The 55,301-nt window shown below is 72.3% G+C and carries 56 protein-coding genes (2 of these 56 cut by a window edge); 43 read left to right on the top strand and 13 right to left on the bottom strand.

Annotated elements, in window-relative coordinates:
* Positions 1–306, top strand: the 3' end of a protein-coding gene (locus tag Q7L65_RS14655) for an NADH:flavin oxidoreductase/NADH oxidase (protein WP_304722207.1). Its footprint begins 759 nt before the window's first position; only the last 306 of its 1,065 coding nucleotides appear in the window; its start codon lies off the left edge, out of view; the stop codon is at positions 304–306.
* Positions 307–318: 12 nt separating this feature from the next.
* Here the strand turns inward: Q7L65_RS14655 and Q7L65_RS14660 are convergent, their stop codons facing one another.
* A complete protein-coding gene (locus Q7L65_RS14660) occupies positions 319–1,389 on the bottom strand; it encodes a GGDEF domain-containing protein (RefSeq protein WP_304722209.1) in 1,071 nt (356 codons plus the stop codon).
* A gap of 183 nt (positions 1,390–1,572) precedes the next feature.
* Here Q7L65_RS14660 and Q7L65_RS14665 point away from each other — a divergent pair, with 183 nt between their 5' ends.
* The gene (locus tag Q7L65_RS14665) at positions 1,573–3,453 is read left to right on the top strand and encodes an EAL domain-containing protein (protein ID WP_304722210.1); all 1,881 of its coding nucleotides are present in this window, start codon (positions 1,573–1,575) and stop codon (positions 3,451–3,453) included.
* Here the strand turns inward: Q7L65_RS14665 and Q7L65_RS14670 are convergent.
* The gene (locus Q7L65_RS14670) at positions 3,410–3,997 is read right to left on the bottom strand and encodes a TetR/AcrR family transcriptional regulator (protein ID WP_304722211.1); all 588 of its coding nucleotides are present in this window, start codon (positions 3,995–3,997) and stop codon (positions 3,410–3,412) included. The genes Q7L65_RS14665 and Q7L65_RS14670 overlap by 44 nt on opposite strands.
* Positions 3,998–4,035: 38 nt before the next feature.
* Between Q7L65_RS14670 and Q7L65_RS14675 the strand changes: the two genes are divergently transcribed.
* Entirely contained in the window at positions 4,036–4,479 is a 444-nt protein-coding gene (locus Q7L65_RS14675; RefSeq protein WP_304722212.1) for an SRPBCC family protein, read from the top strand.
* A 48-nt stretch (positions 4,480–4,527) separates the two neighbouring features.
* On the top strand, positions 4,528–4,866 hold the full coding sequence (locus Q7L65_RS14680; protein WP_304722213.1) for a cupin domain-containing protein: 339 nt from the start codon (positions 4,528–4,530) through the stop codon (positions 4,864–4,866).
* Positions 4,867–4,928: 62 nt separating this feature from the next.
* Here the strand turns inward: Q7L65_RS14680 and phoU are convergent, their stop codons facing one another.
* Positions 4,929–5,639 carry a phosphate signaling complex protein PhoU gene (phoU, locus tag Q7L65_RS14685; RefSeq protein WP_304722214.1) on the bottom strand — a complete coding sequence of 237 codons (711 nt, stop codon included), beginning with the start codon at positions 5,637–5,639 and terminating at the stop codon, positions 4,929–4,931.
* A gap of 194 nt (positions 5,640–5,833) precedes the next feature.
* On the opposite strand from phoU, the gene Q7L65_RS14690 reads away from it, so the two are divergent.
* Positions 5,834–6,784: a manganese catalase family protein gene (locus Q7L65_RS14690; RefSeq protein ID WP_304722215.1), complete on the top strand. Its 951-nt coding sequence runs from the start codon at positions 5,834–5,836 to the stop codon at positions 6,782–6,784.
* A gap of 88 nt (positions 6,785–6,872) precedes the next feature.
* Here the strand turns inward: Q7L65_RS14690 and Q7L65_RS14695 are convergent, their stop codons facing one another.
* Positions 6,873–7,238 carry a VOC family protein gene (locus tag Q7L65_RS14695; protein ID WP_304722216.1) on the bottom strand — a complete coding sequence of 122 codons (366 nt, stop codon included), beginning with the start codon at positions 7,236–7,238 and terminating at the stop codon, positions 6,873–6,875.
* 132 nt (positions 7,239–7,370) lie between these two features.
* Between Q7L65_RS14695 and Q7L65_RS14700 the strand changes: the two genes are divergently transcribed.
* A complete protein-coding gene (locus Q7L65_RS14700) occupies positions 7,371–8,192 on the top strand; it encodes an alpha/beta fold hydrolase (RefSeq protein WP_304722218.1) in 822 nt (273 codons plus the stop codon).
* A gap of 1 nt (position 8,193) precedes the next feature.
* On the opposite strand, the gene Q7L65_RS14705 is transcribed toward Q7L65_RS14700, so the two are convergent.
* Positions 8,194–9,771, bottom strand: a complete 1,578-nt coding sequence (locus Q7L65_RS14705) for a multicopper oxidase family protein (protein ID WP_304722219.1) — start codon at positions 9,769–9,771, stop codon at positions 8,194–8,196.
* 127 nt (positions 9,772–9,898) lie between these two features.
* Here Q7L65_RS14705 and Q7L65_RS14710 point away from each other — a divergent pair, with 127 nt between their 5' ends.
* The 3 genes from Q7L65_RS14710 (at position 9,899) to Q7L65_RS14720 (ending at position 13,310) form a co-directional block, all read left to right on the top strand.
* A complete protein-coding gene (locus tag Q7L65_RS14710) occupies positions 9,899–10,972 on the top strand; it encodes a multicopper oxidase domain-containing protein (RefSeq protein WP_304722220.1) in 1,074 nt (357 codons plus the stop codon).
* Entirely contained in the window at positions 10,972–12,216 is a 1,245-nt protein-coding gene (locus tag Q7L65_RS14715; RefSeq protein WP_304722221.1) for a ZIP family metal transporter, read from the top strand. Before Q7L65_RS14710 ends, Q7L65_RS14715 begins: the two co-directional genes overlap by 1 nt.
* A 131-nt stretch (positions 12,217–12,347) precedes the next feature.
* Entirely contained in the window at positions 12,348–13,310 is a 963-nt protein-coding gene (locus Q7L65_RS14720) for an amidohydrolase family protein (RefSeq protein WP_304722222.1), read from the top strand.
* Here the strand turns inward: Q7L65_RS14720 and Q7L65_RS14725 are convergent.
* Positions 13,273–14,478, bottom strand: coding sequence for an acyl-CoA dehydrogenase family protein (locus Q7L65_RS14725; protein ID WP_304722223.1), 1,206 nt, complete (start codon positions 14,476–14,478; stop codon positions 13,273–13,275). The two genes, Q7L65_RS14720 and Q7L65_RS14725, sit on opposite strands and share 38 nt — an antisense overlap.
* A gap of 80 nt (positions 14,479–14,558) precedes the next feature.
* On the opposite strand from Q7L65_RS14725, the gene Q7L65_RS14730 reads away from it, so the two are divergent.
* From Q7L65_RS14730 to Q7L65_RS14755, 6 genes are read left to right on the top strand one after another with little or no spacing between them, the layout of a single operon-like run.
* On the top strand, positions 14,559–15,332 hold the full coding sequence (locus Q7L65_RS14730) for an ABC transporter permease (RefSeq protein ID WP_304722224.1): 774 nt from the start codon (positions 14,559–14,561) through the stop codon (positions 15,330–15,332).
* Positions 15,329–16,111: an ABC transporter ATP-binding protein gene (locus tag Q7L65_RS14735; RefSeq protein ID WP_304722225.1), complete on the top strand. Its 783-nt coding sequence runs from the start codon at positions 15,329–15,331 to the stop codon at positions 16,109–16,111. The genes Q7L65_RS14730 and Q7L65_RS14735 overlap by 4 nt, the downstream gene beginning before the upstream one ends.
* 41 nt (positions 16,112–16,152) lie before the next feature.
* On the top strand, positions 16,153–17,232 hold the full coding sequence (locus Q7L65_RS14740; RefSeq protein ID WP_304722226.1) for an LLM class flavin-dependent oxidoreductase: 1,080 nt from the start codon (positions 16,153–16,155) through the stop codon (positions 17,230–17,232).
* A 47-nt stretch (positions 17,233–17,279) separates the two neighbouring features.
* Positions 17,280–18,365, top strand: a complete 1,086-nt coding sequence (locus tag Q7L65_RS14745; RefSeq protein ID WP_304722227.1) for an ABC transporter substrate-binding protein — start codon at positions 17,280–17,282, stop codon at positions 18,363–18,365.
* Positions 18,366–18,423: 58 nt separating this feature from the next.
* Positions 18,424–19,497: an ABC transporter substrate-binding protein gene (locus tag Q7L65_RS14750; RefSeq protein WP_304722228.1), complete on the top strand. Its 1,074-nt coding sequence runs from the start codon at positions 18,424–18,426 to the stop codon at positions 19,495–19,497.
* Positions 19,494–20,756, top strand: a complete 1,263-nt coding sequence (locus Q7L65_RS14755) for an SfnB family sulfur acquisition oxidoreductase (protein WP_304722229.1) — start codon at positions 19,494–19,496, stop codon at positions 20,754–20,756. The genes Q7L65_RS14750 and Q7L65_RS14755 overlap by 4 nt, the downstream gene beginning before the upstream one ends.
* A gap of 51 nt (positions 20,757–20,807) precedes the next feature.
* Here the strand turns inward: Q7L65_RS14755 and Q7L65_RS14760 are convergent, their stop codons facing one another.
* From Q7L65_RS14760 to Q7L65_RS14770, 3 genes are read right to left on the bottom strand one after another with little or no spacing between them, the layout of a single operon-like run.
* The gene (locus Q7L65_RS14760; protein ID WP_304722230.1) at positions 20,808–21,392 is read right to left on the bottom strand and encodes a TetR/AcrR family transcriptional regulator; all 585 of its coding nucleotides are present in this window, start codon (positions 21,390–21,392) and stop codon (positions 20,808–20,810) included.
* The gene (locus Q7L65_RS14765; protein ID WP_304722231.1) at positions 21,389–22,300 is read right to left on the bottom strand and encodes a crotonase/enoyl-CoA hydratase family protein; all 912 of its coding nucleotides are present in this window, start codon (positions 22,298–22,300) and stop codon (positions 21,389–21,391) included. Before Q7L65_RS14765 ends, Q7L65_RS14760 begins: the two co-directional genes overlap by 4 nt.
* Positions 22,297–23,943, bottom strand: a complete 1,647-nt coding sequence (locus tag Q7L65_RS14770) for an acyl-CoA dehydrogenase family protein (protein WP_304722233.1) — start codon at positions 23,941–23,943, stop codon at positions 22,297–22,299. Before Q7L65_RS14770 ends, Q7L65_RS14765 begins: the two co-directional genes overlap by 4 nt.
* Before the next feature lie 243 nt (positions 23,944–24,186).
* Here Q7L65_RS14770 and Q7L65_RS14775 point away from each other — a divergent pair, with 243 nt between their 5' ends.
* The 10 genes from Q7L65_RS14775 (at position 24,187) to Q7L65_RS14820 (ending at position 34,441) form a co-directional block, all read left to right on the top strand.
* Positions 24,187–24,747 (top strand): PadR family transcriptional regulator, encoded by a 561-nt coding sequence (locus tag Q7L65_RS14775; protein WP_304722234.1) that lies wholly within the window; start codon positions 24,187–24,189, stop codon positions 24,745–24,747.
* Positions 24,748–24,849: 102 nt separating this feature from the next.
* Complete coding sequence (locus Q7L65_RS14780; protein WP_304722235.1) at positions 24,850–26,367, top strand: aldehyde dehydrogenase; 1,518 nt, start codon at positions 24,850–24,852, stop codon at positions 26,365–26,367.
* Positions 26,368–26,466: 99 nt separating this feature from the next.
* On the top strand, positions 26,467–28,212 hold the full coding sequence (locus Q7L65_RS14785; protein ID WP_304722236.1) for a substrate-binding domain-containing protein: 1,746 nt from the start codon (positions 26,467–26,469) through the stop codon (positions 28,210–28,212).
* Positions 28,209–29,732, top strand: coding sequence for a PKD domain-containing protein (locus Q7L65_RS14790; RefSeq protein ID WP_304722237.1), 1,524 nt, complete (start codon positions 28,209–28,211; stop codon positions 29,730–29,732). Before Q7L65_RS14785 ends, Q7L65_RS14790 begins: the two co-directional genes overlap by 4 nt.
* On the top strand, positions 29,729–30,418 hold the full coding sequence (locus tag Q7L65_RS14795) for a MotA/TolQ/ExbB proton channel family protein (protein WP_304722238.1): 690 nt from the start codon (positions 29,729–29,731) through the stop codon (positions 30,416–30,418). Before Q7L65_RS14790 ends, Q7L65_RS14795 begins: the two co-directional genes overlap by 4 nt.
* A complete protein-coding gene (locus tag Q7L65_RS14800) occupies positions 30,418–30,744 on the top strand; it encodes a DUF2149 domain-containing protein (protein WP_304722240.1) in 327 nt (108 codons plus the stop codon). Before Q7L65_RS14795 ends, Q7L65_RS14800 begins: the two co-directional genes overlap by 1 nt.
* Before the next feature lie 4 nt (positions 30,745–30,748).
* Positions 30,749–31,453, top strand: a complete 705-nt coding sequence (locus tag Q7L65_RS14805; RefSeq protein WP_304722241.1) for an ABC transporter permease — start codon at positions 30,749–30,751, stop codon at positions 31,451–31,453.
* Between the two features lie 34 nt (positions 31,454–31,487).
* Positions 31,488–32,537: an ATP-binding cassette domain-containing protein gene (locus Q7L65_RS14810; protein ID WP_304722242.1), complete on the top strand. Its 1,050-nt coding sequence runs from the start codon at positions 31,488–31,490 to the stop codon at positions 32,535–32,537.
* 3 nt (positions 32,538–32,540) lie between these two features.
* A complete protein-coding gene (locus tag Q7L65_RS14815; RefSeq protein ID WP_304722243.1) occupies positions 32,541–33,305 on the top strand; it encodes an ABC transporter permease in 765 nt (254 codons plus the stop codon).
* Positions 33,302–34,441 (top strand): substrate-binding domain-containing protein, encoded by a 1,140-nt coding sequence (locus Q7L65_RS14820; protein WP_304722244.1) that lies wholly within the window; start codon positions 33,302–33,304, stop codon positions 34,439–34,441. The genes Q7L65_RS14815 and Q7L65_RS14820 overlap by 4 nt, the downstream gene beginning before the upstream one ends.
* A gap of 3 nt (positions 34,442–34,444) precedes the next feature.
* Here Q7L65_RS14820 and Q7L65_RS14825 read toward each other — a convergent pair whose 3' ends face one another.
* Positions 34,445–34,651: a molybdopterin-binding protein gene (locus Q7L65_RS14825; RefSeq protein WP_304722245.1), complete on the bottom strand. Its 207-nt coding sequence runs from the start codon at positions 34,649–34,651 to the stop codon at positions 34,445–34,447.
* Entirely contained in the window at positions 34,648–35,031 is a 384-nt protein-coding gene (locus Q7L65_RS14830; RefSeq protein WP_304722246.1) for a helix-turn-helix transcriptional regulator, read from the bottom strand. Before Q7L65_RS14830 ends, Q7L65_RS14825 begins: the two co-directional genes overlap by 4 nt.
* A gap of 59 nt (positions 35,032–35,090) precedes the next feature.
* Here Q7L65_RS14830 and Q7L65_RS14835 point away from each other — a divergent pair, with 59 nt between their 5' ends.
* From Q7L65_RS14835 to Q7L65_RS14895, 13 genes are all read left to right on the top strand, one after another.
* Entirely contained in the window at positions 35,091–36,452 is a 1,362-nt protein-coding gene (locus tag Q7L65_RS14835; RefSeq protein WP_304722247.1) for an MFS transporter, read from the top strand.
* A 175-nt stretch (positions 36,453–36,627) separates the two neighbouring features.
* Complete coding sequence (locus Q7L65_RS14840; RefSeq protein WP_304722248.1) at positions 36,628–37,716, top strand: ABC transporter substrate-binding protein; 1,089 nt, start codon at positions 36,628–36,630, stop codon at positions 37,714–37,716.
* Between the two features lie 10 nt (positions 37,717–37,726).
* Entirely contained in the window at positions 37,727–38,518 is a 792-nt protein-coding gene (locus tag Q7L65_RS14845) for an ABC transporter ATP-binding protein (RefSeq protein ID WP_304722249.1), read from the top strand.
* Between the two features lie 2 nt (positions 38,519–38,520).
* Complete coding sequence (locus Q7L65_RS14850) at positions 38,521–39,378, top strand: ABC transporter permease (protein WP_304722250.1); 858 nt, start codon at positions 38,521–38,523, stop codon at positions 39,376–39,378.
* A gap of 49 nt (positions 39,379–39,427) precedes the next feature.
* On the top strand, positions 39,428–40,153 hold the full coding sequence (locus Q7L65_RS14855) for a GntR family transcriptional regulator (RefSeq protein ID WP_304722251.1): 726 nt from the start codon (positions 39,428–39,430) through the stop codon (positions 40,151–40,153).
* Positions 40,154–40,318: 165 nt separating this feature from the next.
* A complete protein-coding gene (locus Q7L65_RS14860; RefSeq protein WP_304722252.1) occupies positions 40,319–41,560 on the top strand; it encodes a Xaa-Pro peptidase family protein in 1,242 nt (413 codons plus the stop codon).
* A gap of 11 nt (positions 41,561–41,571) precedes the next feature.
* Positions 41,572–42,342 (top strand): SDR family NAD(P)-dependent oxidoreductase, encoded by a 771-nt coding sequence (locus Q7L65_RS14865; RefSeq protein ID WP_304722253.1) that lies wholly within the window; start codon positions 41,572–41,574, stop codon positions 42,340–42,342.
* Entirely contained in the window at positions 42,339–43,346 is a 1,008-nt protein-coding gene (locus tag Q7L65_RS14870) for a C-terminal binding protein (RefSeq protein WP_304722254.1), read from the top strand. The genes Q7L65_RS14865 and Q7L65_RS14870 overlap by 4 nt, the downstream gene beginning before the upstream one ends.
* Positions 43,343–44,326: a CoA ester lyase gene (locus tag Q7L65_RS14875; protein WP_304722255.1), complete on the top strand. Its 984-nt coding sequence runs from the start codon at positions 43,343–43,345 to the stop codon at positions 44,324–44,326. Before Q7L65_RS14870 ends, Q7L65_RS14875 begins: the two co-directional genes overlap by 4 nt.
* 1 nt (position 44,327) lies before the next feature.
* Positions 44,328–45,236: an amidohydrolase family protein gene (locus Q7L65_RS14880; RefSeq protein WP_304722256.1), complete on the top strand. Its 909-nt coding sequence runs from the start codon at positions 44,328–44,330 to the stop codon at positions 45,234–45,236.
* 2 nt (positions 45,237–45,238) lie between these two features.
* The gene (locus Q7L65_RS14885; protein ID WP_304722257.1) at positions 45,239–46,453 is read left to right on the top strand and encodes a CaiB/BaiF CoA-transferase family protein; all 1,215 of its coding nucleotides are present in this window, start codon (positions 45,239–45,241) and stop codon (positions 46,451–46,453) included.
* Positions 46,453–47,754 (top strand): CaiB/BaiF CoA-transferase family protein, encoded by a 1,302-nt coding sequence (locus tag Q7L65_RS14890; RefSeq protein WP_304722258.1) that lies wholly within the window; start codon positions 46,453–46,455, stop codon positions 47,752–47,754. The genes Q7L65_RS14885 and Q7L65_RS14890 overlap by 1 nt, the downstream gene beginning before the upstream one ends.
* A complete protein-coding gene (locus Q7L65_RS14895; RefSeq protein ID WP_304722259.1) occupies positions 47,751–49,199 on the top strand; it encodes an MmgE/PrpD family protein in 1,449 nt (482 codons plus the stop codon). The genes Q7L65_RS14890 and Q7L65_RS14895 overlap by 4 nt, the downstream gene beginning before the upstream one ends.
* Positions 49,200–49,202: 3 nt before the next feature.
* On the opposite strand, the gene Q7L65_RS14900 is transcribed toward Q7L65_RS14895, so the two are convergent.
* Positions 49,203–50,162, bottom strand: coding sequence for an amidohydrolase family protein (locus Q7L65_RS14900; RefSeq protein ID WP_304722260.1), 960 nt, complete (start codon positions 50,160–50,162; stop codon positions 49,203–49,205).
* 24 nt (positions 50,163–50,186) lie between these two features.
* Here Q7L65_RS14900 and Q7L65_RS14905 point away from each other — a divergent pair, with 24 nt between their 5' ends.
* The 5 genes from Q7L65_RS14905 (at position 50,187) to Q7L65_RS14925 (ending at position 54,462) form a co-directional block, all read left to right on the top strand.
* On the top strand, positions 50,187–50,474 hold the full coding sequence (locus Q7L65_RS14905) for a putative quinol monooxygenase (RefSeq protein ID WP_304722261.1): 288 nt from the start codon (positions 50,187–50,189) through the stop codon (positions 50,472–50,474).
* Positions 50,475–50,664: 190 nt separating this feature from the next.
* Positions 50,665–51,399: an ABC transporter permease gene (locus tag Q7L65_RS14910; protein ID WP_304722262.1), complete on the top strand. Its 735-nt coding sequence runs from the start codon at positions 50,665–50,667 to the stop codon at positions 51,397–51,399.
* 35 nt (positions 51,400–51,434) lie between these two features.
* Positions 51,435–52,613: an ABC transporter substrate-binding protein gene (locus Q7L65_RS14915; protein ID WP_304722263.1), complete on the top strand. Its 1,179-nt coding sequence runs from the start codon at positions 51,435–51,437 to the stop codon at positions 52,611–52,613.
* A gap of 8 nt (positions 52,614–52,621) precedes the next feature.
* Positions 52,622–53,410 carry an ABC transporter ATP-binding protein gene (locus Q7L65_RS14920; RefSeq protein WP_304722264.1) on the top strand — a complete coding sequence of 263 codons (789 nt, stop codon included), beginning with the start codon at positions 52,622–52,624 and terminating at the stop codon, positions 53,408–53,410.
* The gene (locus Q7L65_RS14925; RefSeq protein ID WP_304722265.1) at positions 53,407–54,462 is read left to right on the top strand and encodes an amidohydrolase family protein; all 1,056 of its coding nucleotides are present in this window, start codon (positions 53,407–53,409) and stop codon (positions 54,460–54,462) included. The genes Q7L65_RS14920 and Q7L65_RS14925 overlap by 4 nt, the downstream gene beginning before the upstream one ends.
* Positions 54,463–54,626: 164 nt before the next feature.
* On the opposite strand, the gene Q7L65_RS14930 is transcribed toward Q7L65_RS14925, so the two are convergent.
* A protein-coding gene (locus Q7L65_RS14930; protein WP_304722266.1) for a DHA2 family efflux MFS transporter permease subunit crosses the window boundary here: on the bottom strand, positions 54,627–55,301 show its 3' end. 819 nt of this gene lie beyond the right edge of the window; the window shows 675 of its 1,494 coding nt (coding positions 820–1,494); the start codon falls outside the window, past its right edge; the stop codon is at positions 54,627–54,629.

Genomic DNA, 55,301 nt, shown 5'->3' on the forward strand with positions numbered 1-55,301 from the left:
GCCGAGGCGGGCGCCGACCTGATCGACTGCTCCTCCGGCGGCAACGTCGTCGCGGCGCAGATCCCGATCGGCCCCGGCTACCAGGTCCCGTTCGCCGAGCGCGTCCGCCGCGAGGCCGGCGTCCCGACCGCCGCCGTCGGCCAGATAACCGACCCCGAGCAGGCCGAGGAGATCGTGCGCGAGGGCCGCGCCGACCTCGTCTATCTCGCGCGGGAGCTGCTGCGCGACCCCTACTGGCCCCACCGTGCCGCCATCGCGCTCGGCCACGAGCCGACGCCGCCGGTGCAGTACGTGCGGGCGTACTGAGGGCGACCGCCGCTAGCTGGTCGCGGCGGGCGCGGGCGCGTCGTGCGCCCGCCGCGCGCGCCGCGCCTCGGGAGCCGCGCCGAGCGCCACGACCGTGCGGTCGCGGCCGTCGCGCTTGGCGCGGTAGAGCGCTTCGTCGGCGCCGGCGATCAGCTGCTCGCCGGTCGTTCCGGGCCGCCACGCGATCACGCCGGCGGAGAACGTCTGCCGGGCGGGAACGCAGGCGCGCAGGCCGTCGATCAGCAGCTGCGCCCCGGCCGTGTCGGTGCCGGGCAGCAGCAGGCAGAACTCCTCGCCGCCCCAGCGCGCGAGCATGTCGGTCGTGCGTATCCGCTGCGACCACTCGATGCTGACCGCGCGCAGCAGCGCGTCGCCGGCCGGGTGGCCGTGGGCGTCGTTGTAGTCCTTGAAGCGGTCGAGGTCGATCAGCGCGAGCGTCAGCGGACGGCCGCTGCGCTGCGCCGCGGCGATCTCGCGCACGTGCGCCGCCTCCAGCGCGCGGCGGTTGGGCAGGCTCGTCAGCGGATCGGTCTCGGCCAGCCGCTGCAGCTCGCTGTGCGCGGCCTGCAGCCGCTCGCCGATCGCGCGCTCGCGCGCCAGCAGCTCCTGCACGACGAAGCCGACGAGCGCGCACGAGAGCACCAGCAGCGGCATGCTGCGCCAGCCGGTCGACGGGTAGTCGGGCACGCCGAGCACCACCAGCGGGACCGCCAGCACGAGCGTGACGACCACCAGCACCTGCCACAGCTGGCGCCGGCTGCCGTACAGCGCGACCCACAGCACCGGCACGATCACGACGACGCCGTAGCCGCCGCGCGCGCCGCCGGTGCCGTCGCGCAGCAGCGCGATCGCGACCAGCGCCGTCAGCGCGGCGATCCCGGCGAAGCGGCCGCCGGTCAGCTGCGGCGCCAGCAGCGCCGCGATCCCGAGCGAGACGGTCAGCGCGAACGCGAGCAGGACCTCGACCCAGTCCACGTTCGTCTCGCCCGTGATCGGGATCAACGCGAACGTGACGATGCCGCAGAGCGCAAACGGAGCGAGCCGTCGCCCTGAGACCCGGGCGGTCTGCTCCTCGTTCTGCACCGGGGTCAGCATACGACGACCACGCCTGACGCATCGGCTCGCGCGACCAGGAGCTTTAGCGTGCATGCACTCGTGCGCCGCTCACATGTCCGCTCAAACATTCGTTGAGTGCTCAGGAGATCGGGAATGCTCCTCGCGCCCGTGGACATACTGCCCCGGTACCAATCGGGGAAGAGGTCTCGCATGTCGTTCGCGCAGCGGTCCGAACGGATCGTCGAGAGGACGTTCACGCCATCGCGCACGGAACTTGCCGCCGCCCTGCGCGCGGGCGAGATCCGCATCGACCTGCAGCCGCAGCTGAACCTCGGCAGCGGTCGCGTCGTGGGGGTCGAGGCGCTCGCGCGCTGGACGCACCCCGAGCTCGGTCCCGTCCCGCCGCTGACGTTCATCCCGGTCGCCGAGCAGCACGGGCTCGGCGAGGCGGTCGCCGCGACCGTCCTGGAGCAGGCGCTCGCCTGCGTTGCGCAGCTTGACGCGCTCGGCGCGCAGACGCTCGGCGTCGCCGTCAACGTCTCCGCCCGCAGCCTTGGCGACGACGGTCGCGTCCGTCGCGTGCGGGAGGCGCTCGCGCGCTCCGGCGTCGCGCCGAGCCGGCTCACGCTCGAGGTCACCGAGGACGCGCTGAGGGGCGATCCGGCCGGCCTGCAGGAGGTGCTCAGCCGCCTCAAGAGCCTCGGCGTGAGGCTGTCGCTGGACGACTTCGGCAGCGGCTACTCGTCGCTCGGCCGGCTGCAGACGCTGCCGCTCGACGAGCTCAAGATCGACCGCGTCTTCGTCGAGCAGATGCGCCGCTGCCGCGACACCGGCGTGATCGCGGCGATCGCCGCGCTCGGCCGCCACCTCGGCATGACGGTCCTCGCCGAGGGGCCGGAGTCGAGCGCCGAGCTGGAGCTGCTGGCCGGGCTCGGCTGCCACCTCGCGCAGGGCTACGCGATCAGCGCGCCGCTGCCGCCGGGGCAGTTCTACGACTGGCTCGGCCAGCAGCTCGCCCGCCCGCCCACGGTGCGGGCGCGTCCGGCCGCGTGCGCCGCGCAGCAGCCGGCGCGACCGGACGAGTCGGCGGAGCTGGGTCTACGGCTGCACCACGCGCTCGACCAGACGATGACCGACGCCGGCGCGATCGGGGTCGTCTGCCACGCGACGACGGCGCGCCTGGCGCGGGAGCTCGGGGCGGACTTCGCGGCCTGGTGGCGGACCGGCTCCGAGCGCGAGCTCGACAGCTCGCTGCGCTGCGTCACGGCGTGGTCGGCGCAGCCGGGCGTGACGGCCGAGCTGACGCGCGCGTCGCGCGCGATGACGTTCGCCGCCGGCGTCGGGTTGCCGGGGCGGGCGCTGGAGCAGCGCGAGCCCGTCTGGGTCGCGGACGTCGAGGCCGAGCCGGGGCTGCCGCGCGCGGGCGTGCTGCGCGCGGCGGGGATGCGCAGCGCGCTGGCGATCCCGATCCGCACGCGCGACCGCGCCGTCGGCGTGCTGGAGTTCTTCGGCGCGCAGCTGCGCGAGCCCGACAGACGCGGCATGACGGCGCTGTCGAGCATCGGCGTGCGGCTCGCGCACTTCCTCGCCCGCCGCGACGCGATCGCGGCCAGCGACGGCTATCGGACGACGTTCGACGCGCTGCACGCGGTCTTCGCCGCGCTCGCCGTCACCGCGCCCGACCAGCTCCCGGCGCAGCTGTGCCAGCACGCCGCGCGGCTCGCGCGCGCCGACGTCGTCGGGCTGTGGCTGCCCGGCGAGGCTCCCGGCGAGCTGCGGCTGGCCGCGTCGCACGGCGGCCTCGACCCGCGGCTGCGCACCAACGCGCTCGACGAGCACTCCGCCGTCGCGACCGCGCACGCCTCCCAGGAGCGGCTGTTCTTCGGCGACCTCGCGGCTCATCCGCTGCCGTCGCGCCGCCTCGCGCAGGTCTTCCGCGCACGCTCGGCGCTGTTGCAGCCGGTCGTCGGCGACGGCGTCGCGAGCGCGGTCATCTCGATCGCCTGGTCGACCCCGCGCGAGCGCGTCGAGGAGCCGCTGCTGACCGCTATCGGTCTGCTGGCCGACTACGCGCGGCCGCTGCTGCGTTGAGCGCGATCCACGCCTCGACGGCGGCGTCGGTGCCGGCGCGGTCGCCGGTCGCGAGCAGGTCGAGCAGCAGGCCGCGTGTGACGGCGATCCCGAGCCGCGCCATCGCGCGAGCCGTCGCGGGGTCCATCCCCTGCGCGACGTTGATCTCGGCGATCGGGTCCAGCCACGCGTCGACGATCCCGTCGAGCAGCTCGGTCGTACCGGGCCGACCCTGCAGCGCCTGGCCGTAGAGCTCGAAGAAGAGCCGCTCGTTGGGCCACAGCGACGGGTCGGAGATGTGCTGCCACCAGGTCCGCATCGCCTCCGCCGGATCGAGCGACGGATCCGGCACGAGCTGCGGCAGCGCGGCCCGCTGCTGCCTCTCGACGGCGCGGATGACCTCGACCCAGAGGCCCTCCTTGGAGCCGAAGTGGTGGATCAGCATGCGGTGGCTGGTGCCGATCGCCCCCGCCAGCTCACGCAGCGAGAGATCGCTCACCCCGCGCTGCGCGATGTGTGCGATCGCCTTCTCCAGCAGGCGTTCGCGTGCGTCTCCGGGGGGCATTGGCAGAAGTCTAACGGAGATGTACCATCTGGTACATCATGCCGACTCCAGTGCAGGTCTCCATCGACGTCCCGCAGTCGCAGCCGGACGTCTTCGCCTTCCTCGACGTGATGGCCAACCACGAGCCGTTCACGGACCACATGCTGGTCGACTGGTCCTACTCCGGCCCCGCGAGCGGCGTCGGCTCCAGAGCACGCGTGCACGCGACGGCCGGTGGCCGCAAGCAGCCGGTCGAGATCGAGGTCGTCGAGGCGCAGGCGCCGGCGCGGATCGTCGAGCGCAACGTCAGCGCGAAGGGCAGACGCGTCGGCCGCGGGACGTACGAGCTGACGCCGCTGCCCGGCGGCGGCACGCGCGTCGCGTTCACCTACGCGTGGGATCGCGCGCCGCTGGCCGATCGCGCGCTCGCCCCGCTGGTGCGGATGCTGCTGCGCCGCGGCAACGAGCGCGCGATGCGCCGCCTCGCCGAGCAGCTGCCTTAGCCTGGCTCGGGCGATACCGGCGCGTGGAGCGCGGGTAGGTCTGCGGTCATGGACATCTGGGACATCACCGCGCTCGAGATCGAGCCGCATCAACCCGAGGTGCTGCACTCCGACGAGGGTGCCGTGCGCGTGATCGCGATCAACCTCCCCAGCGGCGAGGCGCTGCGCGACCACGAGGTGCACGAGCACGCGTGGCTGCACGTCCATCGCGGCGCCGTCGAGGTCGACGCCGACGGCGCCACGCGGCGCGTCGGCGCTGGCGGGCTCGTGCACTGGCCGCCCGGCGAGCGCCACGCCGTGCGCGCGGCCGACGACGCCCTGCTCGTCCTGCTGCTGGCGCCCTGGCCCGGCCTGGGCCATCCCAGCCGCGCGGGGGAGACGAGCTAGTGGCGTGACCGGTCACGCCACTGGCCACGGCGTCGCGCGCTCGGCCTCCGCGCGCTCGGCGCTCAGCCGGGCGCGTCGCCGGCTCTGGGCGCGACCTTGCCGCCGTTCACGTGCGAGGCGTCGGAGAACTCGCGCAGGCGGCCCGTCGCGACGAAGACGACGCGCTCGCCGACGTCGACGGCGTTGTCGCCGATCCGCTCCAGGCAGCGCGCGGCGAGCGTCATGTGCATCGCCCAGCGGCGCACGTCCGCGGTGCCGCCGATCTCGATCCCGCGCTGGAAGACCTCGCGGTTGAGCAGGTTGACGCGCTGGTCCAGCTGCGGCAGCTGCTCGGCCAGCGGCACGTCGCGCGTCGCGAAGGCGCGCTTGGCGAGCACCAGTTGCTCGCGCACGAGCCGCCCCATCAGCGCGATGCAGTCGAGCAGCAGCGTGTCGGCCGGCGCCTCGCGGCCGTCCAGCGCGACGAACTTCGCGATCGTCACGCATTGGTCGCCGACGCGCTCGATCCGGCTGACGAAGTCGATCAGCCCGAGGATCGTGCGCAGGTCGCTGGCGACCGGCGCCTGCCGCGCCATCAGCGTGAGGATCTCCCGCTGCGTCCGCCGGCAGCGCTCGTCGAGCAGGTCGTCGCCGGCGACGACGGCGCGCGCGAGGTCCGCGTCGCGCAGCGCGAGCGCCTCCAGCACGCGGTCGAGCGCCTCGACGGCGAGGTCGACCGTGTCGAGCCCACGTCGCTCGATCTCGGCCAGTTCCTCGCAATAGCCCGATCGCATCCCGTCTCGCAGCTACCCGCGATCCGCGGGGCTGATTCAGCGGCCGAGCAGCATCGACGCGCCACATGAACGTCTTTCTTGCGCAACAACGTCACCCTGAGCGGCGCCCCCGCCGGCCGGCCGATCGTCGGGCTGATTGCAACGCCCGTGACCGGGCAGCTTCCAGGAGACCGTCTATCCACGAGGAGCAGCACATGATCCTGCGCATCGATCGCCTGCAGACCGAGCTGCCGCCGCCGTCAGATCCCGATCCTGACGGCGCCGCGGCCGTGCAGGAGCTGCTGGGCGGCAAGTTCGGCGAGATGTCGACCTTCATGAATTACACGTACCAGTCGTTCAACTTCCGCAACCGGCAGGGCGCGCGGCCGTTCTACGACCTCGTCGCGTCGATCGCGGCGGAGGAGTTCGGCCACATCGAGCTGGTCTCGGCGACGATCAACACGATGCTGACGGGGACCGCCGACAGAGCGCTGCTGAGCGGCAGAGCCAGAAGAGCCGGCGGCGCGCCGCTCGGCGACCTCAAGAGCGTGCGCAACACGCAGCACTACCTCGCACCCGGCGGCGCGGGCGCGGTCGTGCAGGACTCGATGGGCAAGCCGTGGAACGGCGACAACGTCTTCTCCTCGGGCGATCTGATCGAGGACCTGACGCACAACTTCTTCCTCGAGACGGGCGCGCGCAGCGGCAAGCTGCGCGTCTACGAGATGGTCGACCACCCCGCCGCGCGGGCGCTGACCGGCTACCTGCTGGTGCGCGGCGGCGTCCACCAGGTCGCCTACGCGCGGGCGCTGGAGAACCTGACCGGGGCGGACCTGACGAAGCTGTTCCCGTCGCCGCGGATCCCGACCGAGAAGATCCCCGAGTGCAGACCGCACCTCGACCGCGGCGAGCACCTCAAGCTCTACCGCTTCTCGCAGGACGACTTCAAGGAGATCTCCGCGGTCTTCAACGGCAGACACCCGGAGACCGGCGAGCAACTCGTCGTCGCGGAGGAGACGCATCCGGTCGGCGCGCTCGCCCACGACCTGCCGCCGCAGCCGGCGGTCTTCGCGCCCGGTCCCGAACCGGAGGAGATCGCCGAGATCGCCGCGAGACTGCGCACGGCGGCGGGCCTGCCGAGAAAGCCGACGGGCAACGTCGCGTAAGCAGCCGTCGGCGCGCGGGCCCTTCGGCTCGGACGAGCCGGCCGGCCGACCGCGCGCTGAGCGCGCGGTGCGACCGGCGTTTGCGCGTTCAGCCGACCGGCGCGTAGCGGCCGTGGAGCATCAGGTCGTTGCCGTCGGGATCGGTGAAGAGCGCCATGTGGCAGACGCCGGTGTCGATCGTGGGGCCAAAGAACGCGACGCCGCTCGCCTCCAGTTCCGCGCGCGCCGCGGCGACGTCGTCGACGTGCAGCGCGAGATGGGCGTTCTTCTGCGGCGCGAATCTCATCCCCTGTCTCTCCGGCTCCCAGATGCCGAGACAGGTCTCGCCGGCCCAGAACTCGTACTGGGAGTTGGCGTCCGGACGCAGACCGAGCGTTTCGCCGTAGAAGGCGCGCGCACGGTCCGGATCCTGGGACGGGATGCCGACGAAGTCGAGCTTGGTGATGGTGGGCACGAGAGGCTCCTTTGTAGAGGGATGGCCGACGAGCGTCATGCTCGCAACGATTGCGGTCAGGTGAAGACCTCAATTGGCAGGGTCTGTCGGGCGGCCTACCCACGTCGCCCCGATAGGGTGCGCGGCCGAGTCATGGAGCCGCAGATCGAGAGTCGGTCGACCGAGTTCGTCGACGCCCCCGACGGCACACGGATCGCCTATCGTCGCCTCGGCAGCGGGCCGCCGATCGTCGCGCTGCACGGCGGGCTGGGCTCCTCGCGCACGTGGGAGGCGGTCGCGCGGCGGCTCGCCGATCGCAACGAGTTCTTCCTCGTCGACCGCCGTGGCCGCGGCGAGAGCGACGACGGGACCGAGCCGCACGCGCTCGCGCGCGAGGTCGAGGACGCGCGCGCCGTGCTCGCCGCGGCCGGGCGCGGCGCGCTCCTGATGGGCCACTCCTACGGCGGCGCGATCGCGTTGGAGGTGGCGCGTGAGGCGTTCCCCGGCGAGCTGGGCGGCCTGATCCTCTACGAGCCGGCCGTGCACATCCGCGACGCGATCCCGCGCGAGCAGCTCGACAGACTCCGGGGCCTGATCGCCGCCGGCCTGCCGGAGCAGGCGGTCCCCTACGGGCTCGGCCTGCTCGACGCGGCCGGCCTCGTCAGCGCCGACGGCCCCGCCTCGACGCGGCCGCTGAAGCGGACGCCGGAGCTGACGCGCGTGGTCGCGACGATTGCGCGCGAGATCGACGCGGTCAACCGGCTCGACGCCGACCCGGCGCGCTACAGCGCGGTCGACGTGCCGACGCTGCTGCTGGTCGGCAGCGAGAGCCCGGCGCGCACGCAGGGCGTCTGCCGGACGCTTGCGCAGGAACTGCCCGACGTCGAGGTCGTGCGGCTCGACGGCGTCGGCCACGTCGCCCACACGATGGCGCCCGACGTCGTCGCGGGCGCCATCGCTGCGTTCCTCGACTGACCTACATCCCGTCCATGCCCTCCATGCCCTCCATGCCGTCATGGCCGCCGTGCATCAGCGGCGGCGGGGTCGGTCTCTCGCCTCTTCTGATCACGTCGACCGTCTGCATCATCCCCGCGTCCTCGTGGCCGAGGATGTGGCAGTGGAAGACGAAGTGACCGGTGAAGTCGCGGAACGGGTTGCGGATCACGACGTTGCCGCCGACCGGGATCGTGACGATGTCCTGCAGGCCTCTGGCGTGGTACGGCCTGCCGTTGACGCTCATCACCTGGAAGTCGTTGACGTGGATGTGGAACGGATGCTCCTCGTCTGATCTGTTGACGAGCTTCCACTCCTCCACGGTCCCGAGGATCGGCACGACGTTGTTGACGCCGTCTCTGAACATCTGGTTGTTGATCAGCGCCTCGAAGCCGCCCGTTCTGCTCGTCCCGAACGTGAAGACGAACTTGCGTCTGCGCGCGACCGGCATTCTGCCGATCGGCGTGCTCGGCGTGTCGATGCTCTTCGGCAGCCTCGCGTAGGCGCTTCTGGGCGCCTGCGGGCCGGTCACGGTGACGGTCGCGAGGTCTCTGCGCGGGCGGTTGAAGCCGCCGCCGTACTTGCGCGTCTCGAGCGTGTACGTGCCCGGTCTGCCGCCCTGCACGAGCACGTCGTAGCGCTTGCCGGGGTCGAGCACGAGGTGGTCGGTCTTGAACGTCGTCCAGACCGGCGTGCCGTCCTCGGCGACGACGGTGAACGTGGTGCCGGGCAGCGCGACGTCGTAGAAGATGTCCGGGCCGATGTTGGCCAGGCGCCACAGCTGCGTCTCGCCGGATCTGATCGAGAATCTCGGCATCAGCAGGCCGTTGATCGTGAGCGGGCCGGGCGTCTGGCCGCTGACGTTTCTGCCCTCGTCGACGACGGCGTCGCCGCTCGTCTGCACGTTGCGGATCGCGAGCTGGCGCTCGGTGATCCTGCGCAGCGGTCTCGGCAGCAGTCTGTTGAGCCCTTCGACGATCAGCAGGCCGGACATGCCGCCCATCACCTGACCCTCGGTGAGGCCGTGCAGGTGGGCGTGGTACCAGAGCGTGCCGGCCGCATGGTCGCTCGGCAGCTTCACGATCGAGCGCACCGTTCTTCCGGGCGTGAAGATCCGGAAGACGTTGTCGGAGATCCCGGTCGGTCTGACATGCAGGCCGTGGTAGTGGATGTTCGTGTCCTGGTCGGTCTGGTTCTTGAACGTGACGTCGAGCGTGTCGCCCGGGCGCACGTGCAGCGTCGGTCCGACGAGGTTGCCGTTGAACGACTGCGCCGTGACCTGCGCGCCGGAGACCTCGACCGCTCCCCGCTTCGCCTCGAGCGTCACTCTCAGCACGCCGTTTCTGCTGTAGATCTGCTTGGGCGAGGTCAGCGGCAGGCCGGCGACCGGCGTCCACTCCGCGGCGGCTGCGGCGCTCGCCTTCGGCGCGGCTGTGCCGCGCCCCTGCTCCTCCTGCGTGCCGCAGGCGACGAGCGTCGTCGCGGCGGCGAGCGCCGTCACGAGCGCGACGGCAAGCGTCCGCTTCGTGGGCGCGGCTGGTCCCTGTCTGCGCGTTCTCACGCGGGGAACGTATACCGGTCAGTGGTCGGTATTTGACGAATGCGCATGAGTGCAGAGGATCGCGGGTGATTTTGGAACAACAAAATCTAACTTGAGCGGCAGCCAAGAATATGTAAAGGTTCGGCTTATGCGGAAGACATCCCGGCGGAAGTTTCTCTTCTGCGGACTCACAAGCGCCACCGGCGCCGCCCTCACGACGACCGGCATCGCCCGTGGCCAGGGACACGCGGGGCACGGCGCGGGCGGCAGCGGCGGCACGGCGAGCGGCGCCGCGACGGCCGCCGCAAGCCCGGCGATGGTGCACGGCGGCGGCGTCAACGGGCCGATGTTCCGCAGCGGGACGACCGTCGACCACGTCGCCAACGGCTTCGACCCGACGGAGATCCTGCGCGACTTCGACTGGGGCAGGACGACGCGGCTGGCGAGCGGTCGCGTGCTGCGCGAGTGGACCGTCTACGCCGCCGACAAGGACGTCGAGGTCGCGCCCGGCGTGACGTTCGGAGCCTGGACGTTCAACGGCCGCGTCCCGGGGCCGACGCTGCGCTGCCGCGAGGGCGAGCTGCTGCGGATCAGATTCGTCAACGGCTCGCGCCACCCGCACACGATGCACTTCCACGGGATCCACACGTCCGAGATGGACGGCGTGCCGGGGCAGGGCGCGGGCGTGATCCAGTCCGGCGGCACGACGACGTACGAGTTCGACGCCGAGCCGTTCGGCCTGCACCTGTATCACTGCCACGTCGGCCCGCTCGCCGAGCACATCGCGCGCGGGTTGTACGGCACGTTCATCGTCGATCCGAGCGAGGGGCGGCCCGAAGCCGACGAGCTGGTGATGGTCCAGCACGGCTGGAACACGACCTTCGACGGCGCCGGCAACCAGCTCTACGCCGTCAACGGGATCCCCTTCCACTACATGCACGAGCCGGTGCGGGTCAGACGCGGCGAGCTGGTGCGGATCTACCTCGTCAACGTGCTCGAGTACGACCCGGTCAACACGTTCCACCTGCACGGCAACTTCTTCCACTACTTCCCGACCGGGACGAGCCTGCAGCCGGTCGAGTTCACCGACACGGTGATGCAGGCGCAGGCGCAGCGGGGGATCCTCGAGCTGCGCTTCCCGCACGCCGGGCAGTTCATGTTCCACGCGCACAAGACCGAGTTCGCGGAGCTCGGTTGGATGGGCATGTTCGAGGTCGTCTGATGGAGGCCGCGACGTCGTCCACCGGACCCACCCCGCCGGCCCCGGCCGCGCCGCCGAGCGCGTCCGGCTCCCCCCGCTTCCCCGCCTGGCTGCTCGCGTTCGCGGCGCTCGTCGTCGTGAGCGCATCGCTGCTCGCGCTCGCCGTCGTCGGCGGCGACTCGCTGCCGGAGCGGACCGGCCCGCCGATCGAGGAGCTGGCCGTCGAGCGGACCGTCCTGCGCCCCGGCGAGATCGAGCTGACGCTGCGCAACGTCGGCCCCGACGCGGTCACGGTCGCGCAGGCGTTCGTCAACGACGCCTACGTCGACGTGCGCGCCGGCGCCGAGGACGCGGTCGGGCGGCTGGAGCGCGACACGCTCGTGCTCGACTACCCGTGGCAGGAGGGCCAGCCATACCTCGTCTCGCTGCTGACCTCGACCGGCCTCGTGATCGAGCATCAGATCGCCGCGGCCGTCGAGACGCCCAAGGCCGACAGCGGCTTCTTCGGCCTGATGGTGCTGCTCGGGACCTACGTCGGCGTGCTGCCGGTCGTGCTCGGGATGCTGTTCCTGCCGGCGCTGCGGCGCGCGTCGGGGCAGTGGATCCGCATCCTGATGGCGGTCACCGTCGGGCTGCTCGCGTTCCTCGCGCTCGACGGCACGCTCGAAGGACTCGACCTCGCGAACGCCTCGGGCGGCGCGTTCGGCGGCACGGAGCTGGTCTTCCTCGGGATCGCGCTCGCCTACCTCGCGCTGACGGCGGTCGACCGCTGGGTGAGCGGGCGGCGAGAGCGAGCGGGCGCGTCCGCGTCCAGCTCCGGCCTGCGCCTCGCCTTCCTCGTCGCGCTCGGGATCGGGCTGCACAACCTCGGCGAGGGGCTCGCGATCGGCTCTGCCTACGCGGTCGGCGAGCTGGCGCTCGGCGCCTTCCTCGTCGTCGGCTTCGCGATCCACAACACGACCGAGGGGATCGCGATCGTCGCGCCGCTGGCGGACAGACGGGTCGCGCCGCCGAAGCTGCTCGGCCTCGGCCTGATCGCCGGCGCCCCCGCGATCGTCGGCGCGCTGATCGGCGCCTCGGTCGACAACGCGGAGCTGTCGGCGTTCCTGCTGGGGATTGGCGTCGGCGCGATCGTGCGGGTGATCGTCCAGCTCGTCCCGAGCCTGCGCGACACCGCCGGCCGCGTGCTCGACGCCGCCACCGCCGCCGCGATCGCCGCGGGTGCCGTCGCGCTGTACCTGACTGGGCTGCTCGTGAGCGTCTGACGCAGACGTCGACCGTCACGAGACGGGCGCGGGCTCGTCTCGCGCGCGGCGCGGGTAGGCGCGGGACCGCGCTCGATCCAATTCCAGACTGAAACGGTCGAGTTTGTTGAGATGGTGCTAGTTTGGCCGCCATGAGCGCGTACGAGATCGTCGACTTCCACGGTCACTGGTTCCCGCCCGGCGTCGTCTCGCGCAGGCCCGCCGCCACCGCCACGCCCGCGCTCGCGCGGCGCTGGGAGCTGCTGACCGACCTCGACGCGCAGCTCGAGGCCGCGTCCGCGGCCGGCACCGACGTGAAGGTCGTCAACGCCGTCTACTCGACGGTCGCGCCCGCCGCCGAGGTCCCGCTCGACGAGCTGCCGGCGCGCGTCAACGACGCGCTCGCGGATGCCGTCGCGCGCCACGACGGCCGCCTCGCGGCGCTCGCGACGGTCGATGCGTTCCGCGGCGACGCGGGGGCGGAGGAGGCACGGCGCGCGGTCGAGCAGCTCGGCCTGCCGGGAATCGTCGTCGACGCCGCCCAAGGGGAGCTGCTGCTGTCCGCCCCGCAGGCGCGCCCGACGCTCGCGTACTGCGCCGAGCGCGGGATCCCGGTCTTCGCGCACCCGGTCAACCCGCCGCAGTTGCCCCAGCGCTACGCCGACGTCGGCGGCGCCGGCGTGCTGCTCGCCCGCGGCAGCGAGTCCGCGCTCAGCACGCTGTCGCTGCTGGCGAGTGGGACGATCGCGGAGCTGGACGGGTTGCAGCTGGTGCTCGCCGGCATCGCGGGCGCGGCGCTGCTGCTGGCGAACTTCCTCGACGCGGAGGATGCGGAGCGGCCTCTCGCCAGTACCGGCCGCTCCCGCCTGACGATCGACACGATGGGATTCGATCCGGCGGCAACCCGTTTCGCGCTCGATCTGCTCGGTCCCGAGCAGGTCGTCGTCGGCAGCGACTGGCCGATCATGTGGCGCGACGCCTCGCGTGAGCGAGTGGAACGGATGCTCGCGCAGGCGGGCGCCGACGCGGAGACCTCGGCGCTTGTCGCCGGCGGGAACGCCCGACGATTGTTGGCGCTCAGAAGAACCCGTTCGTCGGCAGCCGCTCTTCGTTGATCAGGAGATCTCCGATCGCGCGCGCCTTGTACATCGCGGTGTTGTGGGAGGCGATCGTGCGGGCGTTGCGCCAGTGACGGTCGAGGTTCTGCTCGCGGCTGGTCGCGGAGGCGCCGCCGGCGTCGAACAGCAGCTCGGCGGCGCGCGGCGCCAGCTCGGCGACGACGACCTGCGCCTGCGCGGTCAGCAGCGCGCCTTCGTGAACGGCGTCGGGATCGGGTGCGCCGTCGGCGGTCGAGCCGGCCGACGCGGCCGCGGCGTCGAGCCCGGCGGCGGCCGCCAGCACGACCGCCTCGCACGCGAACGCATCGCTCGCGATCCGCCCGACGACCTGCTGCACGAGCGGGTCGACGCGCGGCAGCTCGCCGGAGGCGTGGCTGAAGGTGCGTCTGCGCTCGCGCGCCATGCGCGCCGCGTCGGTCGCCGCGTTGCGCACGATCCCCGCCATCACCGCGACGAGGTAGAGCTGCAGGAAGGCGGAGCGGGGCGCGGCTGCCGCTCTGCCGATCGGGCTCGGCAGCAGCTCGTCGGCGGCGACCAGGACGTCCTCGAAGCGCGACGTGCCGCTGGCGGTGAGGCGCTGGCCCATGCCGTCCCAGTCGTCCTCCAGCGTGACGCCGTCGCGGTCGGCCGGGACGATCGCGGAGCCGACGCTGCCGTCCGGCAGCATCGCGGCGACCGTGACGCGGTCGGCGTAGAGGCTGCCGGTCGAGTAGTACTTCGTCCCGCTCAGCACGTGGCTGCCGTCGCCGTTCGCGCTCGGCGTCAGCGTCGTCTCGAAGCCGAAGATGTCGCGTGTGGTGCGCTCGACCGTGGCGTTGCCGAAGATCGTCCCGCGCACGACCTCGGGCAGCCAGCGGTCGCGCTGGGCCTGGTCGGCGGAGGCGAGTCGCCCCTCGACGAAGTGGTAGTGCGCGCGCAGGCTCTGGGCGATGTTCGAGTCGGCGGCGGCGAGCCGGATCACGAACGCGAACAGGTCGCGCAGCGAGCGCTCGGCGCCGCCGTGGGCGCGCGGCACGCGCAGGGCGCCGAGGCCCGCGCGACCGAGCTGGCGGATCTGCTCGTGCGGCGCGATCCGCAGCCGCTCGCGCTCGGCGGCGCCCGCCGCGATCTCCTCGAGCAGACGCACCAGCTCGACGCTCTCAATTCCGGATGGGATGTCAGTCACGTCAATCGTCACGGTGAAGACTGAGAATACCTGATAATCCCGATTGACAAAGGTGACAATGCGTGCCAGCCTTGCCGCCGATGTCCACTTCAACCCTCATCAGACTCGCTCGCCGAGCCGCTGTCGTCGTGGCGCTGCTGCTGCTGTGGCAGGTCGCGTCGTGGGCCGGCTGGATCGACGGCAGCACGCTCGCCTCGCCGGTCCAGGTCTGGGACGCGGCCCGCGAGCTGTCGGCCAACGGCCAGCTCTGGCCGAGCATCCTCACCTCGCTGCGGCGCGTCCTGATCGGGCTCGCGATCGGCGTCAGCATCGGCACCGTGCTCGGCCTCGTCGCCGGCCTCTCGCGGATCGGCGAGGAGCTCGTCGACGCGCCGCTGCAGATGCTGCGCACGCTGCCGTTCCTCGGTCTGCTGCCGCTGCTGATCGTCTGGCTCGGGATCGGCGAGGGCGTCAAGGTCGGCCTCGTCGTGATCGGCGTGATCTTCCCCGTGTACCTCAACCTGCACAAGGGGATCCGCAGCGTCGACCCGCGCTTCGCGGAGCTGTCGCGCGCCTGCGGCGTCGGCCGCTGGGGCGTGATCCGCAAGGTGATCCTGCCGGGCGCGCTGCCGTCGTTCCTCGTCGGCCTGCGCTTCTCGCTCGGGATCGCCTGGCTGTCGCTCGTGATCGCCGAGACCGTCAACGCCGACAAGGGCGTCGGCTACCTGATCATGCAGGGCCAGCAGTACCTCGAGACCGACGTGATCGTGATGGGCCTCGTGATCTACGCCTTGCTCGGGCTCCTGATGGAGGCGCTCGTGCGCACCGTCGAATACCGCGCCCTGCGCTGGCGAAAGGACTTCGTGTCGGCATGAGCACGCTCGCGAACGACACCACCACCGTCGCGGCGACCACGGCCGCGCCCGCCGCCGCCGTCACCGCGCGCGGCGTCGAGCGGCGTTTCGGCGATCGCACCGTGCTGCGCGGCATCGACCTGACCGTCGCGCCCGGCGAGTTCGTCGTGATCGTCGGGCAGAGCGGCTGCGGCAAGAGCACGCTGCTGCGCGCGATCGGCGCGCTCGACAGCGGCTACGAGGGCACGATCGACGTCGACGGCCGCGTCGCGTTCGGCTTCCAGGACGCACGCCTGCTGCCGTGGGCGCACGTGTGGGAGAACGTCGTCTTCGGCGTCTCGGGCAAGAAGGCGCAGCTGCGCGAGCGCGCGATCAAGGCGCTCGCCGACGTCGGCCTGGAGAACCACGCCGACGCCTGGCCGGGCACGCTGTCCGGCGGCGAGGCGCAGCGCGTCGCGCTGGCGCGAGCGCTCACGCGCGACCCGTCGGTGCTGCTGCTGGACGAGCCGTTCGGCGCGCTCGACGCGCTCACGCGGCTGCGGATGCAGGCGCTCGTCAGCGGGCTGTGGCGCGAGCGCGGCTTCTCCGTCCTGCTCGTCACGCACGACGTCGAGGAGGCGATCCTGCTCGCCGACCGGATCGCGGTGCTCGACAGGGGCGTCGTCGCCGACCTGTTCGAGGTCGGCATGCCGCGCCCGCGCTCGCGCCGCGACGAGCGCTTCGAGCAGTTGCGCGTGCGGATCCTCGAAGACCTCGGCGTCTCCGACGTCGACGCCAGCCTCAGCGCACACGACGGCTGACAGACGCGAAGCACCGAAGAGAACACGAAAGGCACATTGAGATGACGCAGCACAGCGACACCGCTCCCCGCTTCGGGGTGTGGGCGCCGGTCTACGGCACGTGGGGCGCGCGCACGCATCCCGACGACCCGCCGGACGCCAGCTACGCGCGCACCCGCGACGTGATCCTGCGCGCCGAGCAGGCCGGCTTCGGCTCCGTGCTGCTGGCCGAGCACATCGTCAACCCGAGCGCCGAGTTCGACGTGCTGGAGACGTGGACCGCGGCCGCCGCGCTGGCCGAGGCGACCGAGTCGATCGAGCTGATCGCGGCGGTCAAGCCGCTGCTGTTTCACCCGGCGGTGCTGGCGAAGCTCGCGCTCGGGATCGACCAGATCAGCGGCGGGCGCTTCGCGATCAACCTCGTCAGCGCGTGGTTCAGACCCGAGATGGGTCACCTCGGGATCGAGATGCCGCCGCACGACGAGCGCTACGAGCTGTCGGCCGAGTGGCTGCAGGTCGTGCGCGCGCTGCTGCGCGGCGAGACGGTGGACCACAGCGGCAAGCGCTTCGCGATCGACGACCTGCAGCTGCGCCCGGGGCCGACCAGCATCGGCGGCCCGACCGTCTACTTCGGCGGCGAGTCCGAGCCCGCGCGTCAGCTGGCCGCCAATTCAGCCGACGTCTTCTTCATCAACGGCCGGCCGCTGGACGAGACGGTCGCGCTGATCGAGGACCTGCGCCGGCGCCCGCGCCTGGCCGACCCGCTGCGCTTCGGCCTCGCCGCGTTCGTGATCGCGCGCCCCGACGAGGACGCGGCGCAGGCCGAGTTCGAACGGCTGCTGGCGCTCAGCGCGCTCGACGACAAGAGCCGCCTGCGCGCCGGCACCGATCCCGCCGTGGCGATGATGAGAGTCAACGCCGGGGTGCCGCGCGTCGGCACCAACGGCGGCACGCTCGCCGGCCTCGTCGGCAGCTACGACCAGGTCGCGGAGCGGATCGCCGCCTTCTCGGCCGCCGGGATCGAGCTGTTCATGTTGCAGTTCCAGCCGCTGGAGACCGAGGTCGAGCGCTTCGGCGCCGAGGTCATCCCGCGCGTGCGCGCTCTCACGCTCACAGCGGCAGCGGCAGCGGCAGCGGCGTAGCACCCCTCTCTTCTCCACCCACCACACCTCTCACAGGAGTCCCTCTCATGAGCCTCACCTCCGAGCAGGCCAGCTCGTCGTCCGCGCGCGCCGTCAGCGAGCTGTGGTACACGCGCTGCCCCGTGCCGACCGCCTCCAGCCTCGCGATCTCGCAGGGTTGGCTCGACGACGAGTTCGCGCCCGACGGGATCACCGTCGCGTCGCTGCGCGCCAGCGTCGAGACGGCCGTGCGCGAGTCGCACTTCGACCACACGCAGGGCGACTCGTTCCGCCAGGGCGGCAACATCCCGCCGATCTGGACGCGCTCGCGTGGCAGCGACGTGCGGCTGATCGGCCTCTCGTGGGCCGAGCAGTACCAGGCGATCGTGACGCTGCCCGGCAACGGGATCGACGGCCCGGCCGACCTCGCCGGCAAGCGCCTCGCGCTCGCGCGCCGCGTCAACGACCAGATCGACTTCCACCGCGCGACCGTGCTGCGCGGCTACGACAGCACGCTGCGCCACGTCGGCCTCAGCCTCGACGACGTCACGCTCGTCGACCTGCCCGTCGCGGAGCGCTACCTGCCCGACGGCGGCGAGTCGCACAGCGGCTCGCTGTTCGGCGCCTACACCAACCGCCGCCTGCAGTCGACCGAGGTGCTCGCGCTGATCCGCGGCGAGGTCGACGCGATCTACATCGCCGGCGGACGCGGCCCGGACCTCGAGGCGCTCGCCGGCGTGCACGTCGTCTTCGACATCCAGGCGCAGGACGACCCGGCGCTGAAGATCAACAACATCACGCCCGCGACGCTGACGGTCAGCGGCGTGTTGCTGGACGAGCGCCCCGATCTCGTCGCGCGCTACCTCGCCGCGACGCTGCGCGCCGCCGACTGGGCGCGCGAGAACCCCGTGCAGACGCGCCGCATCATCGCGCACGAGGTCGGCATCGCGGAGGACTTCGTGCTGCCCGGCTACCCGCGCGAGATCCACGCGAACCTGACGCCGAGCCTCGACGAGGACCTCGTCGCGGCGATCGAGTCGCAGCAGGCGTTCCTGCTGGCGCACGGCTTCATCGAGAACGCCTTCGACGTGCGCGCGTGGGTCGATCCCGCGCCGCTGCAGGCCGCCCGCGAGCTGCTCGCGGCCGAGGCCTGACGCGCCGCACCCGCCTGATCTGACGCAAGCCCCCACTCCTCGAAAGGAACCAACCCCAGTGTCTCTCCCCACCGGCGCCGTCCGGCGCCTGTCCCTGCTGTCCGCGATGCTGCTCGCAGCGGTGCTGCTGGCGGCGTGCGGCTCCTCGTCCGACGACGGCGGGGGCTCCTCGTCGGCGAGCACCGCGGCCGCGTCGACGACCGCCGACTCCGGCTCAGGCGGCGATTCCGATTCCGCCGAGCCCGTCACGATCACCGTCGGCGTGCCGCGCAACTTCGGCTACCTCAGCACGCTGTGGGCGCGCGACGTGCAGCCGCCCGGCGTGAAGGTCGAATACAAGTACTTCCCGGTCTTCACCGACATGCTGACCGCGCTCAACGGCGGCAAGATCGACCTGACCGAGATCGGCGACGTCGGCGCCGTGCAGTCCTACGTCAACGGCGGCAAGGTCAAGGCCGTCGCGGTGACGCAGCCCAACGACCTCAACTGCGGCCTGATCGTCCCCAGAGACAGCACCGTCAGAACGTTCGCGGACCTGAAGGGCAAGAAGCTCGCGTTCCTGCGCTCGACCAACTCCTACATCTCCTTCCTGCACCAGATCAAGCAGGCGGGGCTGAAGGAGAGCGACTTCCAGATCGTCGAGATCTCCGGGCCGGCCGCCAACAAGGCGTTCCAGACCGGACAGGTCGACGCGTACTACACGATCGACCCGAACCTGGCCGACATCGTCCAGCAGACCGGCGGCCGCGAGATCGCGACCTGCCGCGACATGAGAACCGAGAACCTCTACCCGTACGTCGCCACGACCGACGCGATCGAGAGCAAGCCGCAGGCGATCAGAGCGGTGATCCAGGCGGTCGCCGACAACATCGCCTGGATCCAGGCGCACCCGGACGAGCAGGCGAGACTGGTCGCGCCGAAGGTCGGCTTCAGCGAGGAGGCGATCAGAGCGACCTACGGGGAGGGCGCGAGAGGGCTGCAGACGGTCGACGACGCCTTCTACGCGCATGAGCAGCCGGTGATCGACGAGTTGGTCGAGGCGAGAATCGTGTCGCAGCCGGTCAGAGCCGACGAGGTCTTCCTGTCGGAGTTCAACGACGCCACGACGCCTTCGGCGGACGCGGCGAGATGAGCGGCGCGACCGCAGGCGCGCAGGTCGACCTGTCGGTCCCCGACGACGTGCGCACGATCGCCTCCGACGAGGAGGCGGTCGCCGCGGCGTCGGCGTACGCCGACGCGATCCGGCCGGATGCCGTGGAGCGCGACCGCTCGCGGCGACTGCCCGGGGAGGAGCTGCGCGAGCTGGCCCGCACCGGTCTGCTCGGTGCGCGCGTGCCGGTCGCCTACGGCGGCGCCGGCGTCAGCAACGCGACGGTCGCGGAGGTCTTCCGGCTGATCTCCGCGGCGGATCCGGCGATCGGCCAGATCCCGCAGAACCATTTCGCGTTCGTCGAGCTGCTGGTGCGCTCCGGCAGCGAAGCGCAGCGCGAGTTCTTCATGCCCGAGTTCCTGCGCGGCGCGCGGCTCGGCAACGCGCTGTCGGAGCGCGGCGGCCGCACGTCGCGCGACTGGGTCACGCGCCTGGCGCGCCAGCCCGACGGCAGCCTGCGGCTCGACGGCCGCAAGTACTACTCGACCGGTGCGCTGACGGCGCAGTGGATCCCGGTCTTCGCGCTCGACGACGCCGACGAGGTCGCGGTCGCCTACGTCCCGCGCGAGGCGCCGGGCGTGACGGTCGACCAGGACTGGGACGTCTTCGGCCAGCGCGCGACGTTCAGCGGCACGACGACGCTGGAGGGCGTCGTGGTGCCGGACGAGCACGTCGTGTCGCGGGCGCTGTCGCATGGGGAGCGCGGCGACGGCGGGGAACGCGCGCAACCGGACACGTTCGCCGCGTTCGGCCAGCTGATGCACGTCGCGGTCGACGCGGGGATCGCGCGCGGCGCGCTCGACGACGGCGCGGCCTTCCTGCGCGAGCGCGCGCGGCCGTGGTGGGAGGCCGACGTCGAGCGCGCGGCGGACGATCCGCACCTGCTGCGGCTGGCCGGCGAGCTGGACGCGCAGGTGCGCGCGTGCGAGGCGCTGCTGGCGAGCGCCGCCCGCGCGCTCGACGCCGCCGACGCGGCACCCGGCGACCTCGACGCGATCACCGCCGCGCGCCTGGAGGTCGCCGCCGCGAAGGCGTTCGCGGGCGACACCGCGCTGCACGTCGCCTCGCAGATCTTCGACGTCTCCGGCAGCAGCGCCGCCGACGCCCGCCACGGCCTCGACCGCCACTGGCGCAACGCCCGCACCCACACCCTCCACGACCCCGCCCGCTCCAAGCACGTCCACCTGGGACGGCATCTGGTCGACGGCGTCGCGCCGCCGGTCGGGCATACGTTGGTCTGACGCGGCGCCGTCGCTGCGCCGTCGATCGCGTGGCGACCGGCGTGCGTCGCGTCAGGCCGCCCCGATCGCGCGCTGGCAGACGGTGCGCAGGGCGTCGATCGATCTGGCCGTGTCGCGTCGGGTGCCGGCGAGGGGGGAGAGCGGTCCGGCGAGCACCTCGTTGCCGGCGCCGACGAGCGCGGCGGCGGCGATCGCGGTGTCCTGCGGCGGCGCGGAGCCCTGGCGGATCGCGGCTCTCAGCAGGCGCTCGACGTGTCTGGTGTAGGTGCGGCGGTAGTCGAGCCGGATCTGCTCGACCGCCGGATCGACCGGCTCGGCGATCAGCGACCACGCGAGCACGGGATTCGCGAGCGCGCGGCGGGCGAAGTTGGCCAGCACCGCGTCGAGCTTGTCGACCGCCGCCTCGACCGATCTGGCCGCCCGCGTCGCCGACGCGATCTCACGCTCGCAGACGTCGCGGAAGACCTCCACGAACAGCTCCGCCTTGGAGGGGAAATGGCGGTAGAGCGTCCCGCTCGCGACCCCGGCCCGCTCCGCGATCGCGACGACCGAGGCACCCCCGTAGCCGCGTTCCTCGACGACGGAGCGGGCCGCGTCGAGGAGGCGCTGGCGGGTGGGAGCGACGAAGACGCTCATCCCTTGAACGTCGACGCCTCCGCGTCGCCGAACGGTTCGTCGCGCTCGGCCACCGCCGTGCGGAAACCGGCCTCGGCGGCACGCTGCTGAAAGGCGTAGCCCTCGGGGGTGTGGCGGGCGATGCCGTCGAAGAGCGTGCCGATCAGCTGCGTCGCGGGCAGACCCTGGGAGGCGGTCTGCTGGTTGATCAGCAGCTTCATCATCGCGAGCTGGTTACGCGGCATCCGCGCGATCCGCTCGACCAGCGCCTCCGTGCGCGCGTTCAGATCGGCGGCCGGCGGCGCCTCGATCGCCAGCCCCCACTCGAGCGCCTCGCTGCCCGACAGGCAGTCGCCGGTGAACAGCAGCCGCTTCGCCCGCTGCGCCCCGATCCGCTGCGCCCACAGCGCCGTCGTCGGCGAGCCCCACACGCGCGCCGGCGGGTAGCCGATCTTCGCGTCGGCGGCGATCACGAGCAGGTCGGAGCAGAGCGCGAGGTCGGTGCCGCCCGCGACGCAGAAGCCGTGGACCTTGCAGACGACCGGCGTCGTGGTGTTGAAGAGCGACATGAACGCGCGCACGTTGCGGCTCATCATCGCGTGGTCGACCATCGGATCCCACGCGCGCGACGGATCGTGGTTGCGCGCGATCGTGGCGGGCTCGGTCGGTGAGCCGGGTGTTGAGAACTGGCTGTTCTCAACACCCACCCCCACCTCCCCCTCGGCCGCCTCGACCAGGTCGTACCCGCCGCAGAACCCCTTCCCGTTCCCAGCCAGCACGATCACATGCACCGCCGGATCGAGATCCGCCTGCTCGACGGTCGCCTGCAGCTCGTGCAGCAGCAGCGGGGTGAGGCCGTTCCCGCGCGCCGGCCGGTCGAGCGTGATGCGCCCGACGCGGTCGGCGACCGCGTACGTGAGCGTCTTCACGCCGGCAGCGCCCGATCCACGATCGCGCGCGCGTCCACGCCAAGGGGCAGCGTTCCGTACGCGCGGCCGCCACCGCCGCCGAGGCGGGCGGCGCAGAAGGCGTCGGCGACGGCGGGCGGAGCGAAGCGCAGCAGCAGGCTCGCCTGCAGCGCGACGGCGAGGTCCTCGACGATTCGCCGCGCGAGGTACTGGCCCTCGGCGGCGCGCACCGCCAGGTCGCGCGTGTCGGAGCGGTCGAACAGGGCCTGCGCCTGCTCGGTCGCCAGTCGCAGGTGCGCGTCGAAGCGCGCGTCGGCGCCGCTCGCCAGCGCGCACTCGGCGAGGAACGCCGGCAGGCCCTCGGGCTCCTTGCCGAGCGCGCGCAGCACGTCGAGCGCGGCGACGTTGCCGGAGCCCTCCCAGATCGACATCAGCGGCGCGTCACGATACAGCAGCGGCAGGCCGGAGTCCTCGACGAAGCCGTTGCCGCCGAGGCACTCGAGCGCTTCGTTGGCGTGCGGCGAGGAGCGCTTGCAGACGTAGTACTTCATCGTCGCGGTCGCGAAGCGGCGGAAGGCGGCGTCGTCCTCGTCGTAGGCGCGCGCGATCCGCAGCGTGACGGCGGTCGCCGCCTCCGACTCGAGCGCGAGGTCGGCGAGCACGTTCGTCATCGCCGGCTGGTCGACCAGCAGCGCGCCGAACGCGCTGCGGTGGCGGGCGTGGTGGATCGCCTCGACGGTGCCGCGTCGGATCGAGGAGGTCGAGCCGATCATGCAGTCCAGCCGCGTGTGGTTGACCATCCGGATGATCGCCTTCACGCCGCCGCCCTCGGTCCCCACGAGACGGCCGCGGATGCCGCGGAACTCGACCTCCGACGACGGCAGCGAGCGCGTGCCGAGCTTGTCCTTCAGGCGCTGGAACTCCATCCCCGGGCCGCGCTCGACGAGGAAGCAGGAGATCCCCGCGGGCGCCTGCGCGAGCACGAGGAAGACGTCGCACGGCGGGTAGGAGCAGAACCACTTGTGGCCGTGCAGCTCGTACTCGTCGCCGCCGGCCGGGGTCGCGGTCGTGATGTTCGCGCGCACGTCGGAGCCGCCCTGGCGCTCGGTCATCGCCATGCCGGCGAGCGCGCCGCCGTCGTAGTCGGGCCGCGTCAGCCGCTCCTCCCACTGCGCCGCCAGCGCGGGCGCGCCGTCGCGCAGCGCGGGGACGACCGCGTAGGTCATCGAGATCGGGCACATCACGCCGCCGTTGGCGTTGGACCAGAGCCCGAACATCGCCGCGCGCAGCACGTGTGCGCCGGGCTGCGGCTCGCGCCACGGCAGGCCGGCGAGCCCGCGCTCGATCCCGCCGCGCAGCAGCGCGTGCCACGACGGATCCAGCTCGACCTGGTCGACGCGGTTGCCCCAGCGGTCGTGGGTGACGAGCCGCGGCTCGTTGCGCTCGGCGCGGACGCTGTGCTCGCGCGCCTCGACACTGCCCGCGGCGCCGCCGATCTCCCGCGCACGCTGCTCGGCCCAGCCAGCGCCCTCGCGCTTCAGCGCCTCCTGCAGCGCGAGGTCGGCGTCGAAGAAGTTGACCGGTTGCAAAGGCGGCGCCTGATTGCGGACCGTGCGAGCGGGATCGACCGTCTCTGCTGCTGTCGGCTCGGCGGTGGTGCTCATCCCGCGCTCCCTCCCCACGTGTGCCCGAGCTCGAAGTCGGCAGCCGGCTCGGTCGCGGTCGGGCGTCCGCGTGAACCGGGATTCACAGCCTAGCGCGCCTGCGTGAATCCCGGTTCACATCGGTCCGAGCACGCGGTTTGGCGAGGACCGAAGGGTTACTGCTGTAGAGCGACAGCAATCCTTCGGTCCTCGCCCGGCGCGGCGCGGCTCGCGCGGGCGCGGCGTCGATCGTATGCTCGGCGGGTGCGCGTCAAGAGAGAGCTGTCGATCGGCGAGTGGGCGGTGCTGGCGCTGCTGTGCGAGCGGCCGCGTCACGGCTACGCGCTCGCGGCCGCGATGGCGCCGGACGGGGAGATCGGCCAGATCTGGTCGCTCGGGCAGCCGCTCACCTATCGCGCGCTGAGCGTGATGCAGTCGCTCGGCCTCGTCGAGGTCAACGCGACGACGCCCGGCGACCGCGCACCGAGACGGACCGAGCTGAGAGCGACCGTGAGAGCGAGACGGCTGGTCGCGAGATGGCTGAGAGAGCCGGTCCTGCGCCCGCGCGACCTGCGCTCCGAGCTGCTGCTGAAGATCGCCTTCCTGCGCCGCCGCCGCAGACCGCTCGGGCCGCTGCTGGGGCAGCAGCGCGAGATTCTGCTCGCGCGCCTGGCCGACCTGGACGCGCAGCTCGCCGCCGACCCCGGCCCGCTCGCCGACGTGATCCGCTGGCGCCGGATCAGCGCCGACGCCGGCCTGCGCTTCGTCGACGAGCTGCTCGCGCGCGAGCCGGCGTCCGCCGCGGCGACGCCCGTCGCGCGCTGATCGCCGCCGCACCGGACCCCTCGCAGCCCGCCTCTACTCACACCATGAGTACCTGTACACTTGCGCCTGCAAACGTTTGCAACCCAGGAGAGGGAAGAGCGTATGAGCAGCGTGGAGACGGTCACGACGGCGACCTCCGACCCGGGGGCGAAGGTCTGGGGCGCGTTCGTCGGCGGGGCGTTCGTGGAGTCCGGCGACAGCGACACGTTCGTCGTCACGGAGCCGGCGACAGGCGGCGAGCTGGCGCGCGTGGTGTCGGCTGACGCGGAGCTGGTCGACCTCGCGGTGAGAGACGCTCGCCGCGCCTACGAGGAGGACTGGCGCGACCGCTCGCCGCGTGAGCGCGGCGCGCTGCTGCGCAGAGTCGCGCAGAAGATCCGCGAGCACCTGCCGGAGCTGGCCGAGCTGGAGGCGCGCGAGGTCGGCAAGCCGCGCCGCGACGCGCTGCGCTTCGACCTCTCCTACAGCCACGCCGGCTACGACTACTACGCCGGCCTCGCCGACACGCTGCACGGCCAGGTGATCGACCAGGGGCCGATCGAGGCGCGCGTGATCTTCGAGCCGTACGGCGTCGTGGCGGCGATCCTGCCGTTCAACTGGCCGCCGATCCACTTCACGAAGAAGTGCGCGCCGGCGCTCGCGGCCGGCAACACGGTCGTCGTCAAGCCGGGCGAGCAGGCGCCGCTGACGGTGCTGCGGCTGGTCGAGCTGGCCAACGAGGTGCTGCCGCCCGGCGTCCTCAACGCCGTTCCCGGCCTCGCCGCCGGCGCCGCGCTCGCCGGGCACCCGCGCGTGGAGCGGATCACCTTCACGGGCGCGACCGCGACCGGCCGCCGCGTGCTGGAGACCGCCGCCAGGAACCTCACGTTCGCGACGATGGAGCTGGGCGGCAAGAACGCCCTGATGGTGCTGCACGACGCCGACCTCGAGATCGCGGTCGACGTCGCGATGGAGGGGATGTTCTACAACCAGGGCGAGGCGTGCACCTCGACCGCGCGGATCCTCGTGCACGACTCGCTGCACGACGAGTTTCTGACCCGCTTCGCGGCCGCGACCGAGCAGCTCGTCGTCGGCGCGCCGCTCGACCCCGCCACCGACGTCGGCCCGATGGTCGACGCCAGACAGCACGAGCGAGTGCTGGAGTTCCTGCGGATCGGCCTGGAGGAGGGCGCGCGGCTCGTCACGCAGGCGGCGCTGCCCGCGGACGAGGAGCTGCGCGACGGTTACTGGGTCGCGCCGACCGTGCTCGCGGAGGTGACGCCGCAGATGACGCTCGCGAAGGAGGAGATCTTCGGTCCGATCGCCTGCGTGATGCGCTTCCACGACGAGGACGACGCGATCGCGATCGTCAACGACACCGAGTACGGCCTCACGACCGCGATCTGCACGCGCGACGTGATGCGCGCGCAGCGGATCGCCGACCGCCTCGAGGTCGGGATGGTGTTCGTCAACAACTACATGCGCCGCTCGTTCCTGGGCTCGCCGTTCGGCGGCGTCAAGGGCAGCGGCTTCGGCCGCGAGAACATGGCCGAGACGCTGCACGAGTTCGTCCGCGCGAAGAACGTCCGGATCCCCTCCGGCCGCGGCGAGATCCCGACCTGGCCGCCACGGGATATGTGATCAAACCTGGTCGGCTACTCATTCTGTTGGTAGTCTGGCTGACCTCCGGTGGCGCGTGCGTGCGCACGCGCCACCGCCCCACCGAGCAACGAGGTGAGCATGGCGAGACAGAGGTTCTTCAAGGCGCTGGCAGCCGCCGCGCTGGTCGCGGCGGTCGCGGCGCCGGCGGCGTCGGCCGACACGATCAGAATCCAGAGCACGACCGACACGCGCGACGCCGGGCTGGTCGACGGCCTGTTGAGACCGCTCTATGCAGCGGCCTACCCCGGTGACGAGCTGTCCTACGTCGCGGTCGGCACGGGAGCCGCGCTCGACAACGCGCGCAGAGGCCTGGCGGACGTCGTGATCACGCACGCCCGTTCGCTCGAGGAGAAGTTCATCGCCGACGGGTACTCGCTGGAGCCGGCCGGCGGGCGCGCCATCTTCTACTCCGACTACGTCCTGGTCGGCCCCACCTCCGATCCGGCCAGAGTGGCCGCGACCGCGCCGCACGACGTGGTCGCCGCCTTCGAGGCGGTCGCTGCGACCGGCGAGGCGGGCAGAGCCAGCTACGTCTCGCGCGGTGACAACTCCGGCACGAATGTGCAGGAGCAGATCATCTGGGGGCTGGGCGACGCCACCAAGCAGCCCGCCTCCAACGCCGGCGGCGACACGACGCGCTTCGAGCCGGCAACGCCTGCCAGAGACGGCAGCTACCCGACCTGGTACGGGAAGGCGACCACGACCCTCAGCCAGGGCGACGCGCTGACGCGGGCCGAGGCTTGCCCGTCTGCCACGTTCCCCGCCGGCGGCTGCTACATCATGGTCGACCGCGGCACGTTCAACAACTACCGCGACAGAGGTGCGATCCCGAATCTCACGATCGTCAGCCAGAACAACGCGGAGGGCACGCGCGGCGGCAAGGACCTGCTGATCAACCCGTTCAGCGTCTACATCGTCAACCCGGAGAAGGTCGCCGACAGATACGCGGTCAACGTCGCCGCCGCCAGACGGTTCGTCGACTTCCTCGTCTCGCCCGCCTTCCAGGCCGCTGTCGATGCGTTCCCCAGCGCGGTCGATCCGGCCTTCCGCTCCGATGCGTTCGCGTCGGTCACGCCCGTCACGGCGCTGCCGCAGACGGCCACCGTGGGCACGGCCGTGCCGGTCACGCTGCAGCTGGCCAACAAGGTGCCCGGCTCGCTCCCGATCACGGGCATGCAGGTCCAGTTGCAGCAGTCGACCGACAACGGCGCGAACTGGAGCGACGCCGGTGCGCCGCAGCCGACCGACGCCAGTGGTCGCGTCTCGTTCTCGCCGACGGTCTCGGCCACGACCCGTTTCCGCATCAGCATGCCGCTGTTCAGAGCGACGACGTGGAACCAGCTGAGCCCGAACGTGCAGGAGCTCGGCACGGTCGCCGCCGTGACTGCGCCGCCGACGCCGACTCCGATCGGGCCGGTCGCCAGAAGAGACACGCTCGCCCCGCTCGCCTCGCGCCCGTCGCTGACGGCCCGCGGTCTGTCGCTGCGCGTCTCTGAGCCGGCGAGCATCAGAGCGACCGTGCTGAAGCGCAGCGTCAGAAGAGTGCGTCGCGGCAGACGCGTCCGTACAGTCGTCAGATGGGTCGCGGTCCGCAACGCGAACGGCAGAGCGGCGCGGGCCGGCGTCGTGAGACTGAGCTGGCGCAGAGCCCTGACGCCGGGCGCGTACCGCGTGAGAGTGGTGCTGCGCGACAGCGCCGGCAACGCGCGCACGCAGACGCTCGGCGTGAGAATCGCGTCCAGAAGAGCCAGCAGATCCAGAAGAGCCGGCAGATCCAGAAGAGCCGGCAGATCCAGAAGAGCGAGAAGAGCCGCTCTCCGTTGAGCGCGATCCGCCGCCTCGGTGCCCTTGCGGCGCTGGCGGCGCTGACGCCGGTCGCGTGGGCGCCCACGTCATCCGACGCCGCCGGCAGCGATGCCGGCGGCGTCAGCGTCACGGTCATCGGCGGCGCTGGCTCCGGCTCGACCGCCTTCCTCAGCCTCGGTCGGCTGAGGCGGGCGGCCAGCTCGGTGACCGACTACGCCTACCGGCGCACGTCCGGCGGCGCCTTCGACTCCGCGTACCCGCACAGCGGTGCGACGGCCGCTGAGCTGGCCGAGCTGGCGGGTGTGCCGGCTGCCGCAGTCGACGAGCTGACGGTCTCCCGCCCGTCCGGCCCGCCGATTGAGCTGAGTCGGCGCGAGGTCGTGCACGGGTTCGACGGCTATCCCGACCGCGGCTCGCCCCACCCGGCGACGTTCGGCGAGGGCTACGACGGCGGGGCCATACGCTTCTTCCGACCGGCGCGCAGCGAGACGGACCCCAACGGCGACGACGAGGTCAACGTCGGTGGCGGGGAGACGCTGCGCGTGACGATCGCGACCTCGACAACGGTCTACCAGGTGGATGCGGACGGCCCGGACGGGCAGCTGACCGCCGGCCAGTCGGCGCAGTTCGACGCTCGCGCCCCGGGGCTGCCGGACGGCGTCACCGCGACTTGGCGCTGGGAGTTCGACGACGGTGCCACGGCCGCGACCGCGGCGCCGACGCACCCCTACACCGCCGACGGCTCCTACCTGGCGACCGTCACGTTGACTGCCTCCGACGGCGGCGTCGGCGTCGCGCAGGTGCCCGTACAGGTCGGCGACCCGGCCAGAAGCGGTGGCGACCCGCCGCCCGGTCAACCGTCGCCGCCCGCGCCGCCGTCTCCACAGGCCGGCGGCGATCCGGCCGGTGGCGGGGGACCGACCGGCGGCGTGGCGCCGGCGACGACCGGCGGTGGCAGGGGACGGCTCGAGGGGCCGGCGAGCGGGCCGCGCGACAACAGGGACGCTGCAGCGGGCGGCAGCCCGCGCGGACGCACGACTGGGCCGGCGGCGACCGCCCCGCAGGACCGGCGCGGCGGCGAGCGCGCGACGCGGACGGGCGACGGCGGACCGGAGCGAGCCGCCAGCGAGCCGCAGCCGTCCACCGCGCCGCCGGCGTCCCCGCCCGCCACGACGGTCCCGCAGCCCGGCCCGCTGATCGGCACGGACGACGCGGGCGGCGCTGAGATACGCGCTCCGGGCGAGCGCGCGGGCGCTCGTACGCGCAGGCGAGGCGGCGACAGCGGCAACGGGGGCAGGCTGGAACACGTCTCCGGGATCCTGCTCGCCTCCGCCGGTGTCAGCGCGCGCGAGCTGGCGGCCGCGACCGCGCCGCACACAGGGGATCCCCGGCGGCAGGAGATGGCGCGCTCGTCGGGCGGCGGAGCACCGCCGACGCGCTGGTGGCTGCTCGGCGTGCTCGCGGTCGCCTGCCTGGTCGGACTCGGCGTCGCGCGGGAGGCGGGCGTGGTGTCGGTCCGTAGGATGCGGCTTCGATGATCCCCTTCGCCTCGATCGAGGACGTCATCTTCGACGTGTCGAGCGCGCTGCGCGTGCCGGTGCTGATCCTCGCGCTGGTCGCGCTCGCGCTGGTGCTCGTCGAGCTGGGCACGCTGGCCGTCGAGCTGCTGCGCCGCCGCCGGCACACGCCCGCGGCGCTTGAGCGCGCGACCGGTGCCGCCGCCGAGGCGCTCGCGCATGGCGACCGCGCCGCGGCCGCGACGGCGCTGGAAGCGGTCGTCTCCGGCGAGCGGATGCGCAGCGCGGTGCAGCGGATGCTGCGTCAGGTCGCCGCGCCGCGCGGCGAGCAGGGGATGGCGAAGGCGGTGGCCGACTTCGACCTCGAGTCGCTGCGGCGGCTGGAGCGGCCGCGGCTGCTCGTGCGCGCCGGCCCGGCGCTCGGACTGATGGGCACGCTGATCCCGCTCTCGCCCGCGCTCGCCGGCCTCGCCAACGGCGACGTGCAGGAGCTGACCGACAACCTGCGCGTCGCGTTCAGCGTCACAGTGCTCGGCCTGATGACGGGCGCGATCGCTTTCGGGATCGCGCTCGTGAAGGACCGCCTCTACGCGCAGGACCTCTCCGACCTGGAGTACATCGGCGCCTCGATCGAGCCGTCGGCACCGGCCGCCCCCGCCGTGCTCGGCCAGCATCCGCCCGCGCCTCCCCCGGCGGTGGTCGGCTGATGCGCGTCACGCCGCGCGCCCAGCGGCACGCCGATCGCGCAGGGGATCCGCTCGACGGCCTCGTCAACATGTTCGACCTCGGCCTCGTGCTGGCGGTCGCATTCCTGCTCGCCGCACTGCAGTCGCTCGACATCACCGACCTGCTGACGAAGAGAGACATCACGCTGGTGCGCCAGACGCCGTCAGGGCAGGCGATCATCGTGAAGAGAGGCGAGCAGCTCAGAACGCTGAGACTGTCCGGCCAGAGAACGGCCGGCAGCGGCGCGCGCGTCGGCTCGGTCTTCCGCCTGGCCGACGGCAGACTCGTCTACGTGACGGGGAGATGAGCGCGTGGAGCAGTTGCTCGACGGCTTGCGGCAGGCGCTGGAGCTGATCTTCTCCGGCGACCGGCAGCTGTTGGAGACGACGCTGCGGACGCTGCGGGTCGGCTTCGAGTCGACGCTGCTGGCGGCGCTGGTGGGACTGCCGCTCGGCTTGCTGCTGGGGCTGCGATCGTTCCGAGGGCGCGGCGTGCTGGCGTGGGCCTTCAACGCCGCGCTGAGAACGCCGCCGGTCGCGCTCGGCCTGATCCTGTGGCTGCTGCTGTGGCCGGACTCGCGCTGGGGCGGCGGCCCGCTCGGCGGGCTCGGCTGGATCTACTCGATGCAGGCGATCATCCTCGCGCAGACGCTGCTCGCGCTGCCGATCGTCGTCGCGCTGACAGCCACCGCGGTGCAGTCGGTGCCGGGCACGCTGCTGGAGCAGGCCCGCGCCTTCGGCGCCTCGCCGTGGCGCCGCGCGGCGCTGGCGCTGCGCGAGGCGCGGGTCGGCGTGATCGCGGCGCTGCTGACTGCGCTCGGGACCGCGATGGGCGCCGTCGGAGCGATCCTGGTGGTGGGTGCATCGTTCGGCGACGCGACGCTCGCGACGGCGGCATTGCAGAGTTGGGGCATGGGCGGCCAGGACGGGCTCGCGGTCGCGTACGGCACCGTCCTGCTCGGCATCTTCGTCGTGATCGCCGCCGCGCTGACCGCGTTGCAGGGGCGGCGGGCGTGAGCGCCCGGTTGACCGCGTTGCAGGGGCGGCGGGCGTGAGCGCCCCGCTGCTGCGCGCGCGCGGTCTGGCGATCGGGCGCGGCGGGCGGACGCTGGCGAGCGGGCTGGAGCTGGAGCTGCAGCGCGGCGAGGTCGTCGCGCTGCTGGGTCCCAACGGCGCCGGCAAGTCGACGCTGCTGGCGGTGCTGGCCGGGCTGCTGGAGCCGTCCGCCGGGACGGTCGAGCGCGGCGGGCGGGTCGCGGCCGCGCTGCAGGGCACCGCGCTGGCGCGGCGCAGCGTGCAGGCGAACGTCGAGGCGGCGCTGGCGTGGTGGGGCGTGCCGCGCGCCGAACGGGCGCAGCGAGCGGCCGCGGCGCTCGACGCACTGCACGTCGCGCAGCTGGCGGGGCGGCCTGCGTCCGCGCTCTCCGGCGGCGAGGCGCGCCGCGTCCACATCGCCCGTGCGCTGGCGCTGCGCGCCGACGTGCTGCTGCTCGACGAGCCGTTCGCCGGCCTCGACGCGCCGACGCGCGCCGAGCTGCTGCAGGACGCCGCGACACTGCTGCGCGACCCGGTGCGCGCGACGCTGCTGGTCGTGCACGACCGCGCCGAGGCGTGGGCGCTCGCCGACCGCGTCGCGCTGCTGCTCGACGGCGAGCTGATCAGCGGTCCGACCGCGACCGTGCTGGAGCGCCCCGTCAGCACCGCCCACGCGCGTTTCCTCGGCTTCACCGGCGAGCTGCGCCAGCCGGACGGGACGATCGTGCGGCTGCGCCCGGCGCACGTCGCGCTCGATCCGGACGGGCCGCTGGCGGGGCGCGTCGTGCGGCGGATCCCGGAGGAGGACGGCCTGCTGTGCGAGCTGCAGCTGGAGCACGGCCGCGTCCAGACGCGCGCGCCGTACCCGGGCCCGGCCGACGGCGAGCCGGTGCGCGTGCGGCTCGACGGCGGCGTCGAGCTGCCGGGCGACGGGACGAGCGCGGCGCCGGCCGGCACTGCCCTTGCCGTTGCGAACGGGCCGCAGCTCGACGAGGCGTCCGCCGCGCGCGAGCGTGCGCCGAAGAGCCCCGGCACGACCGCTGCGCAGCAGCGCGGGGAGCGCTGAGCGGTGCGGTTCGTGATCGAGATCGTCTGGCAGGCGATCGGGCAGATCTCCGCCGGCGACGTCGGGCTGGTCGAGACGACCTTGCGGACGCTGCGGTTCGCGCTGCTGGCGACCGTGCTGGCGCTGCTGGTCGGAGTGCCGCTGGCGCTGTGGCTGTCGGCTGCCTCGACCCGGCCGCGGCGGGTCGGGCTCGTGCTCGCCAACGCCGGTCTGGGCCTGCCGCCGGTCGTGCTCGGTGTCTACCTCGCGCTGACGCTGACGCCCGGCTCGCTGCTCGGCAGACTGGGCTGGCTCTACACGCCCAGAGGGGTCGTCGCGGCGCAGGCGCTCCTGGCGTTGCCGATCGTCGTCGCGCTGTCGAGCGCGGCGCTGCGCGGGCTGCCGGCCGAGCTGCAGGAGCAGGCGCGCGCCTTCGGCGCCTCGAGGTGGCAGCGCGCGGCACTGGCGCTGCGCGAGGCGCGCGTCGGGATCGCGGCCGCGGTGATCGCCACGCTCGGCTCGGCGATCGCGGAGGTCGGCGCGGTCGTGATCGTCGGCGGCAACATCCGCGACCAGACCAGCACGCTCACCTCGACGGTGCTGCTGGAACTGGCCGCCGGCGCACCGGACCGCGCGGTCGCCTGCGTGCTCGTGCTGCTGCTCCTGCTGGCCGCACTGGCGCTGCTGCTGACGCTGGTGCAGCGCGGCGCCGGGGTCGCGCGCCTGCGGCCACGTCTGCGCGGCCGCGCCCGCGTGCTGGCGAGCGGAGTTCCGGGAGCGCGCGCGTGAGCGGTGCGGGGATCGGGCGGCGCGAGCTGCTGCTGCGCGGCGCCGCGGGGGCGCTGGCGGCGGTTTGGCTGCCACCGGCGCTGGCCGGCTGCGGTGCGGAGCCGGAGCAGTTCGGACTGCACGTCAGAGAACTGGCGGCGCGCTCGATCGCGATCGACTACGCGTCCTACTACCCGCCGGTGCAGGAGCTGCGGGCGCTCGTGCGCGAGCGCGCGCAGAGGGTGGGCGCGCGGGTCACGTTCAGCGACGACGCGGCGGGAGCGGCCGCGCAGAGAGCAGAGTTCGGCAGACTGACCTCCGACAGCAGCGGCTTTCGCGTCGTCGCCGTGGCGCCGTTCGACGCCGCCGCGCTCGACCCGCTCGCGGCCGAAGCGATTGAGCGCGGGATCGGGATCGTCACGTATGCCGTCTCGCTCGCGCACCAGAGCGCGACGATCACCGCCGACCCCGCCCGCGCCGGCCGCCTGCTCGCCCGCAACGCCGCCGACTGGGCCGCCCGCGCCCTGCCCGACGGCGGCGACGTCCTGATCGTGCGCCCGTCCCCGAGCGCCACGCCGCCGCAGCCGGCCGCCAGCGCGACGACGCCCGACGCCGACCGCAGTGCGACGACGCCCGCGGCCCCTTCCGGTGCGCCGGTCGCGGACCCCTTCGCCCCGCTCGCGAGACCGTGGGAGAGCGCGTTGCTCGAAGCGCTCGCGGCGCGGGCGCCGCAGCTGAGAGCGGTCGCCGCGACGACGGCGCAGAGCAGCGCGGACGCGGAAGCCGCGGTCGCGCGGGCGCTGCGGGACTATCCCGGCGTGCGGGTCGTGTTGAGTTGGAACGACTCGACCGCGGTTGGCGCTGCGAGCGCACTGCGCAGAGCGCACCCGAGCGGCGAGTGGAGCGGGCTGTACGCGGGCGGCGTCGGCGCGCCGGCGATCGCCTCGACGGCGTCGCTCGACGCGCTGCGCGACGATCCGGTCCTGCGCTGCCTCGTCGCCCCGCGCCTGCGCGACCTGGCGAACGCGCTCGTGGACGTCCCCCTCGCGCTGCTGAGAAGACGCCGACCGCCGACCGCCCCCGTGCCGCTCACGGTCCTGACACCGGGCGCGTCGCAGCTCAGAGCCTTCGCGCGCGACTACCGCGCGGCTGGCTGAGCCTCAGGGCGTCGCGAGGATCACGTCGGACGCCTTCACGATCGCGATCACCTCGCTGCCCTCTCTCAGGCCCAGCTCGTGGATCGCCTCGACGGTGATCGAGGAGACGAGGCGCTGGCCCGCGACGTCGATCTCGACGTTGCCGATCGCCGCGCCCTCGTGGATCTTCGTGACGGTGCCGGCCAGCTGGTTGCGGGCGCTCAGTCTCATGTCGTGCTCCTCGGATCGATTCGGCGTGAGGCGAGGCTACTCGCACCGACCGGCGGGTTGACGTGCTCGTGGTGGTGGCGCAGGGCGGCGAGCAGATCGGTCATGTGGTGGTCGTAGAGGCGGTAGTGCGCGTTGCGGCCGCTGCGACGCACGGCGACGAGGCGGCCCTGGCGCAGCACGCGCAGCTGATGTGAGGCGGCGCTGGGCGACAGCTCGGCGCGCTCGGCCAGCTCGTCGACCGTCAGCTCGCCGTCCAGCAGCGCCCACAGCAGCCGCAGGCGGCTGGCGGTCCCGAACGCGCGGATCGACTCGGCCAGCGCCTCGGCTTCGTCGAAGCCGAGCGGGCGGTTCGCGTCGTCGTGCTCCGACGGATGCGGCACGCTCGTGATGATACCTTTTGTGAAGACATGTTCATATGTTCAATCATGGACTGGATTGCATGATCGGCGCGCGCAGCCCGCTCGCGAACGCGACCTACCGCCGTCTGTTCGCCGCGCAGACGATCGCGCTGCTGGGGACCGGGCTGACGACGGTCGCGCTAACGCTGCTGGCCTACGACCTCGCCGGCGACGACGCGGGTCGCGTCGTCGGCATCGCGCTGGCGCTGAAGATGGTCGTCTACGTCTTCGTCGCGCCGGCGATCGCCGGGCTGCTCGCGCACGTGCGCCGCAAGCGGCTGCTGGTGACGCTCGACCTGCTGCGCGCCGGCAGCGTCGTCGCGATGCTGTTCGCGGACCGCGTCTGGCAGGTCTACGTCCTGATCGTGCTCGTCAACGCCTGCTCGGCGGGCTTCACGCCGACGTTCCAGGCGCTCGTCCCCGAGGTGCTCGACGACGAGGCGGCGTACACCCGCGCGCTGTCGCTCTCGCGGCTCGCCTACGAGTTGGAGAACCTGCTGAGCCCCGCGCTCGCCGCGGCGCTGCTCGTCGTCACCGGCTACGGCGCCCTCTTCGCCGCCAACGGCGTCGCGTTCGTCTGCAGCGCCCTGCTGGTCGTCTCCGCACGCCTGCCCGCGCGTGCGAGCGAGCGGACCGCGCCGGAGGAGCGGACCGCGCCGGAGGAGCAGACCGCGCCGGACGAGCGGATCGCGGGGGGCTTGCCGACCGCGCCGGGTGGACCGACGGCGCCGGGGGACCCGGCGGCCGCGCGCGTCGCGTCGAGCCTCCGCTCCCGCCTCGACCTCCTCACCGCCGGCACCCGCCGCTACCTCGCCACTCCACGGCTGCGCGGCCTGCTCGCGCTCAACCTCGCCGTCGCGGCGGCGAGCGCGATGGTGATCGTCAACACCGTCGTCTACGTGCGCGACATGCTGGGGCGCGATGCGGGCGACGTCGCGTGGGCGCTGGGCGCGGCGGGGGCCGGGGCGATGGTCGTCGCGCTGGCGCTGCCGCGGGTGCTCGACCGCGTCAGCGACCGCAGTGCGATGCTCGCGGGCGGCGGCCTGCTCGTCGTCGGACTCGCGCTGACCGCGACCGTCGGCAGCTTCGGCCAGCTGCTCGCCGTCTGGTTCCTGCTCGGTGTCGGGCTGTCGCTGGTGCAGACGCCGAGCGGGCGGCTGATCCAGCGCTCGGGCGGCGACGACGAGCGGCCGCAGCTGTTCGCCGCGCAGTTCTCGCTCTCGCACGCCTGCTGGCTGCTGACCTATCCGCTGGCCGGCGTGCTGGGCGCCGCGATCGGGCTGAGCGCCACCGCCTGGCTGTTGGCGGCGCTCGCCGCGGCGGCCGTGGCCGCCGCACTGGCGGTCTGGCCGCGCAGCGGTCACCATGTACGCGTCGGGTCGCGACTCGATTCCAGTGCATGACACCGCGAGGCGGATCGGCGGGTGCCTCTGACCGTCGCCGTTGCGTGCCTTGACTCCGCTCCCTATCAGATATATATTTTTCGCCCGGGGTGAGAGAGGCCTCGACACGCGAGTGCGTCTTTCGCCCAAGCGACTCCGACCAGGTCGCGCGAAAGCTTGAGGAGAGGGAGTTGGCATGAAGCAGAGAGTGAGAGTTCCGCTCGCCTCGGCGGCGGCTCTGATCGTCGTCGCGATCCTGTTATTGGCCGGCTGCGGCAGCTCCAGCAGCTCGTCGGGTTCGACGTCCAGTGACAGCGGTGGCAGAGAGCTGACGAAGATTAAGTTGTTGGTGGCGAGCGACTCGGGTGAGAACATCTTCTATTACCCGTTCGGTCTCGCTCAGTCACTTGGCTATTACAGAGACGTCGGCATCGACATGGAGTTCGTGCCGGGCAACGGCGGCTCCGGCGTCGTGCAGCAGATCGTCAGCGGCAACTCGCAGGCCGGCCTCACCAGCCCGGCGGCGATCCTCGTCGCGGGCTCGCAGGGCCACGAGCTGAAGGTCCCGTTCTCCTACGTCTACGGGCCGACCTTCGACGTGATCGTCACCGGTGACTCGCCTGTCAGAACGATGGCCGACCTCGACGGCAAGACGATCGGCGTCTCGGAGGCCAGCGGCGGCGAGGTGCCGTTCGTGCGGGCGCTGATGAAGAACGCCAGAATCGACGCGGACGTGATCCCCGTCGGCTTCGGCCTGCAGGCGGCCGACGCGCTCAAGAACGGCCGCGTCGACGCCTATTCCTCCGGCGTCGTCGACTTCCAGCAGATGAAGAGCGCCGGCTTCGACTTCCGCCGCATCAGCCCGCCCGAGGTCGCGAAGTTCCCCGGCACGGGCATCACGATCTCACCGCAGGCGTGGGACGACGACCGCGCCATGTGGGTCGACTTCCTGAGAGAGACCGCGAGAGCGCAGCACTACGCGCTCACCAACCCGGAGGCGGCGCTGGAAGTGATGAGAAGACGGCTGCCGGACGCGTTCGAGGATCCGGACGCCGGCAGAGCCTTCTTCGAGGCGATGCTCGACATCACCGTCCCCCCGGGCGGCGTCGAGAGCGAGCACTACGGTGAGGTGAACGAGCAGGGCTGGGAGGACTACCAGGACTTCCTGCTGTCGGGTGCCAAGGGTGACGACGGTGACGTCCTCACCAGACCCGCCGACATCGGCGCGATCATCGACAACTCCGAGCAGGCAAGAATCAACGACTTCCCGAAGACCGCGAAGTAGGGGTTTGCCGATGGCGCTTCCGATCACCTTCGAGCACGTCGACAAGCGCTATGCGTTGAAGAGCGGCGCGTCGCTGACAGCACTCAGCGACGCGACGCTCAGCTTGCGCGAGGGAACCTTCACCACCATCGTCGGGCCGAGCGGCTGCGGCAAGTCGACGTTGTTGCACATCGCAGCCGGCCTGGTCCCGTACGAGGAGGGGTCGGTGCGGATCGGCGACGAGTTCGTCGAACGCCCCAATCCCAACGTCGGGATGATGTTCCAGTCGCCCGTCATGCTGCCGTGGCGAACGGTCATCAAGAACCTGATGCTGCCGTTCGAGCTGCTCAAGCTGAGCGACGAGAAGGCGTACCGAGAGCGCGCCCACAGAATGCTCAGCACCGTCGGCATCGACCAGTTCGCCGACGCCTATCCGAGAGAGCTGTCGGGCGGCATGCAGCAGCGCGCGGCACTCGCGCGCGTGCTGCTGACCAGCCCGCAGGTGCTGTTGCTGGACGAGCCGTTCTCCGCGCTGGACGAGTTCACGCGCGAGAGCCTGAACATGGAGCTGCTGAGCCTCTGGGCCGAGCTGCTGCCGACCGTCTGCCTCGTCACGCACAACATCAGCGAGGCGGTGATGCTGTCGGACACGATCGTCGTGATGTCCGCGCGTCCCGGGCGCATCATCGGCGAGATCGAGGTCCCGCTGCCGCGTCCGCGGACGCTGGAGATGGCGACCGAACCGGAGTTCCAGGAGATCGTCGTCGAGGTGCGCGACCTGATGCGCGGGTCGTCCGTCCCCGCCCCGCAAGGAGGAAGGTGAGCATGGCCAAGACAGCCACGTCCCCATCGATGTCGGCGGCGCTCGCGGACGGCTCGCCCGCGCGGCCCGTCGCGAGAGTGCGCAGCACGCCCGCGCGGCTCGCGTGGTCGATCATCCCGCCGGCGGCGCTGCTGATCATCGTGCTGGGCGGCTGGGAGCTGCTCGTGCGCACCGAGGTGGTGTCGCCGATCATCGTCGCGCCGCCGTCGGACACGTTCAGCGCGCTGATCGACCTGGTGCAGAGCCCGACGTTCCCGAAGAACTTCTTCACGACCGCGGCGGAGGCCGTGATCGGCGGCATCCTCGGCCTGCTGGGCGGCCTGCTGCTGGGCATCGCGTCGAGCCTGTCGCCGTTCCTCAGCCGCACGCTGTATCCGTACATCGTCTTCTTCCAGGGCCTGCCGAAGGTCGTCCTGGCGCCGGTCTTCGTCACCTGGTTCGGCTTCGGCATCTCGTCGAAGATCGTGATGGTGATCGTGCTGACGTTCTTCCCGCTCTACATCAACACGGTGCTGGGATTGAGCACGACCGACAAGAACGCGATGAGCCTGATGCGCTCCTACGGCGCGTCGAAGAAGGACATCTTCTTCAAGCTGCAGCTGCCGTCGGCGCTGCCGAGCATCTTCGCCGGCGTCAAGACGTCCGCCTCGTTCGCTTTGATCGGGTCGATCGTCGCGGAGTTCCTGGGGGCGCGCAACGGCCTGGGGTATCTGATGCTGCAGAACAACTTCCAGCTGAGAACCGATCGCGTGTACGCGCTGATCGTGATCCTCGCCTTCATGGGGCTGTTCGTCTATCTGAGCGTCGAATACCTCTACCGGAAGGTCGTCTTCTGGGAAGATCACGGAGCGCTCCGCTAGGCCCCGCGGGCGCTTGTTGGCGAATCGCATATCCTATATGCTCTGAACCATGATCGAATCGGGACGTGGCACTGCTGACTCGCCGAGACCGGCGCGCAACGGGACGAGAGGCCCCGGCACGCGCACGCTCGTCGAGTACGCGTCCCAGCAGCTGCGCGAGGGCATCCTCTCGGGCGCGCTCGCCGCCGGCGAGCGGATTCACCTCGACGGCGTCGCGGAGGACTTCGGGATCAGCGCGATCCCGGTCCGCGAAGCGCTGCGGACGCTGGCGACCGAAGGCCTGGTGACGCCGCTGCCGCACCGCGGCTACACGGTCGCGCCGGTGACGATCGAGGACCTCGAGGAGACCTACCGGATCCGGCTCGTGCTCGAGCCGCTGGCGGTGCAGCTCGCGGTCCCGCGGCTGACGAGAGCGGACCTGAGATTCCTCGGCGAGGAGCTCGACCTGCTCGGGAGGGCGTTCAGAGACGGGCACTGGCCCGACCACCGCACCCACCACCGCGCGTTTCACTTCGGCATCTACGAGAAGTGCAACTCCGGTTGGCTGATTCGATTTACCGACATGCTGTGGGTCAACAGCGAGCGGTATCAGCGGATGACCACCCAGATTCAAGGTCAGCTGACCAAGCGCGCGAGAGAGCACCGCAGAATTCTTGCCGCATGCCGTGCCGGCGACGCCGACAAGGCAGCCGAATTGATGAACGATCACCTGAGCAGCTCGCTGGACACGCTGAAGGCGTATCTGGTGCGTCACGGCCGCATCGCGGACTCCTGACAGGGCTTGCCGGGCGGGCCGCGCGTGAGTGCGCGGCCCGCGGCCCGCGGCCCGCGTCGCTCGGGGATCGGGTGAAGTGAGGGATAGACTCTCACCTCACATCAAATATATGATATAGTCTCTCTTGAGAGAGACGGTCCACGAGAATTTCAGGAGGTTCGCCTGATGGCGATCGACGAGCTTGTCTCCGAAGCTGTAGGCGTGGTGGACGGCGGCCTGATGGGCGTCGACTGGGAGCAGCGCATCGACTTCGCGCGGCTGCGTCGCGAGCGACTCGCGAAGGCGCAGGAGGCACTCGCGGCCTCGGTGGCCGACATGTTGTTCGTCTTCCGCACGGAGGACGCGCGCTACCTGACCGGGTACCGCCACCACCTCGGTCCGACGCCGCTGCTGGGCAACGCGACCGTCGTGCTGACCCCCGACGACCCGCCGATCCTGTTCACGATGGACTACGAGCACTGCCGTGCGCGGATGCCGTGGATCGCGCCGGAGCAGTTGCAGCCGCGCGCGAACTTCCGCGAGGAGGTCGGCATCCGCAAGTGGGCCGAGACGGTCGAAGGACTCGTCGGGAGCCTCGCGGGGAAGACGATCGGCGTGGACCTGTGGTCGCCGACGCTGGAGGAGGGGCTCAGAAAGGCCTTCCCCGACACGCTGTTCGTCGACGGCTACAAGATCCTGATGGAGGCGAAGATCATCAAGACCGACGACGAGGTCGCCTGTCTGAAGATCGCCAACGCGATGACCGAGGCCGGCATGGACGCCGCCCGCAGAGTCCTCAGACCGGGCGTGCGCGAGTGCGAGGTGCTCGCGGCCGCCTGGTACAAGATGACCGCGCTCGGCAGCGAGTGGACGCAGTGCTCCAACATCGTCGCGTCCGGCCCGTACACCGCGCCGTACCGCCGCTTCACCTCCGACCGCGTGATCCGCAGCGGCGACATGGTGATCATCGACATCGGCGGTTGCTTCAACGGCTACTGGGGCGACCTCACGCGCACGTGGGTCTGCGACGACATCAAGCCGACGGCGGAGGAGCGCGACCTGCACCAGAAGTGCTACGACGCGCTCTGGAACTCGTGCGCCGCATCGCGCGCGGGCAACACGACGGCCGACGTCTTCGCGGCCGCCGACCCGTACGTGCTCGACTCGCTCGGCCACGGCTCGGGCATGGCGCCGTGGGAGCCGCCGTACTTCTCCCCGCACACCAAGGACGACCCGACCGAGCTGCGCGTCGGGATGCAGTTCAACCTCGAGCCGTATGCGGGCGTGCCCGGCATCGGCGGCTTCCGCCTCGAGAACAACCTCGTCGTGACCGAGGGCGACCCCGACGTCTACACGACGTACCCGTTCGACGAGCGGCTCGTGATCGACCTGCACCCGCTCGACACGTCGACCGGGCGCACGCGCTGAGGGCACGCGCGGTGGCGTACCTCGAAGAGCTGTTCGAGCTGCCCGGCCGCGTCGCGCTCGTGACGGGCGCACGGCAGGGGGTGGGGCGGGCGCTGGCGCTCGCCCTCGCCCGCGCCGGCGCACGCGTCGCCCTCACCAGCCGCGACGCCGCGTCGCTGCGCGAACTGGGGCGGGAGCTGGAGCCGCTCGGCGCCGAGCCCCTGCTGCTGGGCCTGGAGCTGACCGACGCGGCGGCGCCCGCGCGCGCCGTCGAGGCGGTGATCGAGCGCTGGGGCAGGCTCGACGTGCTCGTCAACAACGCCGGCCTGTCGATCCGCGGACCGGCGGTCGACTACGCCGTCGCGGAATGGGACGAGGTCTTCGCCACCAACCTGCGCGGGCCGTTCCTGCTCGCGCAGGCGGCCGCCCGCGCGATGGGCGACGGCGGCCGCATCGTCAACGTCTCGTCCACCTACGCGCGCGTCGCGGTCGCCGAGCGGGCCGCGTACGCCGCCAGCAAGGCGGGGCTGGAGCAGCTCACGCGCGCGCTCGCGGTCGAATGGGCGGCGCGCGGGATCACCGTCAACGCGATCGCCCCCGGCGCGACCCCGACGCAGACGCGCCGCGCCGTGCTCGGGACGGCGGAGGCGGCGCGCGCACGCGCGGCCGAGATCCCGCTCGGCCGGCTCGGCAGCGCCGACGACCTCGCCGGCGCGCTGCTGCTGCTCACCGGTCCGGCGGGCGCGTTCATCACCGGGCAGACCATCGTCGTCGACGGCGGCTACACGCTGGGAGTTGCATGAGCATCACCACTGACACGACTGCGACCACGCGCTCCGTCGCGATCCTCGACCACCGCTTCAGCGCACTGGAGCTGGAACGCGAGCAGCTCGCCGCGTCCGGCACCGAGGTGCGCGACGGCAAGGGGCTGACGCGCGAGCAGGCGCTGGAACTGGCCGCCGACGCCGACGCGGTCGTCGTCGGCGCGCGGCTGCGAATGGACGCCGAGGCGATTGCGCGGCTGCGTCGCGCGCGCGTGATCGTGCGCCACGGCGTCGGCGTCGACAACGTCGACACGGCGGCCGCCGCGGCGGCCGGGATCTGGGTCGCGTACGTCCCGGACTACTGCATCGAGGAGGTCGCCGACCACGCGATCGCGATGCTGATGGCGCTCAACCGGCGCCTGTTCGGCTTCGACGGCGACGTGCGCGCCGGCACGTGGGGGATCCCCGCGGGCCTGCCGCTGCGGCGGCTGTCGACGCGCGTGACGGGCGTCGTCGGCTTCGGCCGCATCGGCGAGGCGGTCGGGCGGCGCGCCGCCGCGCTCGGCATGCGCGTGCTCGCTTCGGATCCGATCCGTCCCGAGGCGGAGATCCGTGCGGCCGGCGCTGAGCCGGTGTCGCTGGAGACGCTGCTGGAGCAGTCCGACTACGTCAGCCTGCACGCGCCGCCCCGCGCCGGCGGCGGCGCCGTCCTCGACGCCGAGCGGATCGCGACGATGAAGGCCGGCGCGTGCGTGATCAACCTCGCGCGCGGCGGGCTCGTGGACGAGACGGCGCTCGTGCGGGCGTTGCGCGACGGCCGGCTCGGCGGCGCCGCGCTCGACGTCGCGGTCGCCGAGCCGCTGACGCCGCCGGACCCGCTGCTGGAGGCGCCGAACCTGATCGTCACGCCGCACGCGGGCTGGTACTCGCTGGAGGCCGTGCGCGATCTGCGCGTGAAGGCGATCGCCGAGGTGCTGCGCGTGCTCGGCGGCGAGCAACCGGCGCATCCCGCCAACCAGCCGGCGAGCGGAGCGCTGCGGTGAAGCTGCTGCGCAGCGTGCTGTACACGCCGGGCCACCGCGCGGACCTGATCGAGAAGGCTCCGCGCGCGGGCGCCGACGCGCTCTGCCTGGTGCTGGAGGACAGCGTTCCCGAGGCGCTCAAGGACGAGGCGCGCACGATCGTCGGCGAGTCCGTCCCGCGGCTCGCGCGCGACGGGCAGCGGGTGCTGGTGAAGATCAACAAGCCGGGCGATGGGAGCGACGCGGGCGCGGGCGCCGCGGGCGGTGCGCGCGCGGGCGCCGAGCGGGAGCTGGGCGCGATCGTCAGACCCGGCCTCGCCGGCGTGATCGTGCCGGGGTTGCAGCGCGTCAGCGAGCTGCGGCTGGTCGACGAGCTGCTGAGCGCGGCAGAGCGCGCGGCGGGCCTCGACGACGGCGCCGTGCGGATGCTGCTGCTGATCGAGACACCGCTGGCGGCCCACTTCGCGTTCGAGTTGGCGGTCGCGTCGCCGCGCGCGATCGGGCTGCTGGCCGGCACCGCGCCGGCCGGCGACATGGCGCGCGGGCTCGGCTTCCAGTGGACGGCCGAAGGCCTGGAGCGGCTCTACTTCCGCTCGAAGGTGCTGCTCGACGCGCGCGCCGCCGGGCTGCCGCACCCGCTCGACGGGATCTACGGCGACGTGAAGGACGTCGACGGTCTCGTCGACGAGGCGCGGTTCGCGCGGCAGCTCGGCTACGCCGGCAAGCTCGTCGTCCACCCCGCCCACGTCGCGCCGGTCAACCGCGTCTTCACGCCGAGCGAGGAAGAGGTCGCGCGCGAGCGGCGCGTGCTGGACGCGTTCGACAGAGCGCTCGCGGAGGGACTCGCGGGCGTCGTCGTGGACGGCCGCTTCGTCGACTACGCGATGGCCGCGACCGCGCACCAGCTGATCGCGCGCGCGGAGCTGGCGGCGGAGGCTGACGGCGGGCGGGTCGATGACGCCCGTCGCGAGGCGCAGGCCGACGACGCGCAGGGCCGCTGAGATGCTGCTCGACGCGCACGCCCACGCCTTCCCCGACGTCGCCGCCGGCCTGCGCTGGCAGCAGCTCCTGGGCGTCGCCGAGCCGCGTCGCTCCGGCGCGCTGGAGGATCTCGGCATGCGCGCCAGCGAGGCCGAGATCGACCGCGTCGTGCTGCTGCTGTGGCCGCGCTCCGGCGAGCGCCACGAGGAGCTGCGGGCGCAGGGCGGGCACGACGAGGAGCAGATCCGTGCGCTGCTGCGCGACGAGCTGATCGCGCTCAACCGCTGGGGCCTCGACGCCGCCGCGCGCGACGCGCGCTTCCTCCCGTTCGCCGGCATCAACGTGCGCTACCTGTCCGAGGCCGAGAGCGTGGCGGAGATCGACGCGGTCGCCGCGCTCGGCGCGCGCGGGATCAAGCTGATCCCGCCGTCGATGCGGCTGTACCCGGACGACCCGCTGCTGTGGCCGGTCTATCGCCGCTGCGCGGAGCTGGGGTTGCCGATCCTGTCGCAGTCCGGCCGTGGCGGAGGTGAGCCGCCGCAGCCGGGCGCCGACCACTACGGCCGCCCGCGCTACTACGACGAGGTGCTGCGCAGCTTCCCCGAGCTGACGCTGATCCTCGCGCACATGGGGCTCGGCTACGAGGAGGACGTGGTGCAGCTGACCGCGGCCCACGCCAACGTCCACACCGACACGTCGCTGCGCCTGAGCCGGCTCGGCAGAGCCGGCAACCCGACGCCGGCCGAGCTGGTGCGGCTGATCCGCCGCATCGGCGTCGATCGCACGCTGTTCGGGACCAACTACCCGTTCGTCGACCCGCGCGCCTACCGCGAGCGCCTGCAGGCGCTGCCGCTGTCCGCGCGCGAGCGCGAGCTGATCGCCTATCGCAACTTCTTGGCGGTCCTGCCGCCGGTCGCTCAGGAGGACTGAAGATGCCAGCACTCGACGGACTCAAGGTCGTCGACTTCACCCGTCACATGGCCGGCCCGTACGCGACGCTCGTGCTGTCGGACCACGGCGCCGACGTCGTCAAGGTCGAGTCGCTGCCGCGCGGCGACTCGTCGCGCTATTCGGGACGGGACTTCGCCGGAGACAACAGCGCGCTGTTCCTGCTGTGGAACCGCGGCAAGCGCAGCCTCGCGCTCGACATGCGCACGCCGGAGGGGCTGCAGGTCGCGCGCGACCTGATCCGCGACGCCGACGTGGTGGTCGAGAACTACCGCCCCGGCGTCGCCGACAAGATCGGGATCGGCTACGCGGAGATGTCGAAGCTCAACCCGCGGTTGATCTACTGCTCGGTCTCCGCGTTCGGGCCGACCGGGCCGCTGGCGTCTGCGCCCGGCACCGACCCGGTCGTGCAGGCGATGTCGGGGATCATGTCCGTGACCGGCGCGGAGGGCTCCGCGGGCGCGCTGATCGGCGTGCCGGTCGCCGACTTCACCGGCGCGATGATCGCGGTGCAGGGGATCCTGCTGGCCGTCGTCGCGCGCGAGCGGACCGGCCGCGGGCAGCACGTCGAGACGCCGATGCTGTTCGGGATGCTGAGCATGCTCAGCACGCGCCTGGGCAGCTTCTGGACGAGAGGGACCGACCCCGTCCCGCACGGCACGCGCCACGCCGTCCACGTCCCCTACCAGGTGTTCGCGACCTCAGACGGCAACGTGATGGCGGGCGCGTGGGGCGGCGACAGCTGGCCGAAGTTCTGCCGCGCCGTCGGCAGACCGGAGCTGGAGCACGACCCGCGCTTCGTCGCCGGCCCCGAGCGCGCCGCCAACCGCGAGGCGCTGATCGCGCTGCTGGAGCCGCTCTTCACGCAGCGCACGACGGCCGAGTGGAAGCGGCGCTTCGACGAGCAGGGCGCGCTGTTCGCGCCGATGCTGAAGATCTCCGAGATCCTCTCGCACCCGCAGGTGCAGGAGGCCGGCCTCGTGCAGTCGCTGCCGGCGCCCGGCGGCGACGACTTCCCGCAGCTGGCGCCGCCGATCTCGCTGTCGGAGACGCCCGGCGGGATCGACCGCCCGCCGCCGGCGTTGGGCGAGCACACGCGCGAGGTGCTGGCCGGCGCCGGCTACGACGACGAGCGGATCGCCGCGCTGTTGGACGCGGGCGTCGTCGGAGCGCCGGACGCCGTGCCGGGCGCCCACTGATGGCGGGGGCACCCCCGCTGCCACCGCCGTCGGCCGCTGACGGCGCCGCGTCGCCTTCCCCCGGAGGTGGCGCGGCGCCGCCGCGAGCGCCGCTGCAGGGCGTGCGCGTGCTCGACCTCACGCGCGTGCTGGCGGGGCCGTTCTGCACGATGGTGCTCGCCCAGTTGGGAGCCGAGGTGATCAAGCTGGAGGATCCCGACGCGCCCGACTACACGCGCGGGATCCCGCCGTACGCGGGCGATGTGAGCCACTACTTCCTGTCGGTCAACCGCGGCAAGAAGAGCGTCGCGCTCGACCTCAAGTCGGCCGAGGGGCAGCGGGTCGGGCGGGCCCTGGCGCTCAGCTGCGACGTGGTGGTCGAGAACTTCCGCCCGGGGGTGATGGACCGGCTCGGGCTCGGCTACGAGCAGCTGAAGGCCGACAAGCCGGAGATCGTGCTGTGCTCGCTGAGCGGCTTCGGCCAGTCCGGCTCGCACGCCGGCAAGGCCGCGGTCGACGTCGTCGTGCAGGCCGTCAGCGGCGTCATGAGCCTGACCGGCGAGCCGGACGGCGACCCGCTCAAGCTGGGGATCCCGATGGGCGACCTGGCGGGCGCGCTGTGGGGCGTGATCGGCGTGCTCGCCGCGCTGCGCCAGCGCGATGCGACGGGTCTCGGGACGCACGTGGACGTGTCGCTCGTCGACAGCCTCGTCTCGCTGCTGTCGTATCTCGCGCAGCTCTACCTCGTGACGGGCGAGGAGCTGCCGCGCGCGGGCAACCGCCACCACACGGTGCCGGCGTTCGGGCCGTATCGCGCGGCCGACGGCGCGATCGTCCTGTCGGCGCAGATGGACTCGCTGTGGCAGCGCTTCTGCGTCGCCGCCGAGCGGCCGGACCTGGCGGTCGATCCCCGCTACGCGACCGTGCCGGACCGGCAGGCGCGGTTCGCGGAGGTCGAGCGAATCGTCGCCGACACGCTGGCGACGCGGACCGTCGCGGAGTGGGGCGAGCGGTTCGAGCGCGCGGGTCTGCCGCAGGGTCCGCTCAACGGCCTGAAGGAGGCGCTGGAGGGCGACTACGCGCGTGAGCGCCGCCTCGTGCGCGAGGTCGACCAGCCGGGCGCCGGCCGCGTCCGCGTGCTCGCCCCCGCGATCCGCTTCCTCGCCGGCGTCGCCGAGCCGGACCCGCTCCCCGCCCCCGGCCACGGGGAGCACTCGCGGGAGCTGCTGAAGGCGCTTGCAGGGGTGGCGCCGGAGGCGTTCGATGCGCTCGTGGCTCAGGGGATCGTGGGCGAGACAACTATGACCAAGGAACCCCAATGACCGCGACCGCTGCGCTGACCGACTACTTCGCCGGGCTGAGCTACGACGACCTCCCGCCCGTCGTGACGCGGCACTGCAAGCGGCTGCTGCTGGACACGCTCGCGTGCGCGCTCGGCGGGAGCCGGTCGCCGCTCGGCGACGTCTCGACGCGGTTCGCGGCGATCGCCGCCGGGGAGGCGTCGGAGGCGTCGATCGCCGGCAGCCCGCGGCGCAGCACCGCCGTCGCGGCGGCGTCGGCGAACGGGCGGATGGCGGGCGCGCTCGACGCGGACGACACCTTCACCGGCGTCGGGCAGACCTCGCACCACGGCGCCGGCACGGTCGTCGCGGCGCTCGCGCTGGCGGAGCGCGGCCGCGCGTCCGGCGGGCAGCTGCTGGCGGCGATCGCCGCGGGCGCGGAGCTGGGCGCGCGCTTCGACGTGGCCGTCCCGCCGCGCGTGATCGCGGCGGCCGGCGAGCATGCCGGCGGCTGGCGCGTCGGCGGCGGGCCCGCGGGCGTGCTGTCGGCGGCGGTCGCGGCGGCGAACGTGCTCGGGCTCGACGCGCACGCGACGATGCACGCGGTCGGGATCGCCGGAGCGCACGTCGACATGCCGCCGCTGAAGTGGTTCGAGGCGCCCGAGGCGCCGATGGTCAAGTCGATGGACGGCGGCTGGAACGCCGCGACCGGCGTCAGCGCCGGCCTGCTCGCGCAGCTCGGCATGACCGGCCACGTCGACGTGCTCGACGGCGACACCGGCCTGTGGCGCGCGATGGGCTACGACAGCTTCGACTTCGCGCACCTCGCCGGCGATCTCGGCGAGCGCTGGTCTCTGCTGGACGCGCGCTTCAAGCGTTGGCCGTGCCAGTACTGGATGCAACCGTCGCTGGGTGCGTTCGACCAGATCGTGCGCGAGCAGCGGCTGCAGGCGGGCGAGATCGAGTCGGTGCAGTTGCGCGTCACCACGCGCAGCTCCGCGCCGCGCTTTCGCGAGACGCAGCCGCGCGGCTTCGTCACGTGCCAGTTCAACTTCCCGCACGTCGCCGCGATGCTCGCGCTCGGCCGCACGCCCGGCCCGCTGTGGTTCGACGCGGTGGCGCAGAGCGATCCTGAGGTGGCGGCGTTCCGCGAGCGCGTCGAGGTCGAGGTCGACCCCGGGTCGGCGGTGCTCGCCGGCGCGGACCCGGACGACCGCGTGATCCGCGGCCTGCCCGGCGCGGCGACCGTCCGGGCGCGCGGCCGCACGTTCACGCAAGAAGCGATCGCGCGCGATCCGCACGACCCCGACGCCGGCCTGTCCGACGACGAGCTGGTGCAGAAGCTGCGCGACATGACCGCCCCGCTGCGCGACAGCGACCCGGCCTGGGAGGCCCGCACGGTCGCGCTGATCGGGCTCGTCGGCGAGCTGGAGACGGTCGCCGACGTGCGCGCGCTCGGCCGCTTGCTGCGGCCGGACGCGCAGTAGTCGCTACAGCCCGTAGATCCGCGCCGGGTTGCGCGCGGCGATCAGGTCGGCCGTGTCGGCGTCGACCGCGGCGCGCAGCTGGTCGAGCGGGCGGACCGTCGACATGTCGTACGGGGTGTCGCTGCCGAGCAGCACGTTCTCGGCGCCGACGCGTGAGACGAGGTAGGTCAGCGCCTGCACGTCGTGGATGATCGTGTCGAACAGCAGCTGGCCGGCGTACGACCACGGGTCCTGCGGCGAGTCGGCCAGCTCGGGCCGGACCGTGCGGGCGTGCTTCAACCGGCCGGCGAGGAAGGGGAAGAAGCCGCCCGCGTGCGACAGCAGCAGGCGCAGCTGCGGGTGGCGATCGAGGATGCCGGAGCAGATCAGCCGCTCGGCGGCGATCGTCGTCTGCAGCGGGTTGCCGACCGCGTTGCCGAGGTAGTAGCGCTTCAGCGCGGGGATGTCGGCGTTGTAGGCGGGGTGGACGAAGATCGGCATGTCGAGCCGCGCGGCGGCGGCCCAGAACGGCTCGAGCGACGCCTCGTCCAGCGGCGTCCCCGCCACCGACGTGCCGATCTCGACGCCGACCGCGCCGGCCAGCTTCGCCTCCTCCAGCACCGCGGCCGCGCGCGCGGGCGCCGCGAGCGGGACGTGCGCCATCCAGTGCAGTCGCGCGGGCTCGTGCGCGCACATCTGCGCGAGGCCCGCGTTCGTCGCGTCGGCCATCCGCTCGCCGAGCGCCGGGTCGACGTGGTAGGCGAACAGCCGCGGGGCGATGCTGAGGATCGCGCCGTCGACGCCGCGTCTGTCCAGCTCCACGAGCGTCGCGGCCGGGTCGTAGAGCGAGGCGAACAGCTCGTGGTTGGTCAGTCTGCCGCCGCTGACGCCGTCCTTCGACGCGGCGATGCCGTACGCCGGCTCGCTCGCCAGCAGCGCGATGACAGACTCGGGGAATGCGTGGAAGTGCGCATCGACGTTCATACCCAAAGTATATATGATGTAGGAATGTTGATCGGTGTGGCGGTCGTCTGGTATGCGCTGCCGGGCTGCGAGCATGAGGTCGAGGCGCTGCTGTTGGAGATGCGCGAGCTGACCGTGCGCGAGCCCGGCTGTCGCTACTACTGGGTTCACCGGCTGGCCTTCGCCGGCCAGTTCCTGCTCTACGAGCAGTACGACGATCTTGCCGCCGTGCGGGCGCACCACGCGACCGAGCACTACCGCCGTCTGGTGCGGGGCCGCGCGCCCGGGTTGGTGCGCGAGCGCCGCATCGTGCGCGGCGAATTGATCGCCTGAAGCGGAATGCGGAGTGTCGCCCGCGCGACGTGCGCACTTGACACCGCCTTCGCCTATCACATATATCTTATCTGGCAAGTCGCGTCCCACCGAGGAGAGGAGAGCGACACCTGTGGTCACGTCCGCATCCCGCGCCGCCCCGGCGCGGGCCGACCGTCCGCGCCTGAGCACGGCCGCGTTTCACTTTCTGTTGCCGATCGTCGTGTTCGGCGTCCTGATCGCGATCTGGGAGGTGCTGAGCGACGCCGGCACGATCTCGAAGATCGTGCTGCCGGCGCCGTCGGCGATCGCCGACTCGTTCGGCAACGAGCTGGGCAACTCCGAGTTCTACCCCGACCTGATCGCGACGATGGAGGAGATGGCGATCGGCTCCGCGATCGGGATGGCCGTCGGCTTTCTCGGCGGCGTGGTCGTCGCGATCTCGCCGATCGGCCGCTCGCTCGTGCAGCCGGTGATGATCGCGCTGCAGGCGGTGCCGGGCCTCGTGCTCGCGCCGCTGATGCTGATCTGGTTCGGCTACGGCCTCAACTCGAAGATCGCGCTCGTCGTGCTGAGCACGTTCTTCCCGCTGTTCGTCACGACCGTGCAGGGGATCCGCTCGACGCCGGGCGAGTACCTGTCGCTGATGGAGGCGATGCAGTCCAAGCCGCTGCGCACGCTGCTGACGGTCCGCATCCCGTACGCCGCGCCGCTGATCTTCGCCGGCATCAAGGCCGCGATCCCGACGGCCTTCTCGGCCGCGGTCGTGTCCGAGTTCATCGGCGCGACGAAGGGACTGGGCCTGCGCGTCCTGTCCTACAACGAGAGCCTGCAGATCCCCGAGGTCTTCGCATTGGTCCTGATCATGGTGATCATCGGGGTCTTTCTCTACTACGCCACGGAGCTGTTGGACCGGCGGCTGATCTTCTGGCGCGGTCGCTCATGACCGCGCTCCTGTCTCTTGCCGAAAGGTGGGTACGCATGACGCCCCGAGGGCTGACCGGTGCAACGCAGGTCCGACGGCTCGCCGCGCTCGCGGCGACGCTGATCGCGGTCGTCGCGCTCGCCGCGTGCGGCAGCAGCAGCGACGACTCCGGCGGCTCGGCCTCGGGCACGTCGGACTCCGGGGGCGCCGCGGCGAGCACGACGAGCGGCGGCGACGGCGCGAGCGCGCCCGCGTCGCTGGGCAAGATCACCTCGATCCTGCCGAGCGGTCCGGAGCTGCTGCCGCTCTACTACCAGTGGGCGGTCGCCCAGGAGATGGGCTACTGGAGAGACGAGGGGCTCGACGTCGAGCTGATCGGGCTCGGCGCCGGCAGCGCCTCCGCGATCCAGCAGATGGTCGCCAACAAGGGCGACATCTCCGTCGAGACGCCCGCGGTCGTCTTCGACGCCGCCAGAGAGGGGTACCAGGATGACCTCTCGATCATCGGCAACTGGTTCTACAAGCAGGGCTTCGACCTGCGCACCTACCCCGACTCGCCGGTCCAGAAGGTCGAGGACCTCGAGGGCAAGAAGATCGGTGTCTCCGAGCTGGCCGGCGGCGAGGTCACGCTCGTCAGAGCGGCGATGGCGGCGCACGGCGTGAAGGACTACGAGCTGGTCCCGATCGGCGACGGCAGCGCGCAGACGATCAAGGCGCTGCAGGACAGAGCGGTCGACGCCTACAGCACCGGCGAGCGCGACTTCATCGGCATCGAGGAGGCCGGCGTGCCGATGCGCGAGATCCTGATCCCCGAGTGGGAGGACCTGACGGCGAATGTCTTCACGGTCCGCAAGGACTACCTGCAGGAGCACAGAGACGCCGTCGTCGCCTACATGAAGGGGCTCGCGAAGGCGGTCGTGTTCGCCTACGCCAACCCCGAGGCCGCGGTCAGAATCGCCGAGTCGGTGCAGAAGACGAGATTCCCGCACAGCCTCGTGCAGAGATGGGTCGCCCAGACGATGCGGATCTCGGTTCCGAGAGAGCTCGTGCAGAGAAGAGAGATCTACGCCGTGCCGCCGGGCTCGCTCGCCGGCTTCCTCAGATTCTATGCCGGTGCCGGGCAGATCGACGCGGACGCGATCGACGTCGACTCGCTGGAGGATCCGTCGCTGATCCCCGCGATCAACGACTTCGACCAGGCCGCCGTCGAGCAGCAGGCGCGTGACTACAGATAGGTGGCCGGATGTCCGCGACGAGTGCGCCGATGCTGCAGGCCAGCACGATCGAGAAGCAGTACACCGACCGGCGCGGCCTGCGCGTCTCGGCGCTGCACGACGTCACGCTGCACGTCGACAGGGGCGAGTTCCTCTGCCTGGTCGGCCCCAGCGGCTGCGGCAAGTCGACGCTGCTGAAGATCTGCGCCGGCCTGCTGAGCGCCGACGAGGGTGACGTGCGCCTGCACGACACCCCCGTCGTCGGGCCGCGCTCCGAGATCGGGATCATGTTCCAGGACCCGGTCCTGCTGCCGTGGAAGACGGCGGAGCAGAACGTGCTGCTGCCGCGCAAGGTCCATCCGGGTCGCAGCAGGGTCAGCGACGCCCAGGCGCGCGAGGCGGCGCGCGAGGCGCTCGCGATGGTCGGCATCGGGGACTTCGCGTCCTCGTATCCGTGGGAGCTGTCCGGCGGCATGCAGCGGCGCGTGTCGCTGGCGCGGATCGTCTTCCAGGACCCCGAGCTGCTGCTGATGGACGAGCCGTTCACGGCGCTGGACGAGTTCACGCGGCTGAGCCTCAACGTGCTCTTCCGCAGAGTCCTCGGCGAGCGCGGCAAGACCGTCGTGCTCGTCACCCACAGCGTCGAGGAGGCGGTCCTGATGGGCGACCGCGTCGGGATCATGACGCCGCGTCCCGGGGAGCTGAAGAGCGTGCTGGACGTCGAGCTGCCGCAGCAGCGCGGCGAGGACTCGATCACCTCCGAGCAGTTCGCGCGGCAGGTGCTGGAGGTGCGCCGCCAGATGGCGTTCACACGATGAAGGGAGACAGGAACGCGATGAAGGTCGTCGACGTCCACGCCCACACCGCCCCGCGCGGCTTCCTCGAGCGCGCGCCGCGCGACGAGGGTCAGGACGGCGTCAGCGTGCGCGCGTCCGCGGGCGGGGGCGGCTACGAGGTGGTCTTCCGCGGGACCGCCTTCGGGCCGCTGGACGAGCACGCCTACCCGATCCCGCCGATCGACTACGACATCGGCCTGCGGATCGCCGAGATGGAGCGGCTCGGCGTCGACGTGCAGGTGCTCAGCCTCTCGCCGCTGCTGTTCCAGTACGGCGTGCCGGCGGCGCAGGCGGTCCCGCGCGCGCGGCTGCTGAACGACGAGCTGGCGGCCGTGCAGCGGGCGCGGCCGGAGCGCTTCCGCGCGCTCGCGACGCTGCCGCTGCAGGATCCCGACGCCTCCGTCGAGGAGCTGGAGCGGGTGATGGGGTCGCTCGGGATGGCGGGGATCCAGGTCGGCGCCAACGTCTGGGGCAGAGACCTCGACGGGCCGGATCTCGTGCGCGTGCTGGAGCGTGCCGAGCAGCTCGGCGCGGTCGTCTTCGTCCACCCGGCGATCATGCAGTCGTATCCGGGCGCGGTCGCGAACATGGACCGGATCGGCGACTTCTACCTGCGCAACCTGATCGGCAACCCGCTCGACACGACGATCGCGATCGCGCGGCTGCTGTTCGGCGGCACGCTGGAGCGGCTGCCGAGACTGAAGCTGTACCTCGCGCACGGCGGCGGCTACGCGGTCTTCGGGCTGGGCCGCTTCGCGCACGCGCACGGCGTGCGCAGCGAGACGGCGGCCGCGCAGGGAGATCCGCGCGAGCTGCTGCGCAACGTCTACGTCGACACGATCGTGCACGACCCGCCGACGCTGCGCTACGTCGTCGAGATGCTCGGCGCCGAGCGCGTGATGATGGGCAGCGACTACCCGACCGACATGGGCCCCGCCGACCCGGTCGGCGCGGTCGACGCGGCGGGTCTCGACGCCGAGACCCGCGCGCTCGTGCTGGGCGGCAACGCGGCGCGGCTGTTCGGGATCGGGTGAGGAGCTAGTGGTGTGACCGGTTTCGTTTGCCGGGTCCGGCGCTGTCATCGTCGTGGCTGGCAAGGACGCAGATCCGAGGAAGACCGGGGTCTTTCGAGTGATCGAGGACGCCGCCAGGCGCGGCGAGGGCAAGCCCGACCCGGTGAACGTTGCCGGTCACGCCACTAGCGCCTGTGCCCGCGCGCCAGCAGCAGTGCGGGCACCAGCGCGATCGCGAGCGGGACCAGGACCCACCAGAAGGCGTGGGCAAAGGCTCCCGCCACCAGCGCGGTCGCGTGCGGGCGGCCGGCGAGCGCGCCGCCGCCCGGCAGCTCTCCGCCGCCCCCGCCGACGATCGCGAGCGGGAGCTGTTGCAGCTGGCGCTGCAGCCCGACCGCGGCCAGCGCGCCTCCGAGCGCGCCGCCGACGCGGTGCAGCGCGTTGACGACGCTCGCGCCGCGCGGCACCTGCTGCGGGCGCAGGCTCGCGTAGGCGGCGGCCATCCCCGGCATCATCGTCGCGCCGAGCCCGAGGCCGCGCACCAGCAGCAGCAGCGCGATCAGCGGGAACGGCGTGGTGCCGCCGACCTGCGTCAGCGGCGCGGTGCCGGCGAGGCTGATCGCGATCCCCAGCAGCGCGACGCGCCCGCCGCCGACGCGGTCGGTCATGCGCCGCACGAGCGGCATCGCGAGCGCGACGCCGACGCCCTGCGCGGCCATCAGCAGCCCGGTCTGCACCGCGCTCTCGCTGCGCGCGACCTGGAGGTAGAGCGGCAGCGTCAGCCAGACGCCGAAGAACGACGCGCCCGCGAGGAAGACGACGCTGACGGCGGCCGAGAAGCGCGCCGTCAGGAACAGCCG

It is taken from the genome of Conexibacter sp. CPCC 206217 (genome assembly GCF_030646165.1).
Classification (GTDB): domain Bacteria; phylum Actinomycetota; class Thermoleophilia; order Solirubrobacterales; family Solirubrobacteraceae; genus Conexibacter.

Excerpts from the sequence above, each read along its gene's own strand:
- Q7L65_RS14665 (WP_304722210.1), top strand. The coding sequence starts at position 1,573 with ATGTCGTTCGCGCAGCGGTCCGAACGGATCGTCGAGAGGACGTTCACG.
- Q7L65_RS14670 (WP_304722211.1), bottom strand. The coding sequence starts at position 3,997 with ATGCCCCCCGGAGACGCACGCGAACGCCTGCTGGAGAAGGCGATCGCA.
- Q7L65_RS14675 (WP_304722212.1), top strand. The coding sequence starts at position 4,036 with ATGCCGACTCCAGTGCAGGTCTCCATCGACGTCCCGCAGTCGCAGCCG.
- Q7L65_RS14680 (WP_304722213.1), top strand. The coding sequence starts at position 4,528 with ATGGACATCTGGGACATCACCGCGCTCGAGATCGAGCCGCATCAACCC.
- phoU (WP_304722214.1), bottom strand. The coding sequence starts at position 5,639 with ATGCGATCGGGCTATTGCGAGGAACTGGCCGAGATCGAGCGACGTGGG.
- Q7L65_RS14690 (WP_304722215.1), top strand. The coding sequence starts at position 5,834 with ATGATCCTGCGCATCGATCGCCTGCAGACCGAGCTGCCGCCGCCGTCA.
- Q7L65_RS14700 (WP_304722218.1), top strand. The coding sequence starts at position 7,371 with ATGGAGCCGCAGATCGAGAGTCGGTCGACCGAGTTCGTCGACGCCCCC.
- Q7L65_RS14710 (WP_304722220.1), top strand. The coding sequence starts at position 9,899 with ATGCGGAAGACATCCCGGCGGAAGTTTCTCTTCTGCGGACTCACAAGC.
- Q7L65_RS14715 (WP_304722221.1), top strand. The coding sequence starts at position 10,972 with ATGGAGGCCGCGACGTCGTCCACCGGACCCACCCCGCCGGCCCCGGCC.
- Q7L65_RS14720 (WP_304722222.1), top strand. The coding sequence starts at position 12,348 with ATGAGCGCGTACGAGATCGTCGACTTCCACGGTCACTGGTTCCCGCCC.
- Q7L65_RS14730 (WP_304722224.1), top strand. The coding sequence starts at position 14,559 with ATGTCCACTTCAACCCTCATCAGACTCGCTCGCCGAGCCGCTGTCGTC.
- Q7L65_RS14735 (WP_304722225.1), top strand. The coding sequence starts at position 15,329 with ATGAGCACGCTCGCGAACGACACCACCACCGTCGCGGCGACCACGGCC.
- Q7L65_RS14740 (WP_304722226.1), top strand. The coding sequence starts at position 16,153 with ATGACGCAGCACAGCGACACCGCTCCCCGCTTCGGGGTGTGGGCGCCG.
- Q7L65_RS14745 (WP_304722227.1), top strand. The coding sequence starts at position 17,280 with ATGAGCCTCACCTCCGAGCAGGCCAGCTCGTCGTCCGCGCGCGCCGTC.
- Q7L65_RS14755 (WP_304722229.1), top strand. The coding sequence starts at position 19,494 with ATGAGCGGCGCGACCGCAGGCGCGCAGGTCGACCTGTCGGTCCCCGAC.
- Q7L65_RS14760 (WP_304722230.1), bottom strand. The coding sequence starts at position 21,392 with ATGAGCGTCTTCGTCGCTCCCACCCGCCAGCGCCTCCTCGACGCGGCC.
- Q7L65_RS14770 (WP_304722233.1), bottom strand. The coding sequence starts at position 23,943 with ATGAGCACCACCGCCGAGCCGACAGCAGCAGAGACGGTCGATCCCGCT.
- Q7L65_RS14780 (WP_304722235.1), top strand. The coding sequence starts at position 24,850 with ATGAGCAGCGTGGAGACGGTCACGACGGCGACCTCCGACCCGGGGGCG.
- Q7L65_RS14785 (WP_304722236.1), top strand. The coding sequence starts at position 26,467 with ATGGCGAGACAGAGGTTCTTCAAGGCGCTGGCAGCCGCCGCGCTGGTC.
- Q7L65_RS14795 (WP_304722238.1), top strand. The coding sequence starts at position 29,729 with ATGATCCCCTTCGCCTCGATCGAGGACGTCATCTTCGACGTGTCGAGC.
- Q7L65_RS14800 (WP_304722240.1), top strand. The coding sequence starts at position 30,418 with ATGCGCGTCACGCCGCGCGCCCAGCGGCACGCCGATCGCGCAGGGGAT.
- Q7L65_RS14825 (WP_304722245.1), bottom strand. The coding sequence starts at position 34,651 with ATGAGACTGAGCGCCCGCAACCAGCTGGCCGGCACCGTCACGAAGATC.
- Q7L65_RS14835 (WP_304722247.1), top strand. The coding sequence starts at position 35,091 with ATGATCGGCGCGCGCAGCCCGCTCGCGAACGCGACCTACCGCCGTCTG.
- Q7L65_RS14840 (WP_304722248.1), top strand. The coding sequence starts at position 36,628 with ATGAAGCAGAGAGTGAGAGTTCCGCTCGCCTCGGCGGCGGCTCTGATC.
- Q7L65_RS14845 (WP_304722249.1), top strand. The coding sequence starts at position 37,727 with ATGGCGCTTCCGATCACCTTCGAGCACGTCGACAAGCGCTATGCGTTG.
- Q7L65_RS14850 (WP_304722250.1), top strand. The coding sequence starts at position 38,521 with ATGGCCAAGACAGCCACGTCCCCATCGATGTCGGCGGCGCTCGCGGAC.
- Q7L65_RS14855 (WP_304722251.1), top strand. The coding sequence starts at position 39,428 with ATGATCGAATCGGGACGTGGCACTGCTGACTCGCCGAGACCGGCGCGC.
- Q7L65_RS14860 (WP_304722252.1), top strand. The coding sequence starts at position 40,319 with ATGGCGATCGACGAGCTTGTCTCCGAAGCTGTAGGCGTGGTGGACGGC.
- Q7L65_RS14870 (WP_304722254.1), top strand. The coding sequence starts at position 42,339 with ATGAGCATCACCACTGACACGACTGCGACCACGCGCTCCGTCGCGATC.
- Q7L65_RS14880 (WP_304722256.1), top strand. The coding sequence starts at position 44,328 with ATGCTGCTCGACGCGCACGCCCACGCCTTCCCCGACGTCGCCGCCGGC.
- Q7L65_RS14885 (WP_304722257.1), top strand. The coding sequence starts at position 45,239 with ATGCCAGCACTCGACGGACTCAAGGTCGTCGACTTCACCCGTCACATG.
- Q7L65_RS14890 (WP_304722258.1), top strand. The coding sequence starts at position 46,453 with ATGGCGGGGGCACCCCCGCTGCCACCGCCGTCGGCCGCTGACGGCGCC.
- Q7L65_RS14895 (WP_304722259.1), top strand. The coding sequence starts at position 47,751 with ATGACCGCGACCGCTGCGCTGACCGACTACTTCGCCGGGCTGAGCTAC.
- Q7L65_RS14900 (WP_304722260.1), bottom strand. The coding sequence starts at position 50,162 with ATGAACGTCGATGCGCACTTCCACGCATTCCCCGAGTCTGTCATCGCG.
- Q7L65_RS14905 (WP_304722261.1), top strand. The coding sequence starts at position 50,187 with ATGTTGATCGGTGTGGCGGTCGTCTGGTATGCGCTGCCGGGCTGCGAG.
- Q7L65_RS14915 (WP_304722263.1), top strand. The coding sequence starts at position 51,435 with ATGACGCCCCGAGGGCTGACCGGTGCAACGCAGGTCCGACGGCTCGCC.
- Q7L65_RS14920 (WP_304722264.1), top strand. The coding sequence starts at position 52,622 with ATGTCCGCGACGAGTGCGCCGATGCTGCAGGCCAGCACGATCGAGAAG.
- Q7L65_RS14925 (WP_304722265.1), top strand. The coding sequence starts at position 53,407 with ATGAAGGGAGACAGGAACGCGATGAAGGTCGTCGACGTCCACGCCCAC.